Here is a 45,866-nt window from a genome sequence, read left to right on the forward strand (position 1 = left end):
CCTCACCCAAACTCACCAGCGTCAGCATCCCCGCCGAAACCATGGGCCGCCACGCCGTCCACCAAGCCATGACCCAACTCGCCGGCCACCACACCCCCACCATCACCCTCCTCCCACCACAACTCACCGTACGAGAGTCCAGCGCCCCGGCCCCCGTTTCTTGAGCGTCCGGCACGCACCCGCTCCCGTGCCGGACGCACACGCGGACCCGGCCCCTGTAGCCCAGGAAGGTCTTGCATGTCTGACGAAGCGCCGCTCGCCTCGCTGGCCCACGAGGCGGGCGAGTTCCGCACCGCTCCCGGCGGCCTTGAGTGGACCGGCCGCCAGGAGACTCTGCGGATCGAGGCCTGGGGCCCGGACGCGCTGCGTGTACGGTCGAGGGTCGGCGGCCCGATCCTGGAGGGGCTGCCCGGCGCGCTGCTCGACCGGGCTCCGGACGGCAACGGCGCGGGGCCCGCGGTGGCGATCAGTGCCAACGAAGCCAGCGTCGTCAACGGCGCGATCACGGCGACGGTCTCACTGACCGGCCGCATCTGCTTCACCCGTACGTCCGATGGTGGGGAGTTGCTCGCCGAGCAGGACGCGCACTTCTGGTGGCCCGGCCCGCGGCTGCGTACCGCGCATGGGAATGGCTATGCGCGGCTGGAGCAGCGCTTCGCGGCGTACCCGGACGAGAAGTTGTACGGCCTCGGCCAGCACCAGCACGGCCTGTACGACCAGAAGGGCGCGGTCGTCGAGCTGGTGCAGCGTAACTCAGAGGTCTCTATTCCGTTCGTGCTGTCGTCGCGCGGTTACGGCCTGCTGTGGAACAATCCCGCGATCGGCCGCGTCGAGCTGGCGGTCAACGGCACGCGTTGGGTCGCCGACAGCGCCCGGCAGCTGGACTACTGGATCACGGCCGGGACGCCAGCGCAGATCCAGCGCCGGTATGCCGACACCACCGGCCACTCCCCCGCGATGCCCGAGTGGGCCGCCGGGTTCTGGCAGTGCAAGCTGCGTTACCGGTCGCAGGAGGAGCTGCTGGAGGTCGCACGCGAGTACCGGCGGCGCGAGATCCCGCTCGACGTGATCGTCGTCGACTTCTTCCACTGGACGCATCTGGGCGAGTGGCGCTTCGACCCGGCCGAGTGGCCCGACCCGCAGGCCGCGGTCAAGGAGCTGGCCGAGCACGGCACGCGGCTGATGGTCTCGGTCTGGCCGTCGGTCAGCCCGCTGTCCGAGTTCCACGCGGAGATGGAGCGGCGCGGCCTGTTCATCGGCACCGAGTTCGGCCCGGTCGCGCACGCCGACTGGCCGGACAAGGGCATCGACAACACGGTCCAGGTCGCGTTCTACGACGCGACCAATCCGGCGGCGCGCGAGTTCGTCTGGTCGAAGGTGCGCGACAACTATCTCGCGCTGGGTATCGAAGTGTTCTGGGCTGATGCGTGTGAGCCCGAGCTCAAGCCGGGTTACTCGGCGAACCTGCGTTACCACGCCGGGCCGGGGCTGGAGGTCGGCAACATCTACCCGCGCGAGAACTCGCGCATGTTCTACGAGGGCATGCACGCCGAGGGCAAGGCGGAGGTGGTCACCCTCAACCGCTCGGCGTGGGCCGGATCGCAGCGCTATGGCGCGGTCCTGTGGTCGGGGGACATCTTCACCGATTTCGCGACGCTGCGTAAGCAGATCCCGGCCGGCCTCAACACGTCGCTGAGCGGAATCCCGTGGTGGAACACAGACATCGGCGGCTTCCACGGCGGCGACCCCACCTCGCCCGAGTACCGCGAGGTGATGGTGCGCTGGTTCCAGTTCGGCGCGTTCAGCCCGATCTTCCGCCTGCACGGCGCACGCTATCCGACCACGCCCTTCGGCCCGACGATGACCGGCGCGCCGAACGAGATATGGGCATACGGCGAGCAGGCCGAGCGGATCATGGCCGACTACATCAGGCTGCGGATACGACTGAAGCCGTACATACTCGGCACGATGCGCGAGACTCACGACAGCGGCCTGACGCCGATGCGGCCGTACTTCGTGGAGTTCCCGGACGACCCGAAGTCCTGGGACGTCGACACGGCCTACCTGTTCGGACGCGACCTGCTGGTCGCCCCGGTGTTGGAGCTCGGTGCGCGCACCTGGGACGTGTACCTTCCGGCGGGCGCGTCGTGGACGGACGCCTGGACTGGAGACGAGTACGCGGGCGGGCAGCGTGTGACCGTGGACGCTCCGCTTGACCGGATCCCGCTTTTCCTGCGCGACGGCGCCGAACTGCCGATCAGGAGCCAAGGGGCCAACGACTCCTGACAATGGTGGCAATAGTGGCGGGCTTGAGCTGATCAGTGGTCGGTGTCGTACACGAGGCCGCCAAGTAGCGGGACGGGACGCAGTCAGCCGCCCAAGCGCACACGTAATAAACCCGGCGACGTCGACGGTCCTGTCGGGATACTGGTCGCCGTGGATGAGGTCAAGGTCGTCGTCGCGCATTCCGAGCGCGCGACTCTACGCGTTGGCGATGTGTTCCTGAAGGTGGACGCCGATCAGGCACGCATCGACGTCGAGGTCGAGGCGATGGCCCTGGCACCGGTCCCGACGCCGGAGGTGCTGTGGCGCAAGCCGCCAGTGCTCGCGCTTGCCGCTCTCCCGGGGGCGGCGCTGGGCCGCTTGGGCGAGCCGTCGAGCGCGTCGCCGGCGGCGTGGGCCGCGGCGGGCGCTGCCATCCGCAGGTTGCACGATGCGCCGTTGCCGCCCTGGCCCGGCCGCGGCCTGGAGGAGTTGGCATCGAGCTTGGACGGCGAGTGCGAATGGCTCGTGACCAACGGCGTCCTACCCGCCGGCCTGGTCGCCCGCAACCGCCAGGTCGCCGAGGTCGCGCTGCGGCCGTGGACTGCGGTGTTCGCGCATGGCGACCTCCAGATCACTCACGTGTTCGTCGAGCGTGACGAGATCACCGGCATCATCGACTGGTCCGAGGCGGGCCAGGGCGATGCATTGTTCGACCTCGCCATCTTGACGCTCGGCCACGAGGAGCGTCTCGGTGACGTCGTCGCGGGCTACGGCGCCGATGTCGACCTTGAGGTGATCCGCGGGTGGTGGTCGCTGCGAAGCCTGCTGGCGGCCCGCTGGCTGGTCGAGCACGGCTTCGATCCGTCCGCGCCGGGCTGCGAGTTCGACGTGCTCAGATCCGCTGCGAGGCGGCACGGCCCGACGGCTGCGAGGAGTGGTAAGGGCTTCTGACCGGGCGTGTCGCGCAGGCGTCACCCGCAGATGATGGCGACGCTCAGGGTGATGAAGGCTTCGTGGATTTCGTGGATGTAATCGCGTTTCTCCCGGCGGATGCGCGGCGACGGAACCAGTGCGGCAACGCGGACAACCACCGCCGTCGCGGGCCGACCAGGCGAATGACTGTTCCAAAGTTTCACAGAACCCTGACGGAAAAACGGCCGCAGGGAGCAGCGGTCAAGACCGCGAGACACGAGAGCCGCCGACGCGATCGGCCCGGTTGCCGATGCCGAGCAGTCGAATTCGGCCGGTCATCCGTCCATCTCGTGCTGCCGAGTTGCGCGCGGCCTTATCCGCTCCCTGCTCCGCTGACCGCCGCACGCCACCCGCCGCCTGCCGCCTGCCACCCGCCGTCCGCCGTCCGCTACCTACTGGGCCTGACTTCCACTGTGCCGCGGATGTGGTCCAGCACGAACACCAGGTCGCCCCGCCTCACCGCCTCGACTCCAACCGGCAGGCCTCGCAGCACCGGCAGCACTCCGGCCTCGATGCACGCCAAGTCCAGCAGCCGGGCCAGTGCGCGCGCCTCGGGGAGGGTGGCCACGTACCACGCTGTCCCGGCGCCGTACGCGTGGAAGAGGATCGCCGGGATTCCGGCGAGCGGTCCTGATGCGATCTCGGCCAGCGGCGCCGCGCCGTCGGCGGTCAGCCACTCGGCCCACGACTCGGCGGTGAAGTCGCCGAACAACTCGGAGCTCAGTTCCAGCGGCTCGCCGTCGGGCAGTGGCCAGTACTCTTCGATGCGCAGGCCCAGCAGGTCGCGGAACGGGGCCGGATGACCGCCCAGCCGGATCCGCTCGTCCGGGTCCGAGACGCCGGAGAACGGGCCCATCACCAGAGTGCCGCCGCGCTCGACGTAGCCGACCAGGTTGGCTGCCGCGGCGTCCGAGACCTGATACAGGTTGGGGGCCACCACGAGCCTGTACTTGCGCAGATCCGAGCCGGGCGCCGCAAAGTCCACCGTCACGTTCGCCTGCCACAGCGGCGTGTAGTAGTCGCGGATCCGGTCCAGGTAGCGCCATCCGCCGTGCGGCTGGTGGTCGAGTTCCACCGCCCGCCACGAGTCCCAGTCCAGCAGGATCGCCACGTCGGCCGACACGCTTTCACCGAGGACGTCCGGCAGGCCGCTCAGTTCCTTGCCGAGTTCGCAGATCTCGCGGAAGACTCTGGAGTCCGGGCCAGCGTGGGGCACCATCGCGCCGTGGGTGCGCTCAGCTCCCTGCTTTGAGGCGCGCCACTGGAAGTGCAGGATCCCGTCGGCGCCGCGTGCGATCGCCTGCATCGACCACAGGCGGTTGAGGCCGGGGCGCTTGGGCGTCGCGACGTGCCGCCATCCCGCCGCCGCCGGGGACTGCTCCATCATCAGCCACGACTTGCCACCGCCGAGCGAGCGGGTGAGGTCCTGGGCCATCGCGCCGTCGCGGGCGGCGCCGGGATCGTTCGGGTCCGGATACGAGTCGAGGGAGACGAAGTCCTCTTCGACGGCCCAGCGCCATGAGTCCGTGCCTTTGAAGAAGCCCATGAAGTTGGTCGTGACCGGGATCTGCGGGTTCTGCGCACGCACGAGGTCCCGTTCGGCCCGGAAGCCTTCGAGGAGGAGGTCGGAGGCGAAGCGCTGGTAGTCGAGATCCTGGGTGGGGTTGATGACGTACTGGACCTGGCGGGGTGGGATCACCTCGGACCAGTCGGAGTAGCGCTGCGACCAGAAGGCTGTGCCCCACGCCTCGTTGAGGTTGTTGAGAGCGGTGGAGTTGTTGGGGGCGTGGCTGGCGTCGGCGATGTCGGGGACGTCGGCGGCGGCGTTGCTCTCGTTGCTGTATTTGGCTTGGAGCCAGGTGCGGAAACGCTCGGCGCAGTTGTCGCAGTGGCACACCGTTCCGAACTCGTTGCCGATGTGCCACATGCGCAGGGCGGGATGGTGGGCGTATCGGGCGGCGAGATCCGCGGTGATGGCGTTCGCGAAACGTCGGTAGACCGGTGAGGAGGGGCAGTAGGCATTGCGCGAACCGTATGTGCGCACCGTGCCGTCCGGGTTGCGCGGCAGCGTCTCCGGCCAGCGGTGGCTCAGCCAGGGCGGCGGGGAGGCGGTCGGCGTGGCCAGGGCCACGCCGATTCCGTTGGCGTGGAGTAGCTCCAGCACTTCGTCCAGCCAGCCGAAGTCGCGCGCCTCGGGCTTCGGTTCGAGCATCGCCCAGGAGAAGACGCCGACCGTGGCCAGGTTCACCCCCGCCTCGCGCATCAGGCGTACGTCCTCGTGCCAGACCTCGCGCGGCCACTGCTCGGGGTTGTAGTCGCCGCCGAACAGGATGCGGCCGCGGGTGGCGTCGTCGAGCGACGGCATGGTGGGTCCCCAATCCGGTCGGGGCGGGTGGATCAGCCCTTGATGGCGCCGGTGAGCATGCCCTTCGTGAAGTGCTTCTGTAGGAAGGGGTAGACGACCACGATCGGGATGAGCGTGAGCACGACCACCGCCATCGAGATCGCGAACGGCGAGGCGATCTGGTGCTGGACCGTCGCGCCGGCGCCACCGGTGCTCGTCCCGGGCATCTTCACGCCGAGGTTGACGTATTCGTAGAGCACGTACGACAGCGGCCACTTGGAGTTGTCGAAGGGCATGTACAGCAGGACATTGAACCACGATCCCCAGTAGCCGACCGCGTAGAACAGCGTCATCACGGCCGTGACCGCCTTGGTCGTGGGCAGCACGACCGACCACAGGATCCGCCAGTCCCCCGCGCCGTCGAGGCGGGCCGCGTCGATCAGGTCCTGGGTGGTGGCCTGGTAGAAGCCGCGCATGATCAGGATGTTGAAGACGGACACCCCGCCGGGCAGGATCAGCGCCCAGAACTGGTCGTAGCCGTGCAGTTCGGAGACGACCAGGAAGCCGGGGATGATGCCGCCGCTGAAGAACATGGTGACGATCATGGCCATCAGGAAGAACCGGTGGCCGAGCGAGCGGGCGCGGGACAGGCCGTAGGCGCACAGGATGCTGACGGTCATCGAGACCGCCGTGCCGGCGAACGTGATCGCGAAGCTCACCACGACCGCGCGGGTGACCACGCCGTTGGAGAAGATCTCCCGGTACGCCCCGAGGCTCAGCCCGTCCGGCACGATCACGAGGCTGCCGCCGGCGCGGGTGATCGCGCCCTCGCTGGAGAAGCTGGTCAGGATGACCGCGTACAGCGGCAGGAGCACGAGGAGGACCACGGCGGTCAGTACCGTGCCCTTCCCGAAGCGGCCGACCAGCGTGGGCTGCTCCTCCCAGACCGCGCGCCCCTTCGAGCGCTTGCGGGGGATGCTGCCGTCCAGCGGCCTGCGGTTCCGGCGGCCGAACACCGCGTCCGCCGCGCTCATGTCGACACCACGCTCATGTCAGTGCCCTGCTCGTCTGGGTGGCCTGCTCATTTCCGGTACAACCCGTCCTCCCCGATGGCGTGCGCCAGCCTGTTGGCGGCGAAGATCATGACCAGGGAGATGACTCCCTTGAACAGGCCCGCGGCGGCGCCGTAGCCGAAGTTCCCGTTCCCGATGCCGTAGTAGTACGCGAACGTGTCGAGCACCTCGGCATGCTGCGGGCCGACCGCGTAACGCTGGATCAGCATCTGCTCGAAGCCGACGTTGAGCGCGTTCCCCAGGCGCAGCACCAGCATCAGGACGATCATGCCGCGCATGCCGGGCAGCGTGATGTGCCACATCCGGCGCCACCGTCCGGCGCCGTCCGCCGCGGCGGCCTCGTAGAGCGCGGGGTCGATGGCGGCGAGCGCGGCGAGGAAGACGATGATGCCCCAGCCGCCCTCCTTCCACACCGCCTGCGCGGTCACCAGGTACTTGAACGCGCTCCCGCTGGTCATGATGTTCCAGGTCGACATGTCGTGCTGCCGCAGGAACTCGTTGAGCAGGCCCGCCCCGCCGAGCATCTGGTCGAAGATCGTGACGACCAGTACCCAGGAGAAGAAGTGCGGCAGGTACACCACGGCCTGGATGAACGAGCGCAGCTTCGAGCTGAGCACCGTGTTCAGCAGGATCGCCAGGATGATCGGGATCGGGAAGTACAGCACCAGCTGGACGAAGCTGAGCACCAGGGTGTTCTGGAACGCCTGCCAGAACAGCTGGTCGCGGAACAGGTCGGTGAAGTTCTGTAGGCCGATGAAGTTGCTGTGCAGGAAGCCGTAGATCGGGTCGTAGTACTCGAAGGCCGAGACGGTGCCGAACATCGGCAGGTAGTTGAACACCAGCAGCAGGAGCATCGCCGGCAGCACCATGATGATCAGCGACCTGTCCCGCCGCAGCCGGATGCGCCAGCTCAGCCGGGGCTGGGGCCCGCGTCGGCTCGGCCGGAGGCGGCGGATGCGCGCGGCGCCCGGCGGGGCCAGGGGCCCGGCCTCCTCGGGAACGGCGGCATCGCCGGTCGTCACCACGGCCATCGCCGGCTCCTTCGCAGTGTTCGCTGACTCGGACAGAACGGGCGGCCGCCGCGCTGCGCGCCGGAAGAACGCGGCGGCCGCAACCCCCGGGACGGATCAGCTCAGGCCCTTGTCGACCACGTTCTTCTGGTACCAGGCGACCATCGCGTCGCCGCCGCTGCTCTTCCAGGTCGCCAGCGCGGTCTGGTAGGCGGACACCGGCTGCTTGCCGGACCACACCGCCTGCATCGCGTCGTTGAGCTCGCTGGCCGCGGCGGTCTTGGAGTACTGGTTCGGCACGGTGATGTTGAGGTTCCAGAAGGTCGGCTTGTAGCAGTACTTCGCCGCGTCGGCGGACCAGTCGCTGTACGCCTTGGTGATGTCCGGGTACCCGGCGTTGTAGACGGTCGCCTGCGGGCTGCCGAAGAAGTTGTAGATGTTGTTGGCCGCGGTGTTCGAGCCCTGCGTGGTGCGCACGGGGCCGTCCGCGCCCATCGTGTAGTCGGCGCCCTCGACGCCGAAGTTGATCAGGTTGTACTCGTACGAGCCGAACGGCGCGGCGAAGTAGTTCGCGATCCGCAGGCACTCCTTGATCTGCGACGCGCTCAGGTTCTTGTTCAGGTAGCTGACCCAGCCGGAGGAGGCGCCCATGCCGATGGTCGGGGTCGAGCCGTCGTTCGAGAACACCGGGAAGGCCTGGCGGGTGTAGGCCTTGTGCGCCGAGGAACCGGTCTGCGTGTCTCCGGAGTTCCAGGCGCCCATGCCGTTGCCTTCCATGTAGGTCTTGCCTGCCTGGAAGCGGCTGGGGTTGCTGGTGTTCACGTTCGCGAGGGCGTCGGGGTGCACGAGTCCCGCCTTGGCGAGCCCGTTGCAGAAGTCCAGGCACTCAAGCATGGCCGGGTGCTCGAAGGCGCTCTTGACCTTGCCGCCGTCCAGGTAGAAGTTGTTCACCGGCACGCCGAAGACCTGGTACAAGTACACGAACATGCCGTCGAACGCCCACACGTTGCCGCTGGGGTTGTTGACCTCCTGGCCCAGCGCCTTCAGGTCCGCGGCGGTCTTGACGGCCGGGGTGATGCCCTTGGCGTCGAACAGGTCCTTGCGGTAGTACAGGCAGCCGGCGAAGCCCTCGCCGTCGGTGTAGGACGGGATGCCGTAGAGCTTGTTGTCCCAGACGCCGCACTTCCAGCCGCCGGTGGGGATCGCGGCCAGGTTCGGGTAGTCGTTGATCGCGTCGCCGCCGAGGTACGGGGTGAGGTCCGCCAGCCGCGTGCCGACCAGGCCGCCGGTGTTAAAGGTGGCGTTGAGCCAGCTGGGAATCTGGATCCAGTCCGGCAGCTTGTTCGCGGCGATCAGCGGCGGGATCGTCGTGGAGTAGGTGTTGCCGTTGGCCGGCTGCGGGTTGAAGGTGGCGCCCAGCGCCGTGCTGACCGCGGTGTAGTAGGAGTTGCCGGCCGGGGGGACCGGGTTCCAGGACGGGGCGACGCCGGCGTACGTGCCGCCGGAGCCGACGGTGCCCGTGACCGTCTTGACCAGGTTGGTCGGGTAGGACAGGAAACCGGGGTTGGTCAGCGCTCCGTTGACGCCGGTGACGATGGGGATGTCAGGGGTCACCCCGCCGGTCAGCGGCTTGTAGTTCGGCAGCGCGGCCTGAAGGCCGGTTTTCGTGCTGGCGCCGCCATTACTCGCGTTGTTGCCACACGCGGCCAGCAGCGGAGACAGCGTTATCGCGCCTGCGGTGCCGGCGGCCGCGGTCAGAACGCCGCGGCGAGTGAAGACATTGGGGCTCGACATTGAACTCTCCAGTCGACGGGGGGGGCTCCGGCGCAGCACTCGCGGGCCGGGTATCAGGCCCGTGTGCCGCCGGGGCGTGGGTGTCCAGTTGTCGGTCGGTGCGATTCCGTCAGTGCGATTCCGCTGTTCCCGCGAGTGTTCCCGCGAGTCCGGCGAGTTGCTTGGTCACCGGTGGTACGGCCGAGCCCCCGCCGAGACTGTCGAAGCGCTTCAATATGGCGTTGAGGTTAAGTCAGCACGATCAGCGACGCAAGGGCCATCGGTCACGTTTCGATATCGGCGATGACGAGTACTCATGCGGGTCATCCCGCGCTCAGCTGCACGATCGCCACCGGTGATACGGCCCTTGATCCGGTGAAATCCATGAAAGCAGGCTGCAAGACGGTCCGCGCCGCCACCAGGCGGGGTTGACACGACCCAGCCGAGATGGGACTTTCGAAGCGCTTCGATCAGTCGCTGTGCGGACATCGCGGTTGATGCGGTTCGAGCCCTGGTTCCGCGGTTCACCGCGTGCGGCACGTTGCCCGCCCAGCTACTCGCCGAGCACCGGTGAACACTGCGCCGGTGAACACCGTGCTGGCCGACCAGCGATGGACGCTGTGCTGAAGAACACCGTGCCTAAGAACACCGTGCCGAAGTACACCGTGCCTAGCCTATGAACTACCGTGCCGATGAACACCTATGAATAAGGTCGTACCGTGGTACCTGCCTCCGCCGCTCAACGCTCCACAGTCGCCGACCCGGCCGCGAAGGTTGCCGAGCTGCTCGCGCGGCTGACCACCACGGAGAAGATCGCGTTCCTGCACCAGCACCAGCCCGCGGTCGAACGGCTGGGCCTTGCGCCGTTCCACACCGGCTGCGAGGCGCTGCACGGCGTGGCCTGGATCGGCCGGGCCACGGTCTTCCCGCAGGCGGTGGGGCTCGGCGCGACCTGGGACCGGGAGCTGCTGCGCCGGGTCGGCGAGGCGGTGTCCACCGAGGTGCGCGCGTTCCGTCAGGACCCTGCCGCGGCCGAGGACAGCGGCGTGCGCGAGAAGCACAAGATGGTCTCGCTCAACGTCTGGGCTCCGGTGGTGAACCTGTTGCGCGATCCGCGCTGGGGCCGCAACGAGGAAGGGTACAGCGAGGACCCGTACGCGACCGCGGAACTGGCCGCCGCCTACTGCCGCGGGCTGCGCGGAGACGGCCCGATCTGGCGCACCGCGCCGGTGCTCAAGCACTTCCTGGCGTACAACGTGGAGACCGAGCGCGACGTGATCGACGTGCACGTGCCGCCGCGCGTCCTGCACGAATACGAGCTGCCGGCGTTCCGCGGCCCGATCGAGGCGGGCGTGGTGGCCGGGGTCATGCCCGCCTACAACCTGACCAACGGCGTCCCCAACCACGTGCACCCGCTGATCAATGGCGCGCTGCGCGCGTGGAAGCCCGACCTGGTCGTCTGCTCGGACGCCTATGCGCCGACGAATCTGGTGGAGAGCGAGAAGTACTTCCCCTCGCACGCGCAGTCGCACGCCGCCGCGCTCAAAGCCGGCCTCGACAGTTACACCGACAACGACGCGAACTCGCAGCCGACGATCGAGCGCTTCACCGAGGCGCTGCGGCTGGGCCTGATCACCGAGGCCGACATCGACGCGGCGGTCGGCCGGGTCCTGGCGCTGCGTGCCCGCACGGGTGAGTTCGACCCCGAATCCGACCCCTACGCCGGGATCCGCGCCGACGTCATTGCGTGTGCGGCGCACAATGCCCTGTCACTGGAAGCCGCGCGTGCGGCGGTAGTCCTGTTGAAGAACGATGGAGGGGTACCACCGCTGGCCGGGACGGGGGCCGCCGATCGCGTCGCGGTGATCGGACACTTGGGCAGTCGGGTGTTGACGGACTGGTACAGCGGTACGCTCCCGTACTCGGTCAGCATCGCGGACGGACTGCGCACGCGGTTCGGAAACGACCGCGTCATCGCGGTGGACGGCGCCGACGTGGTGAGCCTGCGCGCGGGGACGGCGCAGTTCGGCCCGTTCCGGCACCAGGACTGGGGCACCAGCGTCCAATGCCCGATCCCGGTGCACACGCTCCAGTCCGTGGAAAGCGGCAGATATCTTTCGCTGACCGGCGAGGGCGACACGCAGGTCGCGGATGTCGCCGCGACGCCGGACGGCTGGTTCGTCAAGGAACTGTGGGAGTTCCACCCGGTCGATGGCGGGGGTGGAGCGCAGTTCGTCATCCGCTCGAACGCCGACCACAGCCGCCGGTACGTCCGTGTCACCGGCGAAGGGCACCTTGTCGCCGATGCCGAGAGCGCCGAGCAGGGCACTCGGTTCGAACTCGATGTGCTGACGTCCGGCGCGCAGGAGGCGATCGCCGCCGCGTCGCGGTCCCAGCACGTCGTCGTGGTGCTTGGCAACGATCCGCACATCAACGGACGCGAAACGATCGACCGCGACGGTCTCGCCCTCCCGGCGGGCCAGGAAGCTCTGCTGCGCGCCGTGCACCAGGCCGACCCGCGCACCACCCTCGTGATCGTGTCCGGCTACCCGTACGCAATCGAGTGGGCCGCCGAGCACGTCCCGACGATTCTGTGGACCGCGCACGGCGGGCAGGAACAGGGCACTGCGATAGCCGACGCGCTGACCGGGGCGCACAACCCGGCCGGACGGCTGCCACAGACCTGGTACGCCACTGACGCCGACCTGCCCGCGCCGGGCGACTACGACATCATCGGCTCCGGCTGGACGTACCAGTACTCGCGCCGCGACCACCTCTTCGTGTTCGGCCACGGCTTGTCGTACACGACGTTCGAGTACAGCGGTCTCGTGCTGACAGTGCGGGACGATTCGCAGGGAACGTTCACGGTCGGCGTCGAAGCGACGATCACGAACGCCGGTCCGGTCGCGGGCGAGGAGGTCGTGCAGCTCTACACGAGCGCTCTGGACGCATCGGTACCGATGCCGCTGCGCCGGCTCCAGGGCTTCGAGCGGATCGCCCTAGAGCCGGGCGAGTCGCGAACGGTCGTTTTCGCGGTGCCCGAGACGCGGCTCGCGCGCTGGTCCGAGGAGCAGGACTCGTACGTTCACGAACCGGGGAGCTACCGGTTCGCGGTCGGCCGCTCCAGCGCTGACCTGCCTGTCAGTGCGGATCTCCGGCTGGAGTAGCGGCGAGCCCGATCGTGAAGGACACGGGTACGGGCGCGAGGGTGTGCGCGGCCGGGAGCCTCGGGCCGCAGGCCGCGCTGCCGATGCCGTGATGGTCGTGGTCAAGGCGCACGTGGATCCGGCCGTCCGGGCGTAGATCGCAGGTGTGCCGGGCGTTTTCGAGCACTGCGGTGCTCCACGCTCTGACGGTCAGGTCGACGACCGGCGCGCCGGTGATCACCAGGCCGGGGCCGCCGGACGCAGTGATGCGGGCGCGACGCACGTGGCGCCGGTTGCCGTTCTCCTGGGGGAAGACGTACGGGGTCTGCATCGCGGCGACGCTGCTGCGGTAACGGCCCGTCCGGGCGGCCTGGCCGGTGTCGCGGTACGCCTCGCCGGGGCCGAGGCCGAACCATTCGACGTCTGCATCGGTGCCAGGGATGCTCAATGCGATGCCGAGGCGGGGCAGCGGACAGGGCCACGCTCCCTCGGGTGTGACAGTGACGGTGAGCGACAGCCGGTCCGTGTCAGTGGTTGAGTCAGCAGTTGTACTTGTGGCTGTACTTGTAGCTGTGCCGATGGCTGTGTCCGCGGTCCAGCGATAGTCGGTGGCGAGGCCGAAGTCGACTCCGGCGGCTGCCACCCGGGTGCGCACGGTCAGGCCTTCGTCGTCCACTGATACGGCGAGCACTTTGTGGCGCATGCGGTCGAGCCCGGCGGCACGCCAGTCGTTGATCAGCGGCTGGCCGAACACGTCTCGTAGGTCGTTGTCGATCGGGGCGCGCCAGACGTCCAGACGCGCACCGTCGATCTGGAGATCGCCGAGGCCGAGCAGCGTACCGGTGCGGCGGTCGAACCGTGCCGGGCCGAGGGCTATCGTGTCCGTCCCCTGATGCCCGGGTGAAATGACGGCCGACGGCCGGGGGGTGGTTGATGCGGCGATGCGTGCTTGAGTCCACGCGATCTCGTGGCCGGAGGCGGCCCACGGCTCGTCGGCATCGAGCGTGGCACTGACAGTCAGCCACAGCTCACCCGCACTGGTGTGCTCGGCGAGTAAGGCATCGAGCTCTTTCGGCAGACTGATGCGCACCGTCTCCCCCGCGCCGACGGCGGGGACGGTCAGGTCGTCGCCGCCGACGGATTCGCCGTCGTCTTCAAGCCGCCATTGCCAGTGCAGGTACGCGGTGCTGCGAGTGTGGTGCCGGTTGCGGATGGCGATCTCGCGGCCATCGGGGTCGACGGTGACGCGGACCGGTTCGATCACCTTCTTGTAGTCGAGCAGCCCGGGTGAAGGCGTGCGGTCGGGGAAGACCAGGCCGTCGGTGATGAAGTTGCCGTCGTGCACCGGTTCGCCGAAATCGCCGCCATACGCGTAGTAGAGGCTGCCGTCCACAGCGCGCTGCGCGACTCCGTGGTCGATCCACTCCCAGATGAAGCCGCCGGCCAGGCGCGGATACGTGTCGAAGAGCTCTTCGTACTCGGTGAGGCCGCCGGGTCCGTTGCCCATTGCGTGCGCGAACTCACACAGGACGAACGGCAGGGCGCGGCGGTGCGCGTCGTGGGCCGGATCGGCGGTCAGTGCTTCCTGACGGCGGCCGATCGCGGCCACTTCGTCGTAGCCTGCGTACATCTTCGAGTAGAGGTCGGCGTACGAGACGTTCTCGTGGTCGCTCTCGTAGTGGATCAGGCGACTGTCATCGCGCTCGCGGATCCACGCGGCCATCGCCGCGAGGTTCGAGCCGGTGCCGGCCTCGTTGCCCAGCGACCAGGCGATGATCGCGGGGTGGTTCTTGTCCCGCTCGACCATCCGCTCGGCGCGATCGAGGTACGCCTCGCGCCATCCGGGATCGTCGCTGGGGTTGCCGCGCCAGCCGTTGGGGCCGAACCCGTGGGTCTCCAGATCGCACTCACAGATCACCCACAGGCCGTAGGCGTCGCAGAGGTCGAGGAACCGGTGATCCGGTGGATAGTGGCTGGTGCGCACGGCGTTGACGTTGTGCCGCTTCATCAGCAGCACGTCGGCGAGCATCGTCTCCGGCGAGATCGCGCGGCCGGTCTCGGGGTGCCACTCGTGCCGGTTCACGCCGCGCAGGCGGATCGGCTCGCCGTTGACGGTCAGCACGCCGCCGTCCGCGGCGACGCGCCGGAAGCCGATGCGCAGCGGGATGATCTCGCCGTCCGCGTTCAGGGTGCCCTCGTAAAGGGCGGGCTGCTCGTCAGACCACGGCTTGACGTCCTCGAACTCATGCGGCCCGGCCGGGTCGGCGCCGGCCAATCCGAGTTCGGGCACTGACAGACGGGCCGGGGCCGAGGTCTCGACGGACAGCGTGCCGCGTCCGGTGGCGTGGTCGTAGTCGGCGTGGACGAAGAAGTCCAGCAGGCCGCGGGCCACGATCCGCACGCTGCGGAAGATGCCGGAGAGCCACCACATGTCCTGGTCTTCCAGGTAACTGCCTGCCGACCACTGGTGCACGCGCACCGCGAGCACGTTGCGGCCCGGCTTCAGTGCCTGCGAGACGTCGAATTCGGTGGGCAGCCGGCTGCCCTTGCCGTCGCCGAGCCGGATTCCGTTGAGCCAGACGGCGAAGCAGGAGTCCACGCCCTCGAACCGGAGCACCGCGCGCTCGACCGGGAAGCCGTCGACGACCTCGAACTCACGCCGGTATTCGCCGGTCGGGTTCTCGTCCGGCACGCGCGGAGGGTCGACCGGGAAGGGGTAGACGACATTGGTGTAAGCGGGGGCGCCGAATCGCGGCGTGCCGGGAATCCCGTCCATCTGCCAGCAGGAGGGCACCCGCAGCTGCCGCCAGGCGGTGTCCGCGTCGTCCGCGTCCGGGTCGAAGTCGGCGGCCTCGAAGCCCTCGGTCAGATCGTCCAGCCCTGACGCCAGCCGGAAGCGCCACGGCCCGTCGAGCTCGATGGCCGGGGCGTCGGAGGCGAAGGCGGCACGAGGCCGCAGGCGGCCGTGTCCGGGAGCGCGGTCCTCGACGTGGGCATGGTCCGTTGATAGCAAAGCTCTACCTTGTCGTGTGGTGTGGCCGGACTGCCGGCGGGGCGCTGCTGCCCCGCACGACCAGGTGCGGTCGCAGCAGCGAAATGGCGTTGGCTGGCGCGGCGGCGGACTCGACCGCGCGTAGCAACAGCTCGACGGCCTGTTGCGCCATCTGCCGCTTGGGAAAGGCGACCGTGGTCAGCGCCGGGCGGGTGCGCCCGACTTGGGCGATGTCGTCGAACCCGACGACGCTCAGGTCCTCGGGCACGCGGTGGCCGGCCTGCCGCGCTGCCTCCAGTGCGTCGAGAGCCAGGACGTCGCGCGTGGCGAATATCGCCGTGGCGTCCGGGTGCGCGGCCAGAGCGGCGGCGGCCGCGTCGAAACCGCCGTCGGGCGAGGACTGCGCCGCGGCGAACACCGCGTCGTCCGGCACGCTCAAGCCGTCGCGGGCGAACGCCCGCCGCAGCCCGTCGATCCGGCGCGAATGCGCCGGCAGGTCGGCGACGACCACGACCCGCCGATGGCCGAGCTCGCGCAGATGCCGCCCGGCCAGGAAACCGGCGTGCTCGTAGTCGATGGACACCACCGGCAGCGAGTCCGGCGGATCCACCTCCCAGGCGCACAGCGCGACCGGGAATTTCGCGTCGGCGAGCATGGGCAGCCGCGCGGTCACCCCCGCGTCCCCCGCGACCAGCAACGCATCCACCGAGCGCGCGGCGAGTATCTCAAGGTGCTGACGAGTGCGTTCCGCGTCGTCGTGCGTCGTGGCCAGCAGCAGGTTGTAGCCGTGACGCACCAGGACGTTCTCCACCTCCTCGACCACCTCGGAGTAGAACGGGTTCGCCACCGTCGGCACGAACAACCCGACGGTCATCGTGGTGCCGGTGGCCAGCGAGCGGGCCACCAGGTTCGGCTTGTAGCCGAGCTCCGCGATCGCCGCGCGCACGCGCATGGCCGTCTCCGGCCGCACGGACTTGCCGGCCACGACGTTGGAGACGGTCTGCTTGGTGACCCCTGCCCGCGCGGCCACCTCCGCCATCGTCACCACGCGCGCTCCTCGTGATCCGTTGACCGGTCAACGTGCTATTGCTGCAAGCTAATCGTGGCCATAGGCGTCGTCAAGACGTGATTGCGTGGACCGGTCAACAATAAGGAAGCGAAGTGATCGCGTAGTCGGGCTCTGATGTTGGATGATCTCGTGTTGCGTGATCAGTGTTGCAGCACGGCTTCTTCCGGCACCCGCGGCTGAGGGTGGGCACCGCGCAGAACACGCATCACGATGCGCGGCGCGAGCAGCCGAGTGGGCGGATCGATCAGGTTGACGACGCGCAGGAACGCCGCGCCCAAGACGGGATCGGCCGTCGCCGCCGCATGCAGACGGCTGATATAGGCGTTGACGAAACGCACCTGTAGGGTGCGCCGGCCTTCGATGCTGGGAAACCTCAGATCGCTGCCCACCGAGATCGACCACGGAATGTCGACCAGCTTCGCCGCGCCCCGCAGGAACGGGCGCGTCGCGCGGTCCGCCCCGCCGGCCATCACGCGGCGCAGCAGCAGGGCCTCCAGCGCGGCGACCGTCATGCCCTGGCCGTACACGGGATTGAAGCTGCACATCGCGTCGCCCATGACCAACAGGCCGTCCGGGAAACGCCGCATCTTCTCGTATCTGCGCCGCCGGCTCGCCGGGAAGCGCATCAGCACCGGATCACTCGCCGGAACCGCGCCGGCGACGACCTCGGCGAAGTGCGGAGCGGCGAGCGTGCGCGCGTACGCCGCCATTCCGGCGTCGTCGAGCGGCGGCACATCGCCCAGCATCCCGCAGAGCACGACGGCGAACCGCTCGTCCTCCTGCGCGGCCACCACTGCCAAGCGCGGTATTTCGGGCGTGGCGTTGGTCAGCGCGCCCAACAACCCGCCGATGTGCTCCTTCTCGCGGTGGTAGGTGCGCGTCACGTAGGTGATCCCGACGTCCACCTGCTCCTCGGCCACCGCCGGATATCCCAGCTGCTCCAGCCACAGCGGCGTGCGCGAACCGCGCCCGCTGGCGTCCACGACGAGGTCGGCGCGCACCTCTCGCGGCGCTTCGGCGCCCCGGTCGTGCACCCGCACGCCGGTGATCCGCGCTCCGTCCGGCGTCGCGAGCAGCCCGGTCACTTCGCATCCGGTCGCGAGGGTGACACCAGGCAGCGCGGTGACTCGGGTGCGCACCACGTGCTCCAGCAGCGGCCGGCTGATCCCGACCGCCGTGAGCGACGACGGAGCCCTGGTCATCAGGTGCCCGTCATTGATCCAGTCGACTTGCCCGTGCAGGTCGACCAGCGGCACGCCCAACCCGACGAGCTGCTCGGTCAGTCCAGGGAACAGCTCCTCGAAGGCTTCCCGGCCGCGCGCCAGCAGCACGTGCAACTGCCTGTCCTGCGGCACGCCCTGGCGGCTGGCCGCCGAGTCGGGCAGCACGTCCCGATCGACGACCAAGACCTCTGCGAACGAATCGCTCAGCGCGCGGGCGGCCAGCAGGCCCCCCATGCTCGCCCCGACAACGACGGCCATGCCCGAGCCTGTCATAGGGCGCAGCGTAGCAGGGCCCGGCGCCGTGGCGGCCTCCCGACTGCCCCAAGACGAAAGTTTCAGAGTACTTACATCCTCGACCCCATGATGACGTGCCGTTTTCACGCGGGCGAGCGGCGACACGCCATGGTGTCGTACTACCCTGACGCGCACTGGGAGGTCTGGCAAGCCAACAGGAGTACATCGTGGCCGTCACACTGAGCGAGATCCCCGTCGACTTCCGCGGCGAGATCGCCGGCGTCGGGGAGCTGACCTGGGGGCAGATGGGGGTCTGGCGCCGCACCCGGGAGACCGGGCGCACCATGAACGTCGTGGTGATCATGCCGCTGCCCGAGAGCACGGCCCTGACGACGATCGTGGCGTCAGTGCGCTTCGTGGTCAGCCGTCATCCGGCTCTGCGAACCCGGTTGCGCTTCGTCGAGGAGCCGTTCGGGCAGCGGCGCCCGCAGCAGGTCGTCGCCGGCGCGGGGCACGTACCGCTTCAGATCCTCGACATCGACACCGACGACGATCCGGCCGCGGTCGCCGAACAGCTGCGCTCGCGTTACGAGCTGACCTGGTTCGACTACGAGCACGAATTCCCGGTGCGGATGGGCGTCGTGCGGTGCTCGGGGGTGCTGCTCCGCCTGGTGGCGGGCTACAGCCACGTGATGACCGACGGCGCCGGGCTGGAAGCGCTCGCGCGCGACTTCGCCCACTTCGACCAGGGAACCGGCGAGGCGACCGTTCCGGCGCGGGTGCTGGACCCGCTGCGGCTGGCCGACGTGCAGAACGGCCCGGCGGGGCGCCGCCAGAACGACAAGTGCATGCGGTACTGGGCGGCCCAGCTCGGGCGGCTGCCTGTCTGGCGCCTCCCGCGGCCCACCGAGCCGCCCGAGCCGCGCTACGCCGAACTGGTGCTCTACTCCCCCGCGATGGCGCTTGCCCTCAGCGCGGTCGCGGCGCGCACCAGGGCCGCGTCAACGTACGTACTGCTCGCCGCCTACGCGGTGGCGGTGGCGCGAGTGATGGGCCGGAACCCGAACGTGGCGCTGATCGTCGTCAACAACCGCTTCCGCCCCGGCTTCGCCGACACCGTCGGCATGGTCAACGAACCGGGCATATGCGTGGTCGACGTCGCGGACGCCACGTTCGACGACGTGGTCGGCAGAGCCCTGACAGCTGTCGCGAACGCGTCGCTGCACGCCTACTACGACACACGCGAGTGCGAGCGGCTGCTCGAAGAGACCGAGGCGCGCCGGGGCGCGCCGCTCGACGTCTCCTGGCACGTGAACGACCGGCGCGGCATCTTCAAACCAGAGCTCGACGACGCGGGCGCACTCGCGCCGCTCACACCGACCGGGCTGGACGCGGCGATGCGCGACGCGCTGCCTCGCACCAAGCTGTACTGGGACCGAAGGAGCCCGGTGTTCGACGGCACGCTGTTCATCCAGGTGGATTCGAGCCCTGAGCCGACCGTCGCCGGCCGGACGGAGCTCGACGAGGGACTGCCCGCCGTCTACTTCGAGGTCTGGGCGGACATGCACCACTTCACCGCGGGCACGATCGAAGCGTTCGTACGCGAGATGGAGGCAGTCGTCGTGGCGGCGGCCTTCGACGGGACCGTGCCCACCGGCGTGCGGGACTCGGCCGCGGGTGCGTGACGCCACCTGGGAATGCACTGACGATCTTGCTCTGGCCGTACTCGAAATTGCCCGGGGCTGCCCGGCGAAAGTTGCACGGCGTGCGGATTGACCACATCCTGTTCCACCGGTAAGTTTCCGATCGCATTCCGAAAACTTTCGAAAGCAGCGCCGGGGTCGCGGGTCGGACGCTGGGGCGAAGGGGGTTCGCGGTGATCGCGCCGGTCCCACCCGTGGTGCGGCGCGCGGCGGCGCACGGCGCGCTGATCGCCGGCGTCGTCGTCATCGCGGTCACAGCCGCCGCGCTGGCCGCGGCACTCGCGGCGATCGGCGGCACGGCGCTGCCTCGGACGGCGGTGCAGCGGATTGCGGCGATGCCGGAGTCCGAGACCTCGATCGCGGTACGCGGGCCGATGTCCCGGGCTCAGGTGGCGCGGGCCGATGCCGCGTTGGGCGGCCTGATGCGCACCACGCTCGGCCACTACCCGTTCCTCGTCCAACGGGCCGAGATCGGGCGGGCGCTCAACCTGGTATCCGGGCGCGGCTCCGGCGACGCGAGCGGGGCGCACACCACCGTGATCGTGCCGGAGGCCGCAGACGGGGTCGGCGGCCACGCGACGCTCGTGACGGGGACGTGGCCCGGGTCGCCGCGACCCGGGCAGCCGGTGGACGTCGCAGTGCCCGAAACTGTCGCGCGGCTGCTCTCGCTGCACGTCGGCGACGCGCTCGCCTCCGCCGACAGCTTCACCGCCGCGCCGGTCGCGCTGCGCGTGTCAGGACTCTTCCGTGAGGACGATCCGAACTCGCCGTACTGGGCACTGGGCGGGTTCGGCCCCACCGGCTTCTGGATCAGCGGCGACACCACGGGTTACGGGCCGATGGTGGTGGACCGGGCCGCCTTCTCCGGCGCGCTGCTCAATCTGGACTCCGCCGCTTGGCTGGTACGGCCGGACCTGTCCAGGATCGCCGGGGGCGATATCAAACCCCTGGCCGACGGCGTGGCGCAGCTTCAGAGCTCGATCACGCAGTCGCCAGCGCTGCTCTCGGTGACGGTGACCACCAGCCTGCCGCAGTCGCTCGACGCCGCGTCGGGCGACGCGTGGGCCGCTCGCTGTGCTCTCGCGGTCGCCGCCGCGCTCTCGGCGCTGCTCGCGCTCGCCGCGCTGGTGCTCGCCGCCCGGCTGCTGCTGGCCCGCCGCGAGCTCGAAGCCGCCACGCTGCGCGCGCGGGGCGGCACCGGCGGGCAGTTGGTCCTGCTCAACGCGGCCGAGGCGCTGGCGGGCGGCCTCGTCGCGGCCGTCGGCGGCGTGTACGGCGGCGCGGTACTCAGCGAGGTTCTCGCGCCCTCCGCGATGCCGCGCGGCGCTCCCGGGCTCGCCGTCTGGCTCGCGGCCGGTGCCACCGCACTGGTGAGCGCCGCGATCATGGCCGGCGCCGCGATCGGCGTCACATCTCCGGTCAGCGCGTGGGTGCGGCGCGGCCGGTGGTCCACCGTTCCGGTCCTCGCGCGCACGGGCGGCGACGTCGCCGTCGTGGCGCTGGCCGCAGTCGGCGTGTGGCAGTTGCGTGAGATCACACTCACCTCGACGACCGGCGGCATCGACCCCGTGCTCGTGGTGGCGCCCGCGCTCGCGGTCGCCGGGGCGACGCTGCTGCTGATCCGGCTGGTGCCACTGGCGGCGCGGTTCGGCGAGCGGTGGGCGGCTCATCGGCGCGGCCTGATCGGGACGCTGGTCACGTGGGAGGTCAGCCGGAACCCCGCGCGGTTCGCCGGTGTCGCGCTGCTGTCGGTGCTCGCGGTGACGTGCGGGACGCTCGCGCTGACCATGAACGCGTCCTGGCACCGTTCGCAAACGGACCAGGCCGCCTTCGGCACCGGTGCCGACGCGCGGGTCGATCTGTTGACCGCCTCGCCCGGGACCGCGGCGGCGATCGCCGGGGCATCGGGCGTGACCGCGGCGACGCCGCTGGTGACCACCGCACAGGCGGGGGGCACGGCCGTGGCCCTCGATCCCGCCACGGCGTCGGCGCTCGCGCTGCGGCCCGACCTGTCCCCGGTGCCGATTGCGGCCCTGTGGCGGCGGATCGCCGCGACGGATCAACCAGGCCTGCGAATCCCCGGCAGGCCGGCGCGGATCGCGGTGACGACCGGTCTCAAGGCGAGCTTCCCGCCGGGCACCCCGGGTGTTCCCGCAGGGGTCGAATTCACTGTGACGGACGCCGACGGCGTGGTCTACCAGGTCGCGGCCGACTCGCTGCCCGCGGACGGCAAGCCGCACGTTGTCAGCAGCCTGATCGATGCCTCGTCCAGGGCCCTGTACCCGCTGCGGCTCATCGGCATCACGCTCACCGGTTCGTTCACGAGTGCGGCGCTGTCCGTCTCCGCGGCGGCGAGCGCCGCATCGGCGTCCGGGCCGCTGGTGCCGTTCGCCTCCGGGACGGCGTTCGGCGGTTGGTGGCGGGGCACGTCGGCGTCGGGAGGCCTCTCGCCGGATCACGCCCCGTGCTCCGTACAGGTGACCATGTGCACCTGGCCGGGCACGCCGACGCTGAACGACGTCGAACTGGCCGCCACGGCGCCCGCGTCGACCGTGCCCGGAATCGCGACCGCGTCCTTCTTCCGGGCGAAGGGACTGCAAGTCGGCGACGTGGTCCCGGTGACCTTCAACGGGGTCGACCTCACGGTCTCGCTCGTCGCGCAGATCGGCGCGTTCCCGACGATGGGCGACTCGCCGGTCGTCGTGCTCGACCTGGCGACGCTTCAGAACGCTGTCATGGCGTCCGGATCGCTGCCGCTGACCGTCGACGAGTGGCTGCTACGCACGCGTGACGGCACGGCGCCGCGTGGTCTGCCGGGCGCGGCGGTCGTCACGAGCCGGGACGCGGCCCAGACGGCGCTGCTGAACGATCCGCTCGCGTCGCCGCCGCAGCGCACCTGGTACGCCGTCGCAGTGGCCGCCGCCGTGCTGGCCGTCCTGGGCGGCGGCGTGACCGTGGCCGCCGAACTGCGCACCCGCCGCCGCGACACGGCGCTGCTCGCGGCGCTCGGCGTGTCCCGCTGGCAGCAGTTGCGCGGCCTGTGCCTGGAACGGCTCGCGCTCGGCGCAGTGGCGTCCGGCCTCGGTCTGCTGCTCGGCGCCGGGCTCTCGACGCTGCTGGTCGCGCCGATGACGCCGTCCGCCGCCGGGACGGCGCCGGTTCCGTCCGTGCTCGTGACGTATCAGTGGCCGTGGTCGGCCGCGCTGGCGGTCGTCGTGGCGGCGGGACCGGTGGTCGCGCTCGCCCTCGGCACGCTGCGGCGGCCCGACGCGGCCGCCGAGCTCCGGCTGGCGGAAGCGATATGAGGACGCCGTCAGCGTTGCCGAGCGCCGCGGCACGGGCGGCCAGGTCGGCGGTCGTCGGGACGGCCGGCGCCACCGTCGTGGTCTTCGCGCTCGTCACGGCGGCCGTCGCGTTCGCCGCCGTCGCGATGCCGCGCTACGACGCGGCGTTCCGTACCCACGCGCTCGACCAGCGCATCGCCCAGGCGCCGCCGGACGCCACGTCGATGGTGCTGAACAGCGAGGAGTCGCTCGGCTTCGGGCAGCAGCCGGACCAGCTCTTCGATCCCGTGACGGGAGCGATGCACGACTCGCTCGCGCAGAGCCTGCCGATGGCGCCGCCGAACGCGGACTGGTATTCGGTGGCGACGAGCGGGCAGTACGTCGATCAGGCGCCGTCGCAGGCCTTGAATACGGCCGGGTCCGGCTCGTACGTCACGCTCGCCTACCGGTCCGGACTCGACGAGCACGTGCGCCTCGTCTCCGGTGTGCTGCCGGGAACGCCGCCCAAGCGCGTCGCTGGCAGCCCCGAAGTGAGCCAGGTCGCCGTGCCCCTGGCCGTGGCGACGCGCTTCGGCCTGCGCGTCGGCGCGTCGCTGCACAGCAGCGGCAGCCTCGGCGTGGTCACGCTGGTGGTGGTCGGCATCGTGGCGCCGACGGATCCGGCGGCGGCGTACTGGACCGAGGATCCGGCGCTGTATGAGCCCACGCATGTACCCCAGAGCGGCAACATCCCAGCGCACTGGGACGCGATGGTGTATGTGAACGCCAAGGGGATGCGCAATCTGCTCGGCACGGGACAGGACTCGCCGCCGGTGCAGGTGTTCCTGCGCTGGGTCCTGCCGCTGGCGCTCGCGGGGATCGACGCCGACCGGATACGGCCCGTCGTCGACCACGTGGCCCAGGCGGTCGCGGAACGGACCGTCGCGCAGCCGGACTCGGCCAGCGCCGACATCGTGCCCTTTCTGCTCTCCGACGCCGCCGTGACCAGTGAGCTTCCTGATTACCTCGGTTCCTGGGTCGCCGCTCAGGACTCGATCGTCGCAGCGCTGTCGCTGCTGCTCGCGGGGACGGCGACGATCGGCGCGGCGCTGCTGCTCGTCGCCGGACGGCTCATGGTGACGCGGCGGGCGGCGGAGCTCGCGGTGCTGCGCGCCCGGGGGCAGTCGGTACAGCAGCTTGCGCTGCGGGTCGCGGTCGGCGCCGCGGTGCCCGCGTTGCCGGCCATCGCCGGCGGCACGGCGCTGGGGCGGCTGATCACACCCGGCCCTGCCACCACGCTCGATCGGTGGGCCACCGGGGTCACCGCTTTGGTGGCGATCGCAGGACCGGCGGTTGTCGCCGTGGTGCTGCATCGGACCGCGAGCGGCAGTGGCGAGCGCACGCGAGAGCGGCCGGCCGGGAGCCGGTACACGCGGCTGAGGCGAACCATCGCAGAGGGCACTCTGGTCACGGCTGCGGTCGCGGGCTTGGTCGTGCTGCGCGAGCAGGGGCCGATGGGTAGCGGCGGCGCCATCGACGTCTTCGCCGCGGCGGCGCCGGCGTTGATCGCGATACCGCCGGCGATCCTCGCGCCGTATGGCAGCGTCCTGGCGACTCGCGCGGCGCGGCGCGGCATGCGCCGGAGCCGGGGGGCTGCCGTGTTCGTGGGGCTGTCGCAGGCGAGCAGGCCCCGGCCGGGAACCGCGACGGCGATCTTCGTGCTCGTACTCACGCTCGGTGTCGTGTCCTTCGGCCCGATGTTGCGGGACGCCGTGTCCCGCGGCGGCACCACGTCATCGTGGGCGACAGTCGGCGCCGACGCCGTGGTCGACGTCTCGAACAACGGCGGCACGCTCTCGCCGGCGACGCGGCAGGAGCTCATCGCGGCATCGCACGCGACGCAGAGCGTCACCGCCGACGTCACGCAGGCGGGCTTCCCGCAAGCGCTGCCCACATATCAATTCACTGCGGGCGTCGCCGACCCGGCGGCGTACGCAGCGCTGCTGGCGGGCACCTCGGCGCCTGCGCCGCCGCCTGCGTTCGCGGTGCGGACACCCGCCGGAATGTCAGTGCCCGTAGTGACGTCGCCTCGGCTGGCGGACGAGCTCGGCGACGGCGACGTCGCATTGTCGCTCCCCGGCGCGGCGCCGCTCACCGTCCACGTGGTGGGCACGATGGCGAGATCCGCGCTGGCGCCCGGCACCGGGGACTTCGTGCTCGTACCCGCCTGGGCGGCGCCATCCGTCGCGGGCGCGACGACGGCGAACCTGCTCGCGCTGCGTGGCGCGACGCTCGACGGGTCCGCGTTGAGCACAGCGGCGGCGAAGCGCGCACCCGGCGCCCGGGTCACGCTGCGCTCGGCGGCCCTGGCGAACCTGCCGGGTTCGTCGCTCCAGCCGGGGGCGTACCGCATGCTGGACATCGGCGCCGGGGCGGCGGCGGCGTTCAGCGTGCTGATCCTGCTGCTGGCCCTGGCGCTCGACGCCCCGGCCCGGGAACTGGCGCTGACCAGGCTGCGCACCCTCGGGCTCGACGGCGCGCGGATCCGGGCGATGGCCTTCGCCGAGACGCTGCCGACGCTGCTCGCCGCGGCGGCCGGCGGGGTGGTCGCGGCGGCGGCGGTCGCGCCGATCGTCGGGCCGCGGCTCGATCTGTCCCTGTTCACGGGTTCGCCCGTGTCGATCCCCCTGCGGGCCGGCACCACGCAGGTGCTCCTGCCGGCCCTCGGCATGCTGGCGGCCGCGGTGGCGACGCTGCTGGCGCAGACCGCGTCGACTCGTCGCAGGGGCCTGGCCCGCGCGCTGCGCACCGGAGAGTGGTGAGCGACATGGCGATCGAAGAGGTCGAAGACGTCGGGGAGATCGAGGAAGAGGTCGAACTCGTGGCCGGGCCGTCCGCCGCGGCCACGGCCGGGCACGCCGATCCCGCGCACAGCATGGCCGCGCTGGGCGCCGAGGCGCGCGGCGGCCGCAAGCCCTTCGGCGCGGACGCGCTGATCGCCTGCGATCAGCTGGTGCGGATCTACACCGTCGACCGGATGCGGGTGCTGGCGCTGCAAGGGCTCGACCTGCTGGTCGCCGAGGGCGAGCTCACCGCGCTGGTCGGCGCGTCGGGCAGCGGCAAGTCGACGCTGCTGAACATCCTCGCCGGGCTCGACGCGCCCACGGCCGGGGTAGCGCGCGTGGCCGGACAGGATCTGGGCACGATGACGGCTCGCCAACGGCTGACGTACCGGCGGCACACGGTCGGGTTCGTGTGGCAGCAGGCCGCGCGCAACCTGTTGCCGTACCTCACGGCGGCGCACAACGTGGCGGTGCCGATGCGGCTGGCCGGGGTGGGCCCGCGGGAGCGGCGCAGGCGGACGGCGGAACTGCTGGAGCTGATGGGCGTCGGGCGCTGCCGCGACCTGACGCCGGACCGGATGTCGGGCGGGGAGCAGCAGCGTGCCGCGATCGCCGTGGCGCTGGCGAACCGGCCCAGGCTGCTGCTGGCCGACGAGCCCACCGGCGAGCTCGACAGCAGGACGGCCGCGGACGTCTTCGCCGCGATCCGCGCCGCGAACGGCGAACTCGGCACCACCGTGCTGATCGTCACGCACGACGCGGCCGTCGCGGCGCAGGTGCGGCGCACGGTGGCGATCCGCGACGGCCGCACCAGCACCGAGACGCTGCGGCGCGCGGCCTCCGGCGGCGGCGCGGCCGGGGATCACGAGGTCGTCGAGTACGCGATGCTGGACCGGGCGGGCAGGTTGCAGCTACCGCGCGAGATGACCGAGCCGCTCGGCATGCGTGACAGGGTGCTGCTCCGGTCGGCCGGAGACCACATCGGAGTGTGGCCCGACGACCGCAAAGACAATCAAAGTACTGACAGCACTGACAGCACTAAGGGCGCTGGGAGTACTGAGGGCACTGAGAGCACTGACGGCAAGGGGCGGGGACGATGAGCACGGCCGACGCCGCCGGGGCCAGCACAGTCGCGGCCAGCAGTGCGCCGGTGGCCACCACCGGCGGTGAGCCCGGGCCGCTCGTCGCGGCACGGGAACTGACGCGCACCTTCGGCTCTGGCCGCGTCGCCGTGCGGGCGCTGCGCGGCGTGTCGTTCACCATCGCGCCGGGCGAGCTGGTCGCGCTGCGCGGGCGATCGGGCTCGGGAAAGACCACGCTGCTCAACATCGTCGGCGGGCTGGACCGGCCGTCGTCCGGCACGATCAGCGTGGACGGCCACGAACTGACCGCGATGCGCGAGGCCGAGCGGCTGAACCTGCGGCGCTCCACGGTGGCGTTCGTCTTCCAGTCCTTCGGCCTGCTGCCGACGCTGTCCGCCGCGGAGAACGTCGGCGTGCCGCTGCGGATCCTGGGCATGGACCCGTACCGGCGCGAGGAACGCGTGGCCCTGATGCTCGACGTGGTCGGCCTGGCCGGGCACGCGGCGCAGCGGCCGAACGAGCTGTCCGGCGGCCAGCAGCAGCGCGTCGCCATCGCCAGGGCGCTGGCCGCCAGCCCGCGGCTGCTGATCGCCGACGAGCCGACCGGCCAGCTCGACGCCGAGAACGGCCGCCACATCATGCGGCTGCTGCGCACCGTCGTGCGCTCCGAGGGGACGACCGCGCTCGTCGCCACCCACGACAGCACCCTCATGGACATCGCCGACCGGGTGCTCGACCTGCACGACGGCGTGATCGTCGAGCAGTAACCGCGACGCAGCGGCCGCGTCAGATCCAGTTGGGCATCAGCATTCTAGCGATCCAGGCGCTGTACGAGACGGGCCGCCCGGTCAGCACCGGGTAGAGGAACGCGAAGTTCAGCGCGACGACGGCGAGGTAGACCCCGACGATCGACGCACCGGTCAGCCGTCGCCGCAGCGACGCGACGCGCGGGCCGAGGACCAGCCCGAGGCACAGCGTGACGGCGAGGATGAGGAAGGGCTCGAACGAGACCGCGTAGTAGAAGTACTCGGTCCGGGACGAGAACGCGAACCACGGCAGCCACCCGGCAGCCACCGCGGCGAGCACCGCGCCGAGGCGCCAGTCCCGGCGCCGCAGCCACAGCGCCAGGATGACGGCGAGCGCCGGGATCGCGGCCCACCAGATCGCCGGCGTGCCGACGGCCAGCACGTTCTGCACACAGCCGCGGGCCTCCTGGCAGCCGCTCTGCGCGAAGCGCGGCGCGGCGTAGTAGAACCGCACGGGGTGGGTCAGCAGCAGCCACGTCCACGGATGGGAGGCGAACGTGTTGGGCGTGCTCAGCGACGTGCCGTAGTCGAACATCTCCCGCTGATATTGAGCCCACGAATACAGGGTCGAGACGACGGGGGTGCTCACACCGTGCTGCTGCGCGTAATACCGGTCCCAGCCGATGGTCGAGGCGAACCATCCCCGCCACGTCGCCAGATACGCCACCGCGGCGACAGGCCAGAGGCCTGCGACGCTCCCCGCGCCGTCGCGCAGCAGCGCGGTGAGCGTCCGAACCTGATGGTCGGGCCTAGCCGAGCGCCGTGCGGCCACGTCCCAGGCGGCGGACAGCAGGGTGAACCCGACCAGGAAGTACAGCCCGTTCCACTTGCACGAGACCGCCAGGCCGAGGCAGACCCCTGCGGCAAGCCGCCACCACCGCACCGGCGGCAGCGCGCGTTGCCGCTCTTGCTCGTCGGGTACACCCCTCGCGGCGGCTCTCGCGTGCCGGTCGCGGTCGATGATCAGGCAGCCGAACCCGGCGAGCGCCCAGAACATCACGAACACGTCGAGCATCGCCGTGCGGCTCATCACCAGTTCGAGCCCGTCGAGCGCGAGCAGCAGCCCGGCGATGGTGCCCAGCAGCGTGGATCCCGTCATCCGCCGGGTGATCCTGGCCAGCAGCAGGATCGAGAGCGTTCCGACGAGCGCGACCGCGAAGCGCCACCCGAACGGATCGAGCCCGAACAGCCACTCCCCCGCGGCGATCTGGACCTTGCCGAACGGCGGATGCGCGGCGAACTGGCCGCCGTAGATGAAGATGTTCGTGTTCCCGCTGAGCAACTCGGTGTTCGCGAAGCCGTTGGTGGTGTGCTCGGCGCCGAACCGGAGGATGCCGTACGCCTGCGGGGCGTAGTAGGCCTCGTCGAAGACGACGTCCTGCGGATTGCCCAGCTCGGCGAAGCGCAGCCAGGCGCCGAGTCCCGTCACCGCCAGCGGCCCGGCCCAGCCGCGCACCGTCGCGCCGGCGACCGCGGCGGCCAGCCGCCCGCGCATCAGCGTCCAGATACGCAGCCGGTCGCCACCGCCACCGCCACCGCCACCGCCACCGGCTTCGGGTGCGGACTTCGTCTCGCTGACGGTCTCGGCCACCGCGCGATGGTAAATGAGACTCCTGCGTCTGGCCAGTCGCCGGCCGGCCAGGCCGTCACACGCGCAGGCAGTGAGGCTCGCGGCATGAAAGCACGGTGCAAGCAAAGAGCACTATGCCGGTAAGCGCGCCATTGTATGAACGACTGCATGGACGACTGCATGGACGACTGCATGGACGACCGCATGAACGACGTGCCCGGTCACGTCAGTGGCTCCAGCCAGTGCAGGTGGCCATCGACGCGGGCCAGTGCGGTGGCCGCGTCGTCCCCTGGCCCATGCATGGCGATGACACCGCGCGCGGCGACCGGAAACCGGTGATGCGGCGCGTCAGGCGGTTCGAGCCAGACGTGGAACAGCGGGCCGCTCGTGCCAAGTGAGTCAATGGCGTCGTCGAACGCCTCGCGACGCTCTGCGGGGACGTGCATCCGCGTGGCCGCGTGAAACACCACGCGCGGCTCGCCTGCGGGCAGGTCGCGGCCGAGAGCGGGACACACGTCCGCCACGTCGCCGGTGATGATCGTGACCGGCGCTTCGCGCGCCTGGTCGATCGCCGATTCCAGGATCGCCGCCGCGGTGCGCTGCTCCGGCCACACCAGCGCTCGCAGCCACAGCCGCTCACGGCTGTCCGCCAGGTCGATCGGATGCAGATCGACGCCGATCTTGCCGGCGATCCGCGGAACGTCGTCGAGGTCGGGTACCGGATCGGTCCCGCGCCAGCGGCCATCCAGCGCCACCGACGCGTCCGGCCGGCCGAACTCCCGCCCCCCGATCAGGTAGCGGTATCGGTCGACGTTCATCAGCAGCCCCGCGCTGGCGCCGACTTCGACGAGGTGGACCGGGCCTTCGTACCGTCGGCCGATGGCCCACAACGCATAGCGCAGGCCGATGGCCCGCCGCACGACGTTCGACTGGACGAGCCGCGTGCGGATCAGGTCTTCCAGCGGCGCCCGGTACTCATGGCAGAAGTCGATGAACACCGGTCCGGCGTCGGCCGGGTCGCGGACCGGTTCCGGCTCCGGCACCACCGACGGGTAGTACGCGCGCAGCCGGTGGTCGGCGCCGTCCAGCAGCAGGTGGTGGACGGCGCCGAACAACAGGTACGACGCTTGCTGTCCGGAACGCCGCCTGGTCAGCAGTTCCAGCAGCCGCCGGTCGTCGGCCACCGCCGGGCACAGCGCCTGGTACAGCGGCGAAGTGCCGAAGACGGCCGTGGCCGCGCTGCGGAAATGCCAAGCCAGGGCTTCGATCTCCGGTAGCGCGGCCATGCCCGTCCCCTGTTCCGTGCCCGTTCTGTATCCGTGCAGCTAATTGCTCACGATCAGCAGAACGATAAAGGTCGCGGCGAGCAGGAGCAGTACCGAGCAGCCGATCCTCGGGAAAGCGCCGGCGAATCCGATCAACAGCCCGAACAGCAGGATCAGCGCGCCGAGGCCGAGCGAACCGGACAGATAGTGCGCGGCCGCAGCTGCGGACTGCCCTCCGCCGAGGTCGGTGACGAACCGCTGAGTGAGTGCGGGTGGCGTCCGGTTGAACCGGAATCCCCAGATGAAGTTCCCGAGGATCACCGCCGCGGTGAGGATGGTCGAGAGCTTGAACAGAACGTGCTTGTGCAACAGGAGGCCGGCGACCTTTCCGGTCTTCCTGACGACCTTCTGCGCGTCGACGATGTCGATCTTCAGCCAGACGACGAGAATCCCGACCGCGAGCATGATCAGCACCGCGAGCTGGGAGGCGGCGAAGTCGACCGGCCCGCCGAATCCGTTGTACACCGCGCCGGTGGAGCTGCTGATGGCGGTGGAGAAACCGTCCAGGTGCGAAAGGTCGATCTTCGCGTAGGGCGAGTTCGCGGGCGGATCGAAGGAGACGCCGTACAGTCCGGGGATGAGCAGGCCGAGGCCCGCGATCAACCCGCCCGCGACGAGGAATCCGCCGCGCGTCTTGCTCGCCATGTTGGCGCCTGGCAGGTTCAGCTTCATGGTGTGCACGCTCCGTTCACCCGCCGGACGGGTCGTTGTATCCGAAGAAGAACTGGACGAATCCGACCACGGCGCCGCTGAGTGGGGATGTCTGCGCGTCAGCCCGCAGCTGCGCGTACGGAATGGTCGACTGGACGACGCTGTTGGCGATCTGCAACACGAATCCGGTCGCGACGAACCCGGGGTTCGGTGGTATGGGAAGAGGTATGCCGACATTGCCCACGCCGGGTAGGTGCAGACCGGCGTTGGGGTTCTGCGTCGAGGTGATGTTCGGCGTGCCGAGGCAGTAGAAGGAGGCCGCCGGGGATTCCTCGGCGGCGTTGCCGAGGCAGTTCGCGTTGACCTCGATTTCCGCCGCTACCTCGATGAGCTCTTCCGCACCGGTGGGATCCCAGTGGTTGACGGGATCGTTCGCGGTGTAGCCGTAGGCGTTGCGCGCGGGCTTCGGATCGGGGCTGAGGAAGCGTCCGGTCGCCGGGTCGTAGTAGCGGGCGTTCGAAGCGTCCTGACCTGTGGCGCTGGGGTGGTAGCCGTCGAAGGCCGCGAGGCCGGCAGCATTTGCGGCACTTGTGACGTTGGGCTGGCCGAAGGCGGTGAACTCTGTCAGGGGGCTGCTCAGAGTGCCTTGCGGCGTGGTCGTGCCGGTCGTGTCGCCGTGCAGGTTGTACATCGGGTAGGCGGTACTGGTTCCGGTGGCGCTGGTTGCGGTGATGGCTTCCAGCGTCGTGGTCGGCGGCTGGGCCGGATCGCCGGAGGCCGGGTCGGCGACGAAGTTCGTCACCGTCGTGCTCACCGGGCTCGTCGTCTTTGTGGACTGCTGCACGAGCGTTTCGCCGTCCCACAGGTACGTCGTGGTCTGCGCGCCGCTCGTCTCGCTGACGAGTCGCCCGAACGGGTCGTACTTCTCCGTCGTGCCGCCACCGGTGCTCAGGCTCGTCCCGACAAGGCGGTTGTCCGCATCCCACGCGTAAGTGGTCGTAGCGTGGCTCGCGGTGTCGGTCTTGGTGGCGACGTCGCCTTCGCCGTTCCAGGTGTAGGTGTTCGCGCCGTCCGAGAGCAGGCGGTTCGCGGCGTCGTAGGTGGACGTCCCTCCCGGGCCGGTCAGGCGGTTGCCTGCGGCGTCGTACGTGTAGGACTCGTTCGGCAGCGCACTGGCGGCCGGGTGTGCAGCGGTCGCGAGGGTGCCGTCCGGGTTGTAGGTGAAGGTGTTGGTACCGTCGAGGTCGGCCATGGCGGTGATCTGGCCGGTGGCAGGGTCGATGGTGTCGGTCGCGGCGGCGAGCGTGGTGCCCGCGCGATTGGTCGTGGTCAGCGCGGTCGCTTGGTCGGCGTCGTTGTACGTCGTCGAGTCGAGCGTGCCGTTGGGCCTGAGTGCGCTGGTCAGGCGGCCCGCGGAGTCATAGTTGTCGACGAACGTCCCACCGCTCGGGTCGGTCACTGCGGACAGTCGGCCGTTGCCGTCGTACGCGTAGGTGGTGTGTCCGGCAGGTGTTCCGGTCGCGGTGATCAGCCCGGCGGGGTCCACAGCGTGCGTGACGGTGACGGAGCCGGACGGGCAAGAGGTCTGCGACGGTGCGGACGCGCAAGTGGTCTGCTTCAACAGACGGCCCGCGTCGTCGTAGGCCAGGTCGATTTCGGCGTTGGCGTTGTCGGTTTCGGCGAGTTGGCCGAATGCGTCGTAGGTGTAGTGCGTCGTGCCGGTCGGGCTCGTCTCAGCGGTCAGATTTCCGTCGGCGTCGTACGCGTACGTGGTCACGACTCCGTCGGGGTTTGTGCGCTTGACGACGTTGCCTGCGCCGTCGTAGGCGTAGGTGGTCGTCTTTCCGTCCTGGTCGGTGACGGTCAGCGGCTTGTTGAAGCCGTTGTAGGTAGCCGTCTCAGTGGCGTGCGTGGTGGCGGCTGTGACGGACGTGAGGTTCCCGTTCCCGTCGTATGCGTAGTCGGATTCGTGACCGGAGGCGTCTGTCTGCGCCACGGCCAGCCCGGTGGAGTTCTCGGTGGTGCGGATCGTGTGGCCGGCTGCGTCGGTTTGGGTGGCCAGGTTGCCGTTGGCGTCGTACGTGTACTGAGTCGTACGACCGGCCGGGTCCTTCGCCGATGCGAGGGTGCCGTCCGGGTTGTACGTGTACGTAGTCGGCGCGAGGCCGGGCACGTCGTCCGTCAGCGGCCGGCCGGTCGTCGGATCGTAGGTGACGACCTGGGCGACGCTGCCGTCTGGATTGAGCTCCTCCCCCGGCCGGCCGAAGCGGGTGTACGCCGAGTAGGTGATCGTGCGCCCGTCGCCGTCGGTGTCGGAGAGGATCTGGCCGTTGGTCGGCCCGGGGGATTCGTCGTAGGTGGTGGAGACGATCGCCCCGGTCGGGCCCGTGGTGCTGGTCGGCCGGCCGGAGGCGTCGTACGTGTACGTCGTCTTCAGCGTCTTGCCGCCGGAGGCCTGGTCCCGTTCGGCGAGGTTGCCGTCGGCATCGAAGAGCTCGGTGGTCGTGAGCTTTCCGTTCGGGTCCGCGACGGTCTGGGTGCGCGTCGCGGCGTTCGCGGTCACGGTGATCGGCGGATCGCCGCCCTGGGCGACCGTGGCGACGCGTCCATCGGGGCCGTACGTAATGGTGCTGATCGGCTGGTTGTTCGCGTCGCTGCTCCCGAGCAACTGGCCGCTGGACGGGTCGTAGTCGTAGTGCACGGTGGTGACCGGGTCGGTCACGGCGGTGAGCTGGCCGGCGGCGTTGTAGGTGTACGTCCAGTGCTGATTCTCTCCGGCCGCACCGTCGTCGGGACCTGCGATCTTCGTGATCCGGCCCGCGGGGTCACGGGTGATGGTGATGGACTGGCCGTTGGAGCCGTGCACGCCTTGGCCGTCGACGGTGATCGAGGCGCCTGCCGCGTTGGTTTCCCGCACCAGGCCGGTAGTGGTGTCGAGGGTGTAGACGGTGCCGTCGGGCGTGGTCAGGGTGAAGCGCGTCGGGTTGAAGACGGTGCCGTCGCTGACCTGCGCGACGGTGCTGTCGTAGAGGTTGCCGTCGTCGCCGAAGACGAGGGAGCCGCTGGAGGCCAGCGTGTCCACCGTGCCGGTGCCGGGCCGCGGCGTGTAGCCGGGGCTGATGAACATCAGGCCGCCGAACTCGGAGCCGGTCGGGGTGAAGTCGAAGACCTCCTGGTGACCGTCGGGCCAGGTGACGGTGACGCTGTGGCTGACGTTGACGGCCCGGTAGGCGTAGTCGCAGGACAGGATGCCGCAGTCGGTGACGTACTGCTGCCAGCCGCCCGAGCCGAGCGCCCGGCCGGTGGCGACCTGGATGTTCGAGAGGTCCACGCGCCAGCCGGTGCCGAAGTCCCCAGCCGAGTGGTCGGTGGAGTTGTAGACCCGGTCCACGGTCATCGCCAGGCCGTCTACGGGCACTGTGAGCTCGTGGTACGTGGCCTGATACGCGCCGAGCTTCATCGCCCCGGCCACGCTGAGCGCGACGGTCTGGCTCGCCGCGCCGCCGCCGCTGGCCGTGGCCGTGAGCGTCAGGTTGTACTGGCCGTCGGCCAGGCTGGTCGGGTCGAGGGTGGCCAGCGGCGTCGGCGGCGCCGCGGAGCCGGAGGCCAGCGTGGTCGAGGGCGAGCCCGGCGCGCTGGACTGGAGGCCGACCGACCAGGAGGCGATGGACTGCCCGGCCGGAGCGGTGATGCTCGCGGTGACCGGCGTGGGCGCGCGCACCACGGAGCCGTCGGCCGGCTGGATCGCGCCGATCGTCGGGGGCTGGCCGGAGGCCGAGGCGTTCCACGTCACATTGACCAGGTTCGAGGCGACCACGGTGCCGTCGACCGCCGCGGTGGCCTGCATCTGGTCGGCGCCGGTGGCGCTCGCCGGATCTAAGAACATTGCGACGCCGTTGGCGTCGGTCGTCACAGTGGTCGTAGCCGCGTTCGCTCCGGTGATCCGCACCTGGATCGCGAGACCCGGCAGCGGCTGGCCGGTGCCGTCGACCGCGCAGACGGTGAAGGATTTCGGCAGCCCGGCGGGGTAGGTCTGGTCGCGTCCGGGCGAGATCGCAAGGCTCGTGGCCGGGGCGAGCGCGGGGCCCGCCGCGGACGGCGGCGTGGCGCTCCAGGTCTCGTCGGCGAGGAACCACAGGTCGCCGAGCGGCTGCGAGAGCGATCCGTTCTGCGCGCCGAACGCGACCAGTTCCGCCGAGTCCACGGGGTCGTAGGCCGAGGTCGCGTACGCGCGGCCGGGCGGCGAGGCGGCCGGGGTCAGCTGCTTCCAGGTCGTGCCGTCGAACAGCCACGTTTCATTCGAACCCTGATCGCCGCCGAAGAGTACGAGGCCGTGCGCGGACGGGACGTAGTCCAGGCTGGCCCCGGTCCGCGCGCTCGGCGCGGCGGTCGGGCTCAGCTGGTTCCAGGCCGTGCCGTCCCAGGCCCAGGTGTCGGACAGGTCCGGGCCGCCGTAACCGGTCGAGCCGCCGAACAGGACGACTTCGCCCAGGTCCGGATCGTAGGCCAGGGACGGCTGCCAGCGAGCGGAGGGCTGGGCCGGGTCGGGGTGCTCGGTCCAGTCGGTGCCGTCCCAGGTCCAGGTGTCCGGGTTCTGCGTTCCCTGGGACTGCGAGGTCACCAGGACGACCGTGCCGTTGGCCTCGTCGTAGGCCAGCTTCGCCGAACCGAGGTTGCTGGGCGGCGGAGAGTGGACAGGGTGCTGCTGCGTCCAGGTGTGGCCGTCGAAGGTCCACGTGTCGTCGTAGCTCGTGCCGGTCAGGGTGTTGTAGCCGCCGAATACGACGAACGACTTGGTCGCCTTGTCGTAGGCGCCGCCGGCCCAGCCGCGCGCGGGGGGCGCGGCCGCCGCGGCGATCGGGGTCCACGCGCCCTTCTGCCAGACCCACGTGTCGCCGTAGTAGATCCCGGACTGCGCCAGGTTGTAGCCGCCGTACAGGACGAACGCGTTGGTGTCCGGATCCCAGGCGCCCGCGGCCCCGGTCCGCGCCGGCGGCAGCAGCGGAGCGGCCGGGCCGTTCGTGCCCACACGGACCCAGGGCTCTGATTCGTTGCCGATGCAGGCCTGGTCGAAGCCGCCGGTGTTGAGCACCTCGCCGGTGTCCCGGTACGTGGAGGTGGCACCGCCGATCGTCACGTTGATCAGCGGCACCAGCTTCTGCACGACCCCGCACGTGCCGGCGTCGTCGTCGGAGGTGTCGAAGCTGGCGAACCCGGCGTTCTCGGCCAGGATCAGCGTCTGCCCCGGATTCACCACGATGCCCGCGGGCCACTCGTCGTAGTGCACCGGCGCGCCGCCGCTGGGCACCGGGACGTCCACGGTGACCTTGTCGAGGGTCACCGGCGCGTTGGTCACGTTGTCGAAGCGGACGCCTCCCGAGTCGGCCCCCGGGCCCTGCGCGCTGCCATCGCCCTCGAAGACGACGTTCGGGGAGCCGTACCAGGGCAGCGGGGAGATGGTGTAGTCGTTGGATGCGCGCAGCGTGTCCTGGTAGCCCACGTATACGTTCACCGGCGGAGTGTTCGGCGCCGCGGGCACCGCCTCGCTGGGGCGAAGCACGAGCGAGAGCTGCGGGCCGCCGCGGCTGAAGTAGTCCAGCTCCAACGGATAGTTCCCGGCGGCCGGGAAGTGGATGGTGACGGGATGGGTGGCCACCGTCCCGCCAGAGCGCTGATTCGAGGCCGCGACCAGCGGATAACCGTCGAACGCCGACTGGTTGGAAGTGGGCGGATTGACGTAGTCGCCGTTGACCCGGCTCGCGCCGTTGCCGATGCCGAGCAGGAACCCATCAGCGCTGTCCACCGCGTAGCTCAGGTCCCCGGGCCTGCTCACGTGCAGCGTGGTGGTGAATACGGCATCGAATGACGCCAGCGCGCCGACCCCGGCCTGCTGGCCGTCGCCCTCGGCGGGCAGCGTGCCGCTCGCGTCGCCGGCCACGTCCGTGGTCACGTCGGTCAGCGGATGCGTCGTGGGCGAAGCCGGATAGTGGTCGCCCGCGATGACGCCGGGCTGCGGGTTGAACGCCAGGTCCGGGAAGGTCTGCGCGAACGCGGCGGTGTCGCCGGGCTTCGCGGTGAACGCGGCGGCGTCCGCAGGCTCGGCGAAGAACTGCCCGGCCGACGGATCCATGCTCACCGCGGCGACCGGCGTCGTCGGTGCCGCCCAGGTGATCGTCGAGGGCTGCGATGTGACGGTGTCCGGTCCGGCCGCGAAGGTGGCGGACGCACTGTCCGTGCCCGCGCTGGTTCCGGTGTAGGTGAAGCTCGCCACGCCCTGAGCGTCGGTCGCGGCGGAGTTCGTCGCCTGATTCGCACCGGTGACGGCGAAGCCGACGTCCATACCCGCGAGCGGCTGCCCGCCGCGATCGGTCAACGTCGCCTTGAGGATCTGCGCGGTGTGCGGTGTGTTCGGCCCGGCCACGCCGGGTGAGAGGACCAGGTGTGCGCCGGAGTACGCGGACGGGGCAGCCGCGGTGTACGTGTACTGATCCGCAGCGGTGACGGCGCTCTGACCTGCCGCGGTGGTCACCCGCACGTCCACGGCCCCCGCACCGCCCGGCGGCGTCGCTACCGTCAGGCTGCTGCCATCCGGCGCCACGGCGATCCCGCTGGTGGCCTTCGCCGCGCCGAAGTCGACCTCGGTCGCACCGCCGAGGTCGGCGCCCTGCACGGTGACCGTGTTCGTCCCGGCGACCGGTCCGCCGCCTGGCACCACGGCCGTCACGCTCGGCACCGTCACCCTCGTCCCGAGCACCTCGACGAGCACGAGGTTGTACGGATCCGTACTCGGCGCGGTGTCATCGATGGTCACCGCGGCACCGGCGGCGGGCGTCGCGGCGGTCGTGGACTGCACCCAGTAGGTGTCGCCGACCTTGTCCGTGGCCGAATGCACCACGCTCTGCCCCGGGCCCGGCGTGCGCTTGACCGACTTGAGCCAGTCGTCGCCCGCGGCCCACACCCACGACTCGGGCTGCGTGGTGACCAGCGTCCCGGCCGGCGCGCCGCTCGGGGCATCAGCCGTCTTCGACGCGCCGATCCCGGTCGCGCCGGTGAGCGCGACGACGGTCAGCGCCTCGTCCCAGCAGGCGATCCTCTGCTTCGCGGTGATCTTCGCGCTCGACAGCGCGCCGGTGGCCCGTGCCGCCCACACCTCCGCGTCGCCGAGCTGACGGTTGTCGGCGCCGACGCGCTTCCAGGACAGCCCGCCGCCCGAGACCACCGAGGACTGCCCGCCCGAGGTCGGGCTGTCGCTGCCCACGAACGCGAGCAGCAGATCGCCGCGTGCGCCGTGCTGACCGTCGCCGTCGCCGCGTTGTACCGCTGCGCGCTGGAAACCGTCTCCACGCTGATCGCCGAACCGTCCATCGCAGGCGCCAGATACCTGCTCGGCGCGGCCGCCGGCTTCACACCCGCCGCCGTCGCCGTGTTCGACGAGACCAGCCCGGTCAGCAGGCTGAACGCGGCCAGCACCGCGAACCTTCGTGTCAACGCCCTGCCGCGACGCCTATGGAAGCGCGCAGCACTCATCCCACCCATGAAACCCCACCCCTTGATGAATCCGGTTGGACCGGTCAGAAGCGTTTGCACCAGATGCCGACCGGCGGCTGAAAGCGCCATCCGTCCGTCGGCCAGCCTTCGCCGAGCAGATCGGAGAAGAGCGGCTCGGTGATCGCGGCGAGCAGGCCACGCTGCTCGGCGCGCGCCAGCTCGCGCAGGACGTCGCCGCGCACGATTCCGAGGACCCGATCGATGGCGGATCCGGCGAAGCCGTCCTCGTGCACGTGCACGATGCCGACATCCAGCGCCAAGAAACCGGGATCGGGACCGGAGCCCGCCGCGACGCCGGCGCGCAGCGCCTCGACCAGGTCGGCGGCGAATGCGACCTCGTCGATCCCGGGCGGGGCGACGGCGCTCTCCGCCCCGCCGCCCGGCGCCGGAAAGACGTATATACGGTCGAATCCGCCGGACCGGCATGCCGACGCCAGCAGCCCTGGCCTGCCGGCGACAGCCATGCACATGCGCCGCACACCCGGCTCGACCGCAGGTTCAGGCATCTGAGTCCCTCCATCTGCGCGACGCATCCGGGAGCCGGACGCTCCCCTCCAAGCGGGCATGTGCACACCTCGAATGTGGCCCGGTCCGCGCCGGAGAACTCCGTCTCAATACGGGATTGCGCAGATTCCCGGTTCGCGGGGCCGGATTTCCTCGCGGCACCGGAGGATCGGCTTGCAAGTGCGCATGGATTTGCGAATAAGGGCACTTGTGGCGTGGCGCGGCTGCACAATGGACGCGGACGGCCGCCCAAGGTGGTGGGAGGGCCGAAGGGGGCGGTGACGATGGAACATCTCGCTGCGGGTCCGACCGGGAAACCCACCCGGTCCATGGCTCGCGGGAGCCTGTCCTGGCCGGCGGCCAGCCTGCTCGGCGGCCTCGGCCCGAGCGCGCGGGACCGGCTGCTCAATCTCGGAGCACTGACTCAGTATCCGGCCGCGGGCCGGGTGCTCATGCACGAAGGAGACACCACCACATTCGTGATCATCCTGCTCGACGGCGTGGTGAAGGCGACCGCGCTGACGCAGGACGGCCGTCACGCGCTGTTGGCGGTCCGGATGGGCGGCGATCTGGTGGGCGAGCTGTCCTCCGTGGACGGCGGACCCAGGTCCGCGACCGTGACCACGGCCGGCGTCGTGGTGGCGCGGGTCGTCTCGCAGGCCGAGTTCCTGGACTGCACGAGGCGCGACCCGCAGATATCACACGCGGTCAACACGGCCGTCGTGGCGAAACTGCGACTCGCCAACCGCAGGCGCATCGACTTCACCGGCTGCGACGTACGCACCCGGCTCGCCCGGGTGCTTCATCAGACTGCTGTCGCCTATGCCACGAAGCCCGGTGACGGACTGCCGCTGACGCAGCCGGAACTCGCGACTCTCGCCGGAGCCGCCGAGCCGACCGTGCACAAGGCCCTGCGAGACCTGCGCGCGTCGGGCGTGGTGTCCACAGGTTACCGCTCGATCAGGGTTCTTGATCTCGACCGGCTCCAGGCCATCGCCTACCCGTAGCCGGACGCATGCGGAGCGCGAATCCGGGCGATCCCGCACTGCGACGGGATTCGACGCACCCCACCGGTCGATAGTGGTCACAGTGTCCCAAGTCCTCAAGGCGGTCCGACAAGATCCACCAGGAGTGAGATGCCGCCAGCACCGGAGCACCCGCACGCCGACGATCCGCAGGACGATGACGCGCCATCACGGCACGTCCACGTATCGCAGACCGTGTACAACAACGGCGGGTACTCCGCCACGGTCGGCTTCGGCAACATCTACCAGTTCGGCGACCGCGTCCGGCTCTTCCGGTTCGAGAACTGGCGTCCCGCCCCCGAACCCGACGCCGCGTTCCTGCGCGCGGTGGCCAGCCGGCTGCTCAACGCCCGCTACGCCGTGGTCGCCTTCACCGGCCGGGCCCGCGAACTGGAGCAGTTGCGCACGTGGCGTGACGGCGGCCCACGGCTCGCGGCCCGGTGGCTGCACGGCGACGGAGGCCAGGGCAAGAGCCGGCTGGCCGGCGAACTGGCCGCCGAGTCGGCCGCGGCCGGATGGAAGGTCCTGACGGCGATTCACGGCCCGCACACGATCGAGCTGCCATCCGGCGGCCCCGACCTGCGGCTGGACGGCTGCGCCGGAGTGCTGCTGCTCGTCGACTACGCCAACGAGTGGCCGCCGAGCCATCTGGCCTGGATGCTCGGCGACACGGCTCTGCATCACGTCGGCATGCGCACCAGGGTCCTGTTGCTGGCCCGCTCGCACGGCGACTGGCGGGGTCTGCAAAGCCGGCTCGAAGAAATCGAAGCCGACTTCTCCGTCCAGCGCCTCGATCCGCTGCCCGGCGCAGACGGATCAGGAGCCGGGGCCGGAGCCGGGGCCGGAGCCGGGGCCGGAGACGGGACCGGACCGCGTCAGGAGATGTTCGCCGCCGCCCGCACGGCATTCGCCGCCCGGTACGGACTACACAACGCGCACGGCCTCAAGCCCGCGGCGGATCTGAGCCGACCGGAGTTCGGCCTGACCCTCGCCGTGCACATGGCCGCACTGGTGGCCGTCGACGCGGCGGCCCGCGGCGCGCCCCCGCCGCACGGGGCCGGCATGGCCGACCTGACCCGCTACCTGCTGAACCGGGAGTACAAGCACTGGGAGCAGCAGTATGGCGATCCAGGGCACGAACTCAATCCGGAGAACCGCACCTACTTCACCCCGGCGCCGTTGATGAACCGGGTCGTGTTCACCGCCGCGCTGACCGGACCGGTCGATCCGGCCGCGGGCACGGCGGTGCTCACCAGGCAAACGCTCCCGCTCGCCGCGCCGCAGTTGCTGGCCGACCACGCCGTCTGCTACCCGCCCGCCGAGCCGGATCGCGAGTGCGTTCTCGAACCCTTATACCCGGACCGGCTGACCGAGGATTTCATAGCACTGACGCTTCCCGGCCACGGAACCGGCAGTCCGGAACAGCAGTGGGCTGCGACGACGGCGGTGGACGCCCTGCTCCCGCTCCCCCCGCCCGCCCCTGAACCGGCCGTCGCAACCGACACCAACACGGACACCGACACCAACGACCACGACGCCCCGCCGTGGACCACTCGCGCCCTGGTGTTCCTCGCGGCGGCAGCCGCACGGTGGCCCCACGTCGGCCTCACCGTGCTCTATCCGTGGGCCGTCCTCCAGCCCCAGCGCGTCCTCGCCGGTGGCAGCGCCGCGCTGAGCGCCCTCGCGGCGATCGACCGCGACCGTGGCCCGGTCCTCGCTCCAGAGCTGCACGCCGCGCTCGCCAGCGTGCACCGTGTCCTGCCGCCCGGCCGCAACACGGACCTCGACTCCGGCATGGCCGACCTGACCGAACGCCTGGCCGGGCACGTTCTCGCCACACGGCCGGGTCGCGCGGTCCGCGTCGAATGGCTCTGCGACAGCGGCATCCGCTTCGGCCACGCGGGCCGGCACGAACAGGCCGCGGCCCAGTTCGCGGCGGCCGAACCGATCGCACGCAGGCTGGCCAGGCTCGGCCGAGTCGAGCGCCGGGCCAACCTCGCCTTCGTGCTCTGTCATCTGGGCTTGGCACGCAGCGAAACGGGCGACCGGCAGACGGCGGTCGCGCCGCTGAAGGAATCGGTGCTGCGCTACCGTCGGCTGGCGGCCATGGCCCCGACGCAGTACGCCGCCGACATGGCCATGGCGGCGAGCAATCTCGCCAACGTGCTCAGCAAACTGGGCCGCAACGAGCAGGCCCTGGCCGCCACGGGCGAGGCCGTCGCCGGTCTCCAAGCCCTCCCCGACGCGCAGAACCCGCGGCACCGGGCGCTGCTCGCCGCGGCCCTGGGCAACCGCAGCATCATCGAATTCGAACTCGGCCGGCCCGCCGCGGCTCTGGAGGACACCGACCGCGCGGCCGCCCTCCTGCGTGACCTCGCCGCGCAGGACCCCGCAGAGCACCTGCCCTTCCTCGCACTCGCGCTCAACGGCCTCGGCAACAGCTTCGACCGCGTCGGCAAGCACCACGACGCGCTCGCTCCGACGCGGGAAGCCGAGGGCATCCTGCGCACGCTGGCCAAGTCGAGTCCGGCGGCGCACCGGCCCGCGTGGGCGACGACGGCGAGCAATCTGGGCCTGCGCCTGGCAAACCTCGGCGAAAAGGCCGAGGCCCTCGGTTTCTTCGAGGAGGCGGTGGCGGCCGGCCGGCTCATGGCCGAGGCGAATCCCAGCGCGTATCTGCCGGACCTGGCCCGCTTCCTCGTGAACCTCGGCACCTGCCTCAGCGAACTGGGCCGCCTCGACCAGGCCCACACCGCGTTGAGCGAGGCCACCGCCACATACCGCGCCCTGGCCGGCGCCCTGCCGGACGCCCACCTGCCGCGTCTCGCCGGAGCGCTGAACAACCTCGGCACGGTAGAACTGAAGATAGACCGCGCCCGACAGTCGGCCGACTCGCTCACCGAGTGCGTCAATATCCTAAGACTCCTGCGCACGCACAATCCCCTGGCACACCAGCAACTGTTCGTCCTCGCGCTGCACAACCTCGCCGACGCGTTCGTGACACTCGGCAGACTCGACGAAGCCTCGGCCGCCGCGCGCGAGGCAGTCGATTCGGGCCCCGATCCACGCAACCCGACCGGCATCGACGCCGCCGCGCATGTTCCGGGATCGGCGATGGCGCTGCTCAGCCTCGCGGACGCGCTGTCCGGGCAGGACCGGGACGCCGAGGCCGCGCACGCCAGCGGACAGGCGATCGGCCTGCTGCGCGACCTGGCCCGAGACAACCCGAACCATTTGGCCCAGCTCGCCGTGGCGCTGCACAATCACGGCATCTACCTGACGTGCACAGACAAGCCAGATCAGGCTCTGGACGCGCTCAACGAGTCCATCAGCCTCCTGCGTCCCCTGGTCGGCACGAACCCGGCGGCGCACATGGAGCAACTCGCAACAGGCCTCTACGTCCTGGGCTCCGTCCTCGCCGACGACCCGAACCGCCGGGCCACAGCCGTGACCACCTTCGAAGAAGCCGCCGAAGTATTCGCTCGCTGCGCCGAACAGCGAACCACGGCCACCCCCCTGCACTGCGCGGCGAAGCTCAACGAGATCTGCGACGCACTCTTCGAACTGAACGACTTCCGCCGCGCTCTCGCCCTGGCCGAGGACTGCGCCGCCCGTTTCCGCAGACTCGCCGCCGCCAACCCGAACCGCTATCAGCCTGCGCTGGTTCTCGCCCTCTCGCGCCTGTGCGTCCGCACGTACAACGACTCCCGCATGGCCGACGCGAAGGCGATCGGCCGGGAAGCCCTGGCGCTCCTAAGCACTCTCACCGCCGCCCAACGCGCGGAAGGCGCCGACGAACTGCGCGAAGCGCAGCGCAGCATCGAAGCCCTCGGCAATTTCGACAACCCGTGGGCACGCGCGTGACGACCAGAAGGAGAACGCGGTTGTCCCACCTCGAATACCGAGCGCTGCTCGACCTGGACATCGAGAAGTCCTCCGGCCGCGGCCGGGGCCCGCTCACCGAGATCCGCAAAGCCCTGAGCGAAGCGGCCGGTCACTCACTGCGACGCAACGGCATCGCCTCAGCCGACTGCCTCATCATCGACCTCGGCGACGGCCTGCGGATCGTCGCCCCTGCCGGCACGCCGAAAGCCAACCTGCTCAACACGGTGACGCAGGACCTCGCCGTCCTCCTGCGCCGGCACAACCACGCGGTGGGATCGGGCTCTCCACACCGGATCCGGGTCCGTGCCGCCCTGCACGCCGGCGAAGTGGACGTGGGCGACAACGGCGCAGTGCACGGCCCGCCGCTGGAGGTGCTGGCCCGCCTGCTCGAAGCCGGGGAACTACGCGAGGCGCTGCGCAACGCGCCACCCGACACGCCGCTGGCGCTGATCGTGTCCGCGCATTACTACGAAGACGCCGTGAAGTACGGCTCGTTGGCGGTCCTCCCCGAGGACTTCGAGCCGATGAACATCGGCGTGAAGGAGTACACCGGTCAGGCGTGGTTGTTCGTGCCCGCGTTCGCCGCGCGCGGGCCAGGCGAAGGAGGAAACGAAGCACCCGGAGAAAACAGAGGAGCAGTCGTGCCCACCGAGCAGGAACTGGAAATACTCGCCGCCGCCGGAGCCACCGCCCTGGTCACGGCGATGGCCACGGACTCGTGGTCGGCCGTCAAAAAGCTCTTCGGCCTGCTCTTCCGCCGCACCGGCACCAGCCGGACGCAGGCCGCGCACGACCGCCTCGACGCCGACGCCCACCTCGTGGAAGGCGCCAAGGACCCCGAAGCGGCCCGCCGCAGCCTGCTCGCCCCCTGGACCAGCGAACTGAGCACCCTGCTGCACGCCTCCCCCACAGCCGCCGCGGAACTCCAACGCCTCGTCGACGAACGCACGAGGCACAATCCGCCGGAAAGGGCCTCTCAGCAGGCAAACCAGACCGTCGTGGTCGAGTCGGGCGGCACCGCGAACACCGTCGGGTTCGGAAGCGTGATCCACTACGGCATCCCGGCGCCACCACCGCCGCACCCGTCAACACCCAGAGTATCCGAGGAATCCGAGGAATCCGGGACCGTCGGCAAACCCGTCATTCGCGAGCACGGCGAGGACTGACACGGTCAGGCTCCGCGCACGACTCGACGGCTTTCACGTTTCATACGAGCCCGGCCACGGCCAGGACCAGGACCCCTTGGGATCGAACAGAACTCCTTCAGGGAGCCAGCCGATCGAACAACGCGCTCGGCACACGAAACAGACCGGCTGTTCGTCACAGACTCCGCTGCGGAGACCGCATACCCTCGTGAAGCGCAGGGCGCCGTTCCCTCCAGCAATGAGCCGCTACTGATGGGCGTCATTCCCTGCGCCACTCCTGACGACGACCGCGGCGTCCACCACCACCCGGCGCCACGCTCGATCCGACCTGGAGCAGTCCACACAGAACCTCACGGCCCGTGTGGAACCGTCCCCGGATCCCGAGCCCATGGACGGCGACGGCTCGCGCACGCGA

24 protein-coding genes are annotated in these 45,866 nt (G+C 70.4%); 12 read left to right on the forward strand and 12 right to left on the reverse strand.

Annotation, left to right across the window (positions count from 1 at the left end; all coding sequences use genetic code 11):
* The 3 genes from VGS97_RS01605 to VGS97_RS01615 form a co-directional block, all read left to right on the forward strand.
* A partial coding sequence (locus VGS97_RS01605; protein ID WP_326851360.1) for a substrate-binding domain-containing protein occupies nucleotides 1-164 on the forward strand: 164 nt, incomplete at its 5' end.
* Nucleotides 165-237: 73 nt separating this feature from the next.
* Nucleotides 238-2,286: a glycoside hydrolase family 31 protein gene (locus tag VGS97_RS01610; protein ID WP_326851338.1), complete on the forward strand. Its 2,049-nt coding sequence runs from the start codon at nucleotides 238-240 to the stop codon at nucleotides 2,284-2,286.
* A 150-nt stretch (nucleotides 2,287-2,436) separates the two neighbouring features.
* On the forward strand, nucleotides 2,437-3,216 hold the full coding sequence (locus VGS97_RS01615) for a phosphotransferase family protein (RefSeq protein WP_326851339.1): 780 nt from the start codon (nucleotides 2,437-2,439) through the stop codon (nucleotides 3,214-3,216).
* Between the two features lie 409 nt (nucleotides 3,217-3,625).
* Here the strand turns inward: VGS97_RS01615 and VGS97_RS01620 are convergent, their stop codons facing one another.
* From VGS97_RS01620 to VGS97_RS01635, 4 genes are all read right to left on the reverse strand, one after another.
* Complete coding sequence (locus VGS97_RS01620; protein ID WP_326851340.1) at nucleotides 3,626-5,602, reverse strand: beta-galactosidase; 1,977 nt, start codon at nucleotides 5,600-5,602, stop codon at nucleotides 3,626-3,628.
* A 32-nt stretch (nucleotides 5,603-5,634) separates the two neighbouring features.
* On the reverse strand, nucleotides 5,635-6,615 hold the full coding sequence (locus VGS97_RS01625) for a carbohydrate ABC transporter permease (RefSeq protein WP_326851341.1): 981 nt from the start codon (nucleotides 6,613-6,615) through the stop codon (nucleotides 5,635-5,637).
* Between the two features lie 47 nt (nucleotides 6,616-6,662).
* Nucleotides 6,663-7,685, reverse strand: coding sequence for an ABC transporter permease (locus tag VGS97_RS01630; RefSeq protein WP_326851342.1), 1,023 nt, complete (start codon nucleotides 7,683-7,685; stop codon nucleotides 6,663-6,665).
* Nucleotides 7,686-7,781: 96 nt separating this feature from the next.
* Nucleotides 7,782-9,458 (reverse strand): hypothetical protein, encoded by a 1,677-nt coding sequence (locus tag VGS97_RS01635; RefSeq protein WP_326851343.1) that lies wholly within the window; start codon nucleotides 9,456-9,458, stop codon nucleotides 7,782-7,784.
* 698 nt (nucleotides 9,459-10,156) lie between these two features.
* On the opposite strand from VGS97_RS01635, the gene VGS97_RS01640 reads away from it, so the two are divergent.
* On the forward strand, nucleotides 10,157-12,604 hold the full coding sequence (locus tag VGS97_RS01640; RefSeq protein WP_326851344.1) for a beta-glucosidase: 2,448 nt from the start codon (nucleotides 10,157-10,159) through the stop codon (nucleotides 12,602-12,604).
* Here the strand turns inward: VGS97_RS01640 and VGS97_RS01645 are convergent.
* From VGS97_RS01645 to VGS97_RS01655, 3 genes are all read right to left on the reverse strand, one after another.
* Complete coding sequence (locus VGS97_RS01645) at nucleotides 12,579-15,596, reverse strand: glycoside hydrolase family 2 TIM barrel-domain containing protein (RefSeq protein WP_326851345.1); 3,018 nt, start codon at nucleotides 15,594-15,596, stop codon at nucleotides 12,579-12,581. The two genes, VGS97_RS01640 and VGS97_RS01645, sit on opposite strands and share 26 nt — an antisense overlap.
* Nucleotides 15,597-15,600: 4 nt before the next feature.
* Nucleotides 15,601-16,614, reverse strand: a complete 1,014-nt coding sequence (locus VGS97_RS01650) for a LacI family DNA-binding transcriptional regulator (RefSeq protein WP_326851361.1) — start codon at nucleotides 16,612-16,614, stop codon at nucleotides 15,601-15,603.
* 170 nt (nucleotides 16,615-16,784) lie between these two features.
* Entirely contained in the window at nucleotides 16,785-18,140 is a 1,356-nt protein-coding gene (locus tag VGS97_RS01655; RefSeq protein WP_326851346.1) for an FAD-dependent oxidoreductase, read from the reverse strand.
* 188 nt (nucleotides 18,141-18,328) lie between these two features.
* Between VGS97_RS01655 and VGS97_RS01660 the strand changes: the two genes are divergently transcribed.
* The 5 genes from VGS97_RS01660 to VGS97_RS01680 all read left to right on the forward strand — a co-directional run bounded on the left by VGS97_RS01660 (nucleotide 18,329) and on the right by VGS97_RS01680 (nucleotide 27,759).
* A complete protein-coding gene (locus VGS97_RS01660) occupies nucleotides 18,329-19,786 on the forward strand; it encodes a condensation domain-containing protein (protein ID WP_326851347.1) in 1,458 nt (485 codons plus the stop codon).
* 191 nt (nucleotides 19,787-19,977) lie between these two features.
* Complete coding sequence (locus tag VGS97_RS01665; RefSeq protein WP_326851348.1) at nucleotides 19,978-23,109, forward strand: FtsX-like permease family protein; 3,132 nt, start codon at nucleotides 19,978-19,980, stop codon at nucleotides 23,107-23,109.
* A complete protein-coding gene (locus VGS97_RS01670; protein WP_326851349.1) occupies nucleotides 23,106-25,889 on the forward strand; it encodes a hypothetical protein in 2,784 nt (927 codons plus the stop codon). Before VGS97_RS01665 ends, VGS97_RS01670 begins: the two co-directional genes overlap by 4 nt.
* Before the next feature lie 113 nt (nucleotides 25,890-26,002).
* A complete protein-coding gene (locus tag VGS97_RS01675) occupies nucleotides 26,003-27,010 on the forward strand; it encodes an ABC transporter ATP-binding protein (RefSeq protein WP_349261941.1) in 1,008 nt (335 codons plus the stop codon).
* Nucleotides 27,007-27,759 (forward strand): ABC transporter ATP-binding protein, encoded by a 753-nt coding sequence (locus VGS97_RS01680; protein WP_326851351.1) that lies wholly within the window; start codon nucleotides 27,007-27,009, stop codon nucleotides 27,757-27,759. Before VGS97_RS01675 ends, VGS97_RS01680 begins: the two co-directional genes overlap by 4 nt.
* Nucleotides 27,760-27,778: 19 nt before the next feature.
* On the opposite strand, the gene VGS97_RS01685 is transcribed toward VGS97_RS01680, so the two are convergent.
* The 5 genes from VGS97_RS01685 to VGS97_RS01705 all read right to left on the reverse strand — a co-directional run bounded on the left by VGS97_RS01685 (nucleotide 27,779) and on the right by VGS97_RS01705 (nucleotide 39,398).
* Nucleotides 27,779-29,389 carry a dolichyl-phosphate-mannose--protein mannosyltransferase gene (locus VGS97_RS01685; RefSeq protein WP_326851352.1) on the reverse strand — a complete coding sequence of 537 codons (1,611 nt, stop codon included), beginning with the start codon at nucleotides 29,387-29,389 and terminating at the stop codon, nucleotides 27,779-27,781.
* A gap of 200 nt (nucleotides 29,390-29,589) precedes the next feature.
* Nucleotides 29,590-30,654: a DUF2332 domain-containing protein gene (locus VGS97_RS01690; protein WP_326851353.1), complete on the reverse strand. Its 1,065-nt coding sequence runs from the start codon at nucleotides 30,652-30,654 to the stop codon at nucleotides 29,590-29,592.
* Nucleotides 30,655-30,693: 39 nt separating this feature from the next.
* The gene (locus tag VGS97_RS01695) at nucleotides 30,694-31,365 is read right to left on the reverse strand and encodes a hypothetical protein (RefSeq protein ID WP_326851354.1); all 672 of its coding nucleotides are present in this window, start codon (nucleotides 31,363-31,365) and stop codon (nucleotides 30,694-30,696) included.
* A gap of 16 nt (nucleotides 31,366-31,381) precedes the next feature.
* Nucleotides 31,382-38,602 carry an RHS repeat-associated core domain-containing protein gene (locus tag VGS97_RS01700; protein ID WP_326851355.1) on the reverse strand — a complete coding sequence of 2,407 codons (7,221 nt, stop codon included), beginning with the start codon at nucleotides 38,600-38,602 and terminating at the stop codon, nucleotides 31,382-31,384.
* A 313-nt stretch (nucleotides 38,603-38,915) separates the two neighbouring features.
* On the reverse strand, nucleotides 38,916-39,398 hold the full coding sequence (locus VGS97_RS01705; protein WP_326851356.1) for a hypothetical protein: 483 nt from the start codon (nucleotides 39,396-39,398) through the stop codon (nucleotides 38,916-38,918).
* Nucleotides 39,399-39,725: 327 nt separating this feature from the next.
* Between VGS97_RS01705 and VGS97_RS01710 the strand changes: the two genes are divergently transcribed.
* The 3 genes from VGS97_RS01710 (at nucleotide 39,726) to VGS97_RS01720 (ending at nucleotide 45,472) form a co-directional block, all read left to right on the forward strand.
* Nucleotides 39,726-40,403, forward strand: coding sequence for a Crp/Fnr family transcriptional regulator (locus VGS97_RS01710; protein WP_326851357.1), 678 nt, complete (start codon nucleotides 39,726-39,728; stop codon nucleotides 40,401-40,403).
* A 129-nt stretch (nucleotides 40,404-40,532) separates the two neighbouring features.
* Nucleotides 40,533-44,285: a tetratricopeptide repeat protein gene (locus tag VGS97_RS01715; RefSeq protein WP_326851358.1), complete on the forward strand. Its 3,753-nt coding sequence runs from the start codon at nucleotides 40,533-40,535 to the stop codon at nucleotides 44,283-44,285.
* A gap of 20 nt (nucleotides 44,286-44,305) precedes the next feature.
* Nucleotides 44,306-45,472: a hypothetical protein gene (locus VGS97_RS01720; RefSeq protein WP_326851359.1), complete on the forward strand. Its 1,167-nt coding sequence runs from the start codon at nucleotides 44,306-44,308 to the stop codon at nucleotides 45,470-45,472.
* Nucleotides 45,473-45,866 lie beyond the last annotated feature (394 nt).

It is taken from the genome of Actinocrinis sp. (assembly GCF_035946395.1).
GTDB lineage: Bacteria > Actinomycetota > Actinomycetes > Streptomycetales > Catenulisporaceae > Actinocrinis.

What these genes read in the sequence shown, in the direction of transcription:
- VGS97_RS01610 (WP_326851338.1), top strand. Translation starts at nt 238, where the DNA reads ATGTCTGACGAAGCGCCGCTCGCCTCGCTGGCCCACGAGGCGGGCGAG.
- VGS97_RS01620 (WP_326851340.1), bottom strand. Translation starts at nt 5,602, where the DNA reads ATGCCGTCGCTCGACGACGCCACCCGCGGCCGCATCCTGTTCGGCGGC.
- VGS97_RS01625 (WP_326851341.1), bottom strand. Translation starts at nt 6,615, where the DNA reads ATGAGCGCGGCGGACGCGGTGTTCGGCCGCCGGAACCGCAGGCCGCTG.
- VGS97_RS01630 (WP_326851342.1), bottom strand. Translation starts at nt 7,685, where the DNA reads ATGGCCGTGGTGACGACCGGCGATGCCGCCGTTCCCGAGGAGGCCGGG.
- VGS97_RS01635 (WP_326851343.1), bottom strand. Translation starts at nt 9,458, where the DNA reads ATGTCGAGCCCCAATGTCTTCACTCGCCGCGGCGTTCTGACCGCGGCC.
- VGS97_RS01650 (WP_326851361.1), bottom strand. Translation starts at nt 16,614, where the DNA reads ATGGCGGAGGTGGCCGCGCGGGCAGGGGTCACCAAGCAGACCGTCTCC.
- VGS97_RS01655 (WP_326851346.1), bottom strand. Translation starts at nt 18,140, where the DNA reads ATGACAGGCTCGGGCATGGCCGTCGTTGTCGGGGCGAGCATGGGGGGC.
- VGS97_RS01670 (WP_326851349.1), top strand. Translation starts at nt 23,106, where the DNA reads ATGAGGACGCCGTCAGCGTTGCCGAGCGCCGCGGCACGGGCGGCCAGG.
- VGS97_RS01675 (WP_349261941.1), top strand. Translation starts at nt 26,003, where the DNA reads ATGGCCGCGCTGGGCGCCGAGGCGCGCGGCGGCCGCAAGCCCTTCGGC.
- VGS97_RS01680 (WP_326851351.1), top strand. Translation starts at nt 27,007, where the DNA reads ATGAGCACGGCCGACGCCGCCGGGGCCAGCACAGTCGCGGCCAGCAGT.
- VGS97_RS01690 (WP_326851353.1), bottom strand. Translation starts at nt 30,654, where the DNA reads ATGGCCGCGCTACCGGAGATCGAAGCCCTGGCTTGGCATTTCCGCAGC.
- VGS97_RS01695 (WP_326851354.1), bottom strand. Translation starts at nt 31,365, where the DNA reads ATGAAGCTGAACCTGCCAGGCGCCAACATGGCGAGCAAGACGCGCGGC.
- VGS97_RS01705 (WP_326851356.1), bottom strand. Translation starts at nt 39,398, where the DNA reads ATGCCTGAACCTGCGGTCGAGCCGGGTGTGCGGCGCATGTGCATGGCT.
- VGS97_RS01710 (WP_326851357.1), top strand. Translation starts at nt 39,726, where the DNA reads ATGGCTCGCGGGAGCCTGTCCTGGCCGGCGGCCAGCCTGCTCGGCGGC.
- VGS97_RS01715 (WP_326851358.1), top strand. Translation starts at nt 40,533, where the DNA reads ATGCCGCCAGCACCGGAGCACCCGCACGCCGACGATCCGCAGGACGAT.